56 protein-coding genes and 1 tRNA gene (1 of these 57 cut by a window edge) are annotated in these 54,995 nt (G+C 63.5%); 24 read left to right on the top strand and 33 right to left on the bottom strand.

What is annotated here, in order from left to right:
• Window positions 1-545 carry the 3' portion of a precorrin-3B C(17)-methyltransferase gene (locus HNQ71_RS15495; protein WP_184873451.1) on the top strand. It extends 220 nt beyond the left edge of the window, so the window shows 545 of its 765 coding nt (coding positions 221-765); the start codon falls outside the window, past its left edge; its stop codon occupies window positions 543-545.
• Here the strand turns inward: HNQ71_RS15495 and HNQ71_RS15490 are convergent.
• Window positions 509-1,285, bottom strand: coding sequence for a cobalt-precorrin-6A reductase (locus HNQ71_RS15490; RefSeq protein WP_184873450.1), 777 nt, complete (start codon window positions 1,283-1,285; stop codon window positions 509-511). The two genes, HNQ71_RS15495 and HNQ71_RS15490, sit on opposite strands and share 37 nt — an antisense overlap.
• A 1-nt stretch (window position 1,286) precedes the next feature.
• On the opposite strand from HNQ71_RS15490, the gene cbiE reads away from it, so the two are divergent.
• The 8 genes from cbiE (at window position 1,287) to HNQ71_RS15450 (ending at window position 8,032) form a co-directional block, all read left to right on the top strand.
• Window positions 1,287-2,528, top strand: coding sequence for a precorrin-6y C5,15-methyltransferase (decarboxylating) subunit CbiE (cbiE, locus tag HNQ71_RS15485; protein WP_184873449.1), 1,242 nt, complete (start codon window positions 1,287-1,289; stop codon window positions 2,526-2,528).
• Window positions 2,525-2,911, top strand: coding sequence for a cobalamin biosynthesis protein (locus tag HNQ71_RS15480; RefSeq protein ID WP_184873448.1), 387 nt, complete (start codon window positions 2,525-2,527; stop codon window positions 2,909-2,911). Before cbiE ends, HNQ71_RS15480 begins: the two co-directional genes overlap by 4 nt.
• Complete coding sequence (gene cobM / locus HNQ71_RS15475; RefSeq protein WP_184873447.1) at window positions 2,908-3,672, top strand: precorrin-4 C(11)-methyltransferase; 765 nt, start codon at window positions 2,908-2,910, stop codon at window positions 3,670-3,672. The genes HNQ71_RS15480 and cobM overlap by 4 nt, the downstream gene beginning before the upstream one ends.
• Window positions 3,669-4,487, top strand: coding sequence for a uroporphyrinogen-III C-methyltransferase (gene cobA, locus HNQ71_RS15470; protein WP_184873446.1), 819 nt, complete (start codon window positions 3,669-3,671; stop codon window positions 4,485-4,487). The genes cobM and cobA overlap by 4 nt, the downstream gene beginning before the upstream one ends.
• Window positions 4,484-5,797, top strand: coding sequence for a cobyrinic acid a,c-diamide synthase CobB (locus tag HNQ71_RS15465; RefSeq protein ID WP_184873445.1), 1,314 nt, complete (start codon window positions 4,484-4,486; stop codon window positions 5,795-5,797). The genes cobA and HNQ71_RS15465 overlap by 4 nt, the downstream gene beginning before the upstream one ends.
• A gap of 3 nt (window positions 5,798-5,800) precedes the next feature.
• Window positions 5,801-6,619, top strand: a complete 819-nt coding sequence (cobS, locus tag HNQ71_RS15460) for an adenosylcobinamide-GDP ribazoletransferase (RefSeq protein WP_184873444.1) — start codon at window positions 5,801-5,803, stop codon at window positions 6,617-6,619.
• Window positions 6,620-6,659: 40 nt separating this feature from the next.
• Window positions 6,660-7,670, top strand: coding sequence for a nicotinate-nucleotide--dimethylbenzimidazole phosphoribosyltransferase (gene cobT / locus HNQ71_RS15455; RefSeq protein WP_184873443.1), 1,011 nt, complete (start codon window positions 6,660-6,662; stop codon window positions 7,668-7,670).
• 92 nt (window positions 7,671-7,762) lie between these two features.
• The gene (locus HNQ71_RS15450; RefSeq protein WP_184873442.1) at window positions 7,763-8,032 is read left to right on the top strand and encodes a hypothetical protein; all 270 of its coding nucleotides are present in this window, start codon (window positions 7,763-7,765) and stop codon (window positions 8,030-8,032) included.
• 157 nt (window positions 8,033-8,189) lie between these two features.
• Here the strand turns inward: HNQ71_RS15450 and HNQ71_RS15445 are convergent.
• Window positions 8,190-8,265 (bottom strand) — tRNA-Lys (locus HNQ71_RS15445).
• A gap of 209 nt (window positions 8,266-8,474) precedes the next feature.
• Window positions 8,475-9,380: a PhzF family phenazine biosynthesis protein gene (locus tag HNQ71_RS15440; protein WP_184873441.1), complete on the bottom strand. Its 906-nt coding sequence runs from the start codon at window positions 9,378-9,380 to the stop codon at window positions 8,475-8,477.
• 101 nt (window positions 9,381-9,481) lie between these two features.
• On the opposite strand from HNQ71_RS15440, the gene HNQ71_RS15435 reads away from it, so the two are divergent.
• Genes HNQ71_RS15435 through HNQ71_RS15425 form a run of 3 tightly spaced genes read left to right on the top strand, consistent with a single transcriptional unit; the run spans window position 9,482 to window position 12,707 of the window.
• The gene (locus tag HNQ71_RS15435; RefSeq protein WP_184873440.1) at window positions 9,482-10,774 is read left to right on the top strand and encodes an efflux RND transporter periplasmic adaptor subunit; all 1,293 of its coding nucleotides are present in this window, start codon (window positions 9,482-9,484) and stop codon (window positions 10,772-10,774) included.
• A 4-nt stretch (window positions 10,775-10,778) separates the two neighbouring features.
• Entirely contained in the window at window positions 10,779-11,486 is a 708-nt protein-coding gene (locus HNQ71_RS15430; protein WP_184873439.1) for an ATP-binding cassette domain-containing protein, read from the top strand.
• Between the two features lie 3 nt (window positions 11,487-11,489).
• Complete coding sequence (locus tag HNQ71_RS15425) at window positions 11,490-12,707, top strand: ABC transporter permease (RefSeq protein WP_184873438.1); 1,218 nt, start codon at window positions 11,490-11,492, stop codon at window positions 12,705-12,707.
• Between the two features lie 90 nt (window positions 12,708-12,797).
• Here HNQ71_RS15425 and HNQ71_RS15420 read toward each other — a convergent pair whose 3' ends face one another.
• Complete coding sequence (locus HNQ71_RS15420) at window positions 12,798-13,319, bottom strand: SRPBCC family protein (RefSeq protein ID WP_210333934.1); 522 nt, start codon at window positions 13,317-13,319, stop codon at window positions 12,798-12,800.
• The gene (locus tag HNQ71_RS15415; RefSeq protein WP_184873437.1) at window positions 13,297-13,662 is read right to left on the bottom strand and encodes an ArsR/SmtB family transcription factor; all 366 of its coding nucleotides are present in this window, start codon (window positions 13,660-13,662) and stop codon (window positions 13,297-13,299) included. Before HNQ71_RS15415 ends, HNQ71_RS15420 begins: the two co-directional genes overlap by 23 nt.
• 170 nt (window positions 13,663-13,832) lie before the next feature.
• Here HNQ71_RS15415 and HNQ71_RS15410 point away from each other — a divergent pair, with 170 nt between their 5' ends.
• Entirely contained in the window at window positions 13,833-14,075 is a 243-nt protein-coding gene (locus HNQ71_RS15410) for a hypothetical protein (protein ID WP_184873436.1), read from the top strand.
• Here the strand turns inward: HNQ71_RS15410 and HNQ71_RS15405 are convergent.
• Both HNQ71_RS15405 and HNQ71_RS15400 read right to left on the bottom strand, forming a co-directional pair.
• On the bottom strand, window positions 14,072-14,788 hold the full coding sequence (locus tag HNQ71_RS15405) for a hypothetical protein (RefSeq protein ID WP_184873435.1): 717 nt from the start codon (window positions 14,786-14,788) through the stop codon (window positions 14,072-14,074). The two genes, HNQ71_RS15410 and HNQ71_RS15405, sit on opposite strands and share 4 nt — an antisense overlap.
• Before the next feature lie 150 nt (window positions 14,789-14,938).
• Window positions 14,939-16,051 (bottom strand): endonuclease/exonuclease/phosphatase family protein, encoded by a 1,113-nt coding sequence (locus HNQ71_RS15400; protein ID WP_184873434.1) that lies wholly within the window; start codon window positions 16,049-16,051, stop codon window positions 14,939-14,941.
• Between the two features lie 185 nt (window positions 16,052-16,236).
• On the opposite strand from HNQ71_RS15400, the gene HNQ71_RS15395 reads away from it, so the two are divergent.
• The gene (locus tag HNQ71_RS15395; RefSeq protein ID WP_184873433.1) at window positions 16,237-16,824 is read left to right on the top strand and encodes a BA14K family protein; all 588 of its coding nucleotides are present in this window, start codon (window positions 16,237-16,239) and stop codon (window positions 16,822-16,824) included.
• A gap of 199 nt (window positions 16,825-17,023) precedes the next feature.
• Here HNQ71_RS15395 and ilvC read toward each other — a convergent pair whose 3' ends face one another.
• Together ilvC and HNQ71_RS15385 are read right to left on the bottom strand one after the other, a co-directional pair.
• Entirely contained in the window at window positions 17,024-18,043 is a 1,020-nt protein-coding gene (gene ilvC / locus HNQ71_RS15390) for a ketol-acid reductoisomerase (protein ID WP_095087167.1), read from the bottom strand.
• A gap of 26 nt (window positions 18,044-18,069) precedes the next feature.
• Window positions 18,070-18,723, bottom strand: a complete 654-nt coding sequence (locus tag HNQ71_RS15385; protein WP_184873432.1) for a TetR/AcrR family transcriptional regulator C-terminal domain-containing protein — start codon at window positions 18,721-18,723, stop codon at window positions 18,070-18,072.
• A 174-nt stretch (window positions 18,724-18,897) separates the two neighbouring features.
• Here HNQ71_RS15385 and HNQ71_RS15380 point away from each other — a divergent pair, with 174 nt between their 5' ends.
• On the top strand, window positions 18,898-19,332 hold the full coding sequence (locus tag HNQ71_RS15380) for an anthrone oxygenase family protein (protein WP_425492234.1): 435 nt from the start codon (window positions 18,898-18,900) through the stop codon (window positions 19,330-19,332).
• Window positions 19,333-19,346: 14 nt separating this feature from the next.
• Here the strand turns inward: HNQ71_RS15380 and HNQ71_RS15375 are convergent, their stop codons facing one another.
• Window positions 19,347-19,805: a MarR family winged helix-turn-helix transcriptional regulator gene (locus HNQ71_RS15375; RefSeq protein ID WP_184873431.1), complete on the bottom strand. Its 459-nt coding sequence runs from the start codon at window positions 19,803-19,805 to the stop codon at window positions 19,347-19,349.
• Window positions 19,806-19,902: 97 nt separating this feature from the next.
• Here HNQ71_RS15375 and HNQ71_RS15370 point away from each other — a divergent pair, with 97 nt between their 5' ends.
• Both HNQ71_RS15370 and HNQ71_RS15365 read left to right on the top strand, forming a co-directional pair.
• Window positions 19,903-20,208: a Rieske (2Fe-2S) protein gene (locus HNQ71_RS15370; RefSeq protein WP_184873430.1), complete on the top strand. Its 306-nt coding sequence runs from the start codon at window positions 19,903-19,905 to the stop codon at window positions 20,206-20,208.
• Between the two features lies 1 nt (window position 20,209).
• The gene (locus HNQ71_RS15365; RefSeq protein WP_184873429.1) at window positions 20,210-20,923 is read left to right on the top strand and encodes a glutathione S-transferase family protein; all 714 of its coding nucleotides are present in this window, start codon (window positions 20,210-20,212) and stop codon (window positions 20,921-20,923) included.
• Here HNQ71_RS15365 and HNQ71_RS15360 read toward each other — a convergent pair.
• Window positions 20,886-22,070, bottom strand: a complete 1,185-nt coding sequence (locus tag HNQ71_RS15360; RefSeq protein WP_210333946.1) for an FAD-dependent oxidoreductase — start codon at window positions 22,068-22,070, stop codon at window positions 20,886-20,888. The genes HNQ71_RS15365 and HNQ71_RS15360 overlap by 38 nt on opposite strands.
• A gap of 143 nt (window positions 22,071-22,213) precedes the next feature.
• Window positions 22,214-22,624: a winged helix-turn-helix transcriptional regulator gene (locus HNQ71_RS15355; RefSeq protein WP_184873428.1), complete on the bottom strand. Its 411-nt coding sequence runs from the start codon at window positions 22,622-22,624 to the stop codon at window positions 22,214-22,216.
• A gap of 135 nt (window positions 22,625-22,759) precedes the next feature.
• Between HNQ71_RS15355 and HNQ71_RS15350 the strand changes: the two genes are divergently transcribed.
• Window positions 22,760-23,653: an SDR family oxidoreductase gene (locus HNQ71_RS15350; protein ID WP_184873427.1), complete on the top strand. Its 894-nt coding sequence runs from the start codon at window positions 22,760-22,762 to the stop codon at window positions 23,651-23,653.
• Window positions 23,654-23,696: 43 nt separating this feature from the next.
• On the opposite strand, the gene HNQ71_RS15345 is transcribed toward HNQ71_RS15350, so the two are convergent.
• The 4 genes from HNQ71_RS15345 to HNQ71_RS15330 all read right to left on the bottom strand — a co-directional run bounded on the left by HNQ71_RS15345 (window position 23,697) and on the right by HNQ71_RS15330 (window position 29,627).
• On the bottom strand, window positions 23,697-24,737 hold the full coding sequence (locus HNQ71_RS15345; protein ID WP_184873426.1) for an SDR family oxidoreductase: 1,041 nt from the start codon (window positions 24,735-24,737) through the stop codon (window positions 23,697-23,699).
• 35 nt (window positions 24,738-24,772) lie between these two features.
• Complete coding sequence (locus tag HNQ71_RS15340) at window positions 24,773-26,692, bottom strand: potassium transporter Kup (RefSeq protein WP_184873425.1); 1,920 nt, start codon at window positions 26,690-26,692, stop codon at window positions 24,773-24,775.
• Window positions 26,693-26,875: 183 nt separating this feature from the next.
• Entirely contained in the window at window positions 26,876-28,789 is a 1,914-nt protein-coding gene (locus HNQ71_RS15335; protein WP_184873424.1) for a potassium transporter Kup, read from the bottom strand.
• A gap of 97 nt (window positions 28,790-28,886) precedes the next feature.
• A complete protein-coding gene (locus HNQ71_RS15330) occupies window positions 28,887-29,627 on the bottom strand; it encodes a pyridoxine 5'-phosphate synthase (RefSeq protein WP_184874358.1) in 741 nt (246 codons plus the stop codon).
• A 113-nt stretch (window positions 29,628-29,740) separates the two neighbouring features.
• Between HNQ71_RS15330 and HNQ71_RS15325 the strand changes: the two genes are divergently transcribed.
• Window positions 29,741-30,157 (top strand): SpoIIAA family protein, encoded by a 417-nt coding sequence (locus HNQ71_RS15325; RefSeq protein ID WP_184873423.1) that lies wholly within the window; start codon window positions 29,741-29,743, stop codon window positions 30,155-30,157.
• 34 nt (window positions 30,158-30,191) lie between these two features.
• Here HNQ71_RS15325 and HNQ71_RS15320 read toward each other — a convergent pair whose 3' ends face one another.
• The 9 genes from HNQ71_RS15320 to HNQ71_RS15280 all read right to left on the bottom strand — a co-directional run bounded on the left by HNQ71_RS15320 (window position 30,192) and on the right by HNQ71_RS15280 (window position 40,984).
• Window positions 30,192-31,319: an ATP-dependent DNA helicase gene (locus HNQ71_RS15320; protein ID WP_184873422.1), complete on the bottom strand. Its 1,128-nt coding sequence runs from the start codon at window positions 31,317-31,319 to the stop codon at window positions 30,192-30,194.
• Between the two features lie 167 nt (window positions 31,320-31,486).
• Window positions 31,487-31,852: a nitrile hydratase accessory protein gene (locus tag HNQ71_RS15315; protein WP_184873421.1), complete on the bottom strand. Its 366-nt coding sequence runs from the start codon at window positions 31,850-31,852 to the stop codon at window positions 31,487-31,489.
• A complete protein-coding gene (nthB, locus tag HNQ71_RS15310) occupies window positions 31,839-32,498 on the bottom strand; it encodes a nitrile hydratase subunit beta (RefSeq protein ID WP_184873419.1) in 660 nt (219 codons plus the stop codon). The genes HNQ71_RS15315 and nthB overlap by 14 nt, the downstream gene beginning before the upstream one ends.
• Window positions 32,495-33,100, bottom strand: coding sequence for a nitrile hydratase subunit alpha (gene nthA, locus HNQ71_RS15305; RefSeq protein WP_184873418.1), 606 nt, complete (start codon window positions 33,098-33,100; stop codon window positions 32,495-32,497). The genes nthB and nthA overlap by 4 nt, the downstream gene beginning before the upstream one ends.
• 73 nt (window positions 33,101-33,173) lie before the next feature.
• A complete protein-coding gene (locus HNQ71_RS15300; RefSeq protein ID WP_184873416.1) occupies window positions 33,174-36,335 on the bottom strand; it encodes an efflux RND transporter permease subunit in 3,162 nt (1,053 codons plus the stop codon).
• A complete protein-coding gene (locus tag HNQ71_RS15295) occupies window positions 36,332-37,603 on the bottom strand; it encodes an efflux RND transporter periplasmic adaptor subunit (RefSeq protein WP_184873414.1) in 1,272 nt (423 codons plus the stop codon). Before HNQ71_RS15295 ends, HNQ71_RS15300 begins: the two co-directional genes overlap by 4 nt.
• A 223-nt stretch (window positions 37,604-37,826) precedes the next feature.
• Complete coding sequence (locus HNQ71_RS15290) at window positions 37,827-38,423, bottom strand: LysE family translocator (protein ID WP_184873413.1); 597 nt, start codon at window positions 38,421-38,423, stop codon at window positions 37,827-37,829.
• A 119-nt stretch (window positions 38,424-38,542) separates the two neighbouring features.
• Window positions 38,543-39,118 (bottom strand): acetolactate synthase small subunit, encoded by a 576-nt coding sequence (gene ilvN, locus HNQ71_RS15285; protein WP_013894763.1) that lies wholly within the window; start codon window positions 39,116-39,118, stop codon window positions 38,543-38,545.
• An 84-nt stretch (window positions 39,119-39,202) separates the two neighbouring features.
• Entirely contained in the window at window positions 39,203-40,984 is a 1,782-nt protein-coding gene (locus HNQ71_RS15280; protein ID WP_184873412.1) for an acetolactate synthase 3 large subunit, read from the bottom strand.
• Window positions 40,985-41,424: 440 nt separating this feature from the next.
• Between HNQ71_RS15280 and HNQ71_RS15275 the strand changes: the two genes are divergently transcribed.
• Window positions 41,425-43,227, top strand: coding sequence for an NAD(P)/FAD-dependent oxidoreductase (locus HNQ71_RS15275; protein ID WP_184873411.1), 1,803 nt, complete (start codon window positions 41,425-41,427; stop codon window positions 43,225-43,227).
• 263 nt (window positions 43,228-43,490) lie between these two features.
• Here HNQ71_RS15275 and tmpB read toward each other — a convergent pair whose 3' ends face one another.
• Both tmpB and tmpA read right to left on the bottom strand, forming a co-directional pair.
• On the bottom strand, window positions 43,491-44,075 hold the full coding sequence (gene tmpB / locus HNQ71_RS15270) for a (R)-1-hydroxy-2-trimethylaminoethylphosphonate oxygenase (RefSeq protein WP_184873410.1): 585 nt from the start codon (window positions 44,073-44,075) through the stop codon (window positions 43,491-43,493).
• Complete coding sequence (gene tmpA, locus HNQ71_RS15265) at window positions 44,072-45,223, bottom strand: 2-trimethylaminoethylphosphonate dioxygenase (RefSeq protein WP_184873409.1); 1,152 nt, start codon at window positions 45,221-45,223, stop codon at window positions 44,072-44,074. The genes tmpB and tmpA overlap by 4 nt, the downstream gene beginning before the upstream one ends.
• A 117-nt stretch (window positions 45,224-45,340) precedes the next feature.
• On the opposite strand from tmpA, the gene HNQ71_RS15260 reads away from it, so the two are divergent.
• Window positions 45,341-46,225, top strand: a complete 885-nt coding sequence (locus tag HNQ71_RS15260; protein WP_184873408.1) for a LysR family transcriptional regulator — start codon at window positions 45,341-45,343, stop codon at window positions 46,223-46,225.
• Between the two features lie 4 nt (window positions 46,226-46,229).
• Here the strand turns inward: HNQ71_RS15260 and HNQ71_RS15255 are convergent, their stop codons facing one another.
• Genes HNQ71_RS15255 through HNQ71_RS15245 form a run of 3 tightly spaced genes read right to left on the bottom strand, consistent with a single transcriptional unit; the run spans window position 46,230 to window position 47,676 of the window.
• A complete protein-coding gene (locus tag HNQ71_RS15255; RefSeq protein WP_184873407.1) occupies window positions 46,230-46,757 on the bottom strand; it encodes a GNAT family N-acetyltransferase in 528 nt (175 codons plus the stop codon).
• Between the two features lie 42 nt (window positions 46,758-46,799).
• Complete coding sequence (locus HNQ71_RS15250) at window positions 46,800-47,108, bottom strand: hypothetical protein (RefSeq protein ID WP_184873406.1); 309 nt, start codon at window positions 47,106-47,108, stop codon at window positions 46,800-46,802.
• A gap of 4 nt (window positions 47,109-47,112) precedes the next feature.
• Complete coding sequence (locus HNQ71_RS15245) at window positions 47,113-47,676, bottom strand: helix-turn-helix domain-containing protein (protein WP_184873405.1); 564 nt, start codon at window positions 47,674-47,676, stop codon at window positions 47,113-47,115.
• Window positions 47,677-47,831: 155 nt separating this feature from the next.
• Here HNQ71_RS15245 and HNQ71_RS15240 point away from each other — a divergent pair, with 155 nt between their 5' ends.
• Window positions 47,832-49,664: an ATP-binding protein gene (locus HNQ71_RS15240; RefSeq protein ID WP_184873404.1), complete on the top strand. Its 1,833-nt coding sequence runs from the start codon at window positions 47,832-47,834 to the stop codon at window positions 49,662-49,664.
• Between the two features lie 215 nt (window positions 49,665-49,879).
• On the opposite strand, the gene HNQ71_RS15235 is transcribed toward HNQ71_RS15240, so the two are convergent.
• Together HNQ71_RS15235 and miaA are read right to left on the bottom strand one after the other, a co-directional pair.
• The gene (locus HNQ71_RS15235; RefSeq protein ID WP_184873403.1) at window positions 49,880-50,671 is read right to left on the bottom strand and encodes a GGDEF domain-containing protein; all 792 of its coding nucleotides are present in this window, start codon (window positions 50,669-50,671) and stop codon (window positions 49,880-49,882) included.
• A gap of 129 nt (window positions 50,672-50,800) precedes the next feature.
• Complete coding sequence (miaA, locus tag HNQ71_RS15230; protein WP_184874357.1) at window positions 50,801-51,745, bottom strand: tRNA (adenosine(37)-N6)-dimethylallyltransferase MiaA; 945 nt, start codon at window positions 51,743-51,745, stop codon at window positions 50,801-50,803.
• Here miaA and serB point away from each other — a divergent pair.
• Both serB and HNQ71_RS15220 read left to right on the top strand, forming a co-directional pair.
• On the top strand, window positions 51,735-52,622 hold the full coding sequence (gene serB, locus HNQ71_RS15225; protein ID WP_184873402.1) for a phosphoserine phosphatase SerB: 888 nt from the start codon (window positions 51,735-51,737) through the stop codon (window positions 52,620-52,622). The two genes, miaA and serB, sit on opposite strands and share 11 nt — an antisense overlap.
• Entirely contained in the window at window positions 52,619-53,191 is a 573-nt protein-coding gene (locus HNQ71_RS15220) for a GNAT family N-acetyltransferase (protein ID WP_184873401.1), read from the top strand. The genes serB and HNQ71_RS15220 overlap by 4 nt, the downstream gene beginning before the upstream one ends.
• Window positions 53,192-53,239: 48 nt before the next feature.
• On the opposite strand, the gene HNQ71_RS15215 is transcribed toward HNQ71_RS15220, so the two are convergent.
• A complete protein-coding gene (locus tag HNQ71_RS15215; protein ID WP_184873400.1) occupies window positions 53,240-54,757 on the bottom strand; it encodes a DegQ family serine endoprotease in 1,518 nt (505 codons plus the stop codon).
• Window positions 54,758-54,995: the final 238 nt, after the last annotated feature.

The following is a 54,995-nucleotide window of genomic DNA, read 5'->3' as shown; positions in this document are numbered from 1 at the left end:
ACGTCGCCGTCGTTTCGGGTGGCGATCCCGGCGTCTTCGCCATGGCGGCTGCCGTCTGCGAGGCGATCGAGGCCGGCCCGGCTGAATGGCGTGCGGTCGATGTCGCCGTGGTGCCCGGCATCACCGCCATGCTCGCCGTTGCCGCCCGCATCGGCGCGCCGCTCGGCCATGATTTCTGCGCCATTTCGCTGTCCGACAATCTGAAGCCGTGGGAACTGATCGAGCTGCGCCTGCTGGCGGCGGCCGGTGCCGGCTTCGTCATCGCGCTCTACAATCCGATCAGCAAGGCGCGCCCGTGGCAGCTTGGCCGCGCCTTCGAATGCCTGACCGCGATCCTGCCCGGCACCACGCCGGTCATTTTCGGCCGCGCCGCCGGCCGTCCGGACGAGCGCATCGACGTGTTCCTACTGGCCGATGTCGACGCGCAAAAAGCCGACATGGCGACCTGCATCATCATCGGCTCGCCTGAAACCAGGATCATCAAGCGCGACGACAGACCCGCGCTGGTCTACACGCCGCGCTCGTCCACGGGGCAGATCAGATGATCGGCCCCGAACTGGTTGACAATGGCGGCCAGCGCTTCGACGGTTTCAGCCGACGGGACATCCGGCAGGGCCGGCCTGCGGACCATGACCACCTCGATGCCAAGTGCTCGCGCGGCGGCGATCTTGCCATAGGTCGCGTCGCCGCCGCTGTTCTTGGACACTACGATGTCGATGCGATGCTCTTCGAGCAGCGCGCGTTCTTCCGCCTCGCGGAACGGCCCCCGGGCCAAAAGATAGTGAGCATCGGGAACGGAGAGCTTCGGCTCGACCGGATCGACGCTGCGGATGAGATAATGATGCTGGGGCGCTGCTTCGAAAGCGGCAACCTCTTGTCGGCCAAGCGCCAGGAAAGCGCAACGAGAGGCGGAACCCAGCGCTTGCACGGCATCGGCTATTGTATCGACCTGCGTCCAGCGGTCGCCTTCGACAGGCTCCCAACCCGGCCGCCGCAGGGCCAAAATAGGCACACCGGCCAGGCGCGCGGCTTGCGCGGCATTGGCCGAGATTCGCGCTGCGTAGGGATGGGTGGCGTCGATCAGCAGGTCGGTGCGCGTCTCCCCGAGATAGGCAGCCAGTCCATCGGGGCCGCCAAACCCTCCGGTTCGCACCGGCACGCCTTGCGCAGCCGGGCTTTCGGTGCGCCCGGCCAGCGACAGAGTGACCGAGGCGTGCGCCGCCAGTTTTCCGGCCAGCTGCCGGGCCTCCGTGGTTCCGCCGAGGATCAGAATGCGGTGGGTCATCATGCCTGCTGAAGGTCCGCGCGACGCCAAGCTCAACTCAAGATGGCTCACAGTCGTCGGCATCGGCGAGGACGGTTTAGCGGGTCTCGGCGACGAGGCCAAGCAGCTGATCGCCAAGGCGGAGATCATCTTCGGCGGTAAGCGCCACCTTGCCCTTGTCGCCTCTTTCGCCAAGGGCGAGGCGCGCCCCTGGCCAGTGCCGTTCGACGCCGAGATGGTCGACGTGCTGGCGCTTGCCGGCAGAAACGTCTGCGTGCTCGCCTCCGGCGATCCGTTCTTCCATGGGGTTGGCGCCACGCTCGCCCGCAAGGTGAAGGCGCAGGAGATGCATGTCATCCCGGCACCATCAGCCGTTTCGCTGGCAGCGGCCCGCCTTGGCTGGCCGCTGCCGGATATCGACACCGTGTCGCTGCATGGCCGACCCCTCGACCTGATCCGGCCGCTGCTGCAGCCGAACGCCCGCATCCTGGCGCTGACGTCGGATGCCGCAGCACCGGCTGCAATCGCGCGCCTGCTCGTCGAACTCGACTTCGGCGCATCGCGGCTGACGGTGCTGGAGGCGCTGGGCGGTCCTAACGAAAACCTGCGCTCGGCCCGTGCCGATGCCTTCGACCTCGAAAACATCAATCCGCTCAATGTTTTGGCGATCGACGTTGAATCAGGACCTGATGCACGCATCCTGCCGCTCACGGTTGGCCTTGCCGATCATCTGTTCGACCATGACGGCCAGATCACCAAGCGCGAAATCCGTGCCATCACCCTGTCGGCGCTGGCGCCGCGGCGCGGCGAGTTGCTGTGGGACATCGGCGCCGGCGCCGGCTCCATCGGCATCGAATGGATGCTCGCCCATCCCTCGATGCGTGCTATCGCCATCGAGGCCGACCCGATCCGCGCCGCCCGCATTGGCCGCAACGCCGCCGCCTGTGGCGTTCCCGGCCTGATCGTGGTGGAGGGCAGTGCACCCAAGGCGCTCGCCAGGCTGGACACGCCGGACGCGATTTTCATCGGCGGCGGCGGCAGCGATACCGGCGTGTTGAACGCTGCCATCAAGGCCTTGCGCGCCGGCGGCCGTCTCGTCGCTAACGGGGTGACGCTGGAGATGGAAACCCTGCTTCTCGCCCGTCACGTCTCGCTTGGCGGCGACCTTACCCGCATAAACATATCCCGCGCGTCGCCGGTCGGCTCGATGCAGGCCTGGCGGCCGGCCATGCCGGTCACCCAATGGAATTGGGTGAAGCCATGATGATCGCAGGCATCGGCAGCCGAAAAGGCGTGAGCGTCGAGGACGTGCTCGCGGCGATAGAAGCCGCGCTGGAGACGCACGGACTGACGATGACGGCGTTGTCCGCCTTGGCGACCGCTCCCCTGAAGCAGGACGAAAAGGCTATTTTCGCTGCCGGGCACCAACTCAATCTTCCGATCGTCGTCGCCGACACGGCCGCGATCGAGGCAGTCTCATCAGCCACGCTTAGCCATTCCGTTCTCTCGCAGGAATTGGCCGGCACGCCATCGGTTTCCGAAGCATCCGCGCTTGCCGTCGCCGGCAGGGGCGCGAGGCTCCTCGGAGCCCGTACAGTGCTCGGCCCGGTCACCTGCGCCATCGCCATCAGCGGAGTTGGGCCATGACCGTGCATTTCATCGGTGCCGGTCCAGGCGCCGCCGATCTCATCACGCTGCGTGGCGCCAGGTTGCTGGCAAGCTGCCCGGTCTGCCTGCATGCTGGTTCGATCGTCGCGCCCGAATTGCTGCAGCACTGTGCGCCTGGGACAAAACTGATCGACACCGCGCCGATGTCGCTCGACGAGATCGAGGCCGCGTATCTGGAGGCCCACAAGGCCGGTCATGATGTCGCCCGTCTGCATTCCGGCGACCTGTCGGTGTGGAGCGCTGTCGCCGAGCAGATCCGGCGGCTGGAGAAGCACGGCATTCCCTACACGCTGACGCCGGGCGTCCCCTCATTCGCCGCCGCGGCCGCAGCACTTCGCCGCGAGCTGACCATTCCGGAAATCGCGCAAAGCCTGGTGCTGACCCGCATCTTCGGCCGTGCCTCGAAGATGCCGCCCGGAGAAACGCTGGCTGGTTTCGGCCGCACCGGCGCCACGCTCGCCATTCACCTTGCCATCCACGCCATTGACCGCGTCGTCGCCGAGCTGACGCCGTACTATGGTGGGGATTGCCCGGTGGCGATCGTCTTCCGCGCCTCCTGGCCGGACGAGCGCGTGCTGACTGGCACGCTGGAAACAATCGAGGCACAACTCGCTGCCGATCCGATGGAGCGCACGGCGATCATCTTCGTTGGCCGTTCGCTGGCGGCGGAAGGCTTTGGCGAGAGTTCATTATACGACGCCCATTACCAGCGGCGTTTTCGCGGACGGGACGGATTGTGAGCGGCAGCACCAGGAACAAGGGCGAGAACGCCACGCTGGAACAGGCGTTGTCACGGCTGAATTTCAAGCCGCGCCGGCTAGAGCCCGGCCATGTCTGGCTGGCCGGCGCCGGCCCAGGCGACCCAGGTTGCCTGACCCTGGAAGTGCTGGCGGCCTTGGCCGAGGCGGATGCGCTGGTCTACGACGCGCTGGTCTCCTCCGATGTCGTCGCCGTTGCCGCAAACGCCGAGCTTTTCTTCGCCGGCAAGCGCGGCGGAAAACCGTCGATGAAGCAGGACGACATCACCGCCCTGCTGGTCCGGCTGGCGCGCGAAGGTCGCCGCGTCGTCAGGCTGAAGGGCGGCGATCCCTATATTTTCGGCCGTGGCGGCGAAGAAGCCTTGGCGCTGGCGCGAGAGCATATCCCGTTCCGCGTCCTGCCCGGCCTGACGTCGGGGCTGAGCGCGCTGGCCGCGACCGGCATCCCCGCCACCATGCGCGGCATTAACAAGGCGGTAATTCTGGCGACCGGCCATGCCGCAGGTTCCGATGACGATATCGACTGGGGCGCAATCGCCCGCACCGGCCAGCCCGTAGTGGTCTATATGGGCATGGCTAATCTGCCCCTCATCGCCGCAGCACTGCTCGACGGCGGGCTGGCGCCGTCGACGCCGGCGGCAGTGATCGTTGCCGCGACAACGCCGCGGGAACAGACCGTCGTCGCCACGCTCGCCACCATTGCCGAGGAAGCCGCCGCCGCCGGGCTGACCTCGCCGGCGCTGATCGTGGTTGGCGGCATCGTCGCCATGCGCGCGGCACTGGCGGGCAACCAGTGACCGCCCGCGCCATCATCATCGGCGCACCGCGCTCCGGCTCGGGCAAGACTAGCGTCACCATCGGCATCCTGCGCGCGCTGACCCGGCGGGGCTTGAAAGTGCGCGGCGCCAAGTCCGGCCCCGACTATATCGATCCCGGCTTCCACACCGCAGCCACCGGTCTGTCCGGGGTCAATCTCGACAGCTGGGCGATGCCGCCATCGCTGCTCAACGCACTGGCCGCGCAAGCGGCCGATGACACAGATTTCGTCATCCTCGAAAGCGCCATGGGCCTGTTCGACGGCATTCCGGCGGCTCCCGGCCGCACCGGCTCGGCGGCCGATCTCGCCCGCCTCTACGGCTTACCGGTGCTGCTGGTGCTCGACGTTTCCGGCCAGTCGACCACGGCGGCCGCTGTCGCCAAGGGGTTTGCCACTTACGATCCGGATGTGCGCATGGCCGGCGTCGTGCTCAACCGGCTGGGCAGCGAGCGCCACCGCCGTCTCTCCGGCGACGCCATCGAGGCGATCGGCCTGCCTGTCGTCGGCGCCATCCTGCGTGATCCCACACTGAACCTGCCGGAGCGCCACCTCGGCCTCGTCCAGGCCGGCGAATATGACGACCTGATGGCGCATCTCGACCGGCTGGCCGACATGGCGGAAAAGTCACTCGATCTCGATGTCATCATGGCCTTGGCGACCCCCCTCACCCCGGCGCCCGGCGGCTTTGACGACGCGCTATCGCCGCCCGGTCAGCGCATTGCACTGGCTGAAGATGCCGCTTTCACCTTCCTCTATCCGCATGTGGCGGCCTATTGGCGCAAGGCCGGCGCCGAGATCGTCCCGTTCTCGCCGCTCGCCGACGAGGCACCCCACGAAGGCTGCGATGTCTGCTGGCTGCCCGGCGGCTATCCGGAACTCCATGCTGGCAATCTCGCCGCCGCCACGAATTTCCGCGCCGGAATGACAAGATTCGCCGCGACGAAGCCCATCCATGGCGAGTGCGGTGGCTTCATGGTGCTTGGCGAAGCGCTGGAGGACGCGTCGGGCGAAACACACGGAATGCTCGGCCTGCTCGGCCATTCCACCAGCTTCGCCAAACGCAGGATGAATCTCGGCTATCGCGAGGCGCGGCTGCGCGCCGATTGTCCGTTGGGCGCGCAAGGCGCGCTGATCCGCGGCCACGAATTCCACTATGCGCAGATGATCGCGACCGGCAATGACGAGCCGCTGGCCGACCTCGCTGACGGCCAGGGCAACCCCATCGGCGCCTCGGGTTACCGGCGCGGCCATGTCAGCGGCACCTTCTTCCACGCCATTGCGAGGGGCTAGAGCATGATCCCGAAAAATGGCAACCGGTTTTGGGAAGAAATCCGACTCAAATTCCAGAGCTTCAGCCGTTCGCCCCGGCAAATCCCCAGCGATATCGCGCTTTGCCTGGTCTTCTTCACCCGGCTGCCGCTGCCCGTCTTCGACTTTCGCGGCCGCAGCCTTGCCGCCGCGATCTGGGCCGCCCCGTTTGCCGGCCTTGTCGTCGGTCTGATCGGTGCCATCGTCTTCGCCACGGCGGAACGGTTTGGCCTCGCCATGGGCCCGGCGGCGGCCCTTGCCCTTGTGGCAACCCTGTTCACCACCGGCTGCCTGCATGAGGATGGGCTCTCCGATGTCGCCGACGGCTTTGGTGGCGGCAAATCGCGCGGCCGCAAGCTGGACATCATGCGCGACAGCCGCATCGGCACCTACGGTGCCGCAGCACTCGCTCTGTCGCTGCTGATCCGCTGGAGCGCACTGCAGGAATTCACAGAACCCACCCAGGCTCTCTTCGCGCTCGTGGCCGCACATGCCGCCTCGCGCGGCGTGCTGGGCGTCTTCATGCACCTTTTGCCCCCGGCCCGATCCGATGGTCTCTCGGCGGATGCCGGTACCGTCTCGTTCGAAACCGCCATCGCCGGTGCCGTCCTCGGCGCGATACCTCTGCTTTTGCTCGGGCTTGGCGGCGCCATTGTCGCGCTTGTCATGCTTGGCCTGCTGTTTGCCGCCTTCCGCGCCGTTTGCCTCAACCAGATCGATGGCCAGACCGGCGACACGATCGGCGCCTTGCAGCAGTTGAGCGAAATCGCCGTGCTGCTCGTCGCTTCCGTAGCCCTCTCCTGATTTCCCCTTGGCCTGATTCCCTTTCGGAGACTTTGCCCCCATGCCCTTCAAATCACTCGATGAACTTCGCGCCGCCTGCCTCGACCTGCCCGCCGGCAGCGATACAGCCGCAAATGCGGTCGCCCGCCGCCAGGACACTCTGACCAAACCGCAAGGCAGCCTCGGCCGGTTGGAAACAATCGCAGCATGGCTGGCGCGCTGGCAAGGTCGAGACATGCCAAGGCTTGATCGGGTGAAGGTCTTCGTCTTCGCCGGCAACCATGGCGTCACCGCGCAAGGCGTGTCGGCATATCCTTCCGAAGTCACCGTGCAGATGGTGGCGAATTTCGCCGGCGGCGGTGCCGCCATCAACCAGCTCGCCCGCATCGCCGGCGCCGAACTCGATGTCATCCCGCTCGATCTCGACAATCCCACGGGCGACTTCACGCAAGGGCCGGCGATGGATGAGAAGGCGTTTCTCGCCGCCGTGTCGGCCGGCTATGACGCGGTGACGAAAGACCTCGACCTTGTCTGCTTCGGCGAAATGGGCATCGGCAACACCACGCCGGCCGCCGCCATTTCAGCGGCCCTGTTCGGCGGCGGTGCCGAAAAATGGACCGGCCGCGGCACCGGCGTCGACGACGCTGGCCTCAAGCGCAAGGTGGTCGCCATCGAAGCCGGCCTGAAGCGCCATGCCGCCGCCCTTACCGATCCGCTGGGCGTTGCCGCGGCACTCGGCGGGCGCGAACTCGCCGCCATCTTCGGCGCCACGCTCGCCGCCCGCCATTTGGGCGTACCCGTACTGCTCGACGGCTTCGTCTGCACCGCCGCCGCGGCCCCGCTGGCAAGGCTGCATCCGGCCGGCCTCGCCCACACGATCGCTGCACACGTCTCGGCCGAATCGGGCCATCGCGGCTTGCTCGAAGCGCTCGGCCTGCCGCCGCTGCTCGATCTCGGTATGCGGCTCGGCGAAGGCTCCGGCGCCTGCCTCGCCGTCAACATCGTCCGCTCGGCGTTGGAGTGCCATGCTCGCATGGCAAGTTTTGCGGAAGCTGGAGTGTCGGAGAAGTAAACGCCGACTTCCCGCATCGAGCGGACAAGCCCCAGTCTTCACAGCAAGGGCGGTATCTTTCTATCGTAGCGATTCTCGAATAGGTCTGTTGGATGAAAAAGCTTCATCCTGCTGCCGCTGCTGTGACTATCGCCGTGCTGCTTGCAGTTGTGCTTCGTCGTAAAGGATATTCAAGTTACGGCCCGATCGACACCGCGATTCTCGCAGTTTTCCTGGTTTTCTTCTGGTGGCTCATCAGTGATTTTTCAGGCGGCAAGGCCAGCATTGATGCCGATGGCCATCAAAGTACGGACAACGGCATCGCATTTCGGCTCGGCAGGTTTCTGAACCGCATTTTTCGGCGCGGCAATCGCAGCCTTTGATGCCACGCCGGTTGGTGTTGAGGGCGCCGCCGGTCAACTTGCCATGAGGGCCAGGTTCAAAGCCAGTCTTGAGAAGACCGCACCATAACCGGCGCATGCCCGAGACGCGTCAACGCGTCTCGTTTTCAGGTCTTTTCCACCAAGTCTTTGAAGAATTTGGTGGGTGCGCACAGGATTGAACTGTGGACCCGCTGATTAAGAGTCAGCTGCTCTACCAACTGAGCTACGCACCCACTCGGCCGGCAAAAACCGGCGTTGGCGGGCATATAGCCGCCACCATCGGTCCTGTCCAGCCCTGCCGGAATCATTTCCCGACAAATCGCCTGGAGCATGATCCCGAAAAGTGGAATCCGGTTTTCGGAAGAGATCATGCTCATACAAAAAGACCGAACCCCATCCCGATTTTATCGGGATGGAACAGGCTCGAAGGGCCTGCTTGCGATCAAACGAACAGTCTGCCTTCGGCGACCTTGACCGCGTTGCCACCGATACGCGCCGAGGCCAATTTTCCGCCTTGTACGGTCAGTTCGAGGCGGATGCGCGACGGCCGGCCCATCTCCAGCCCCTGCTCTATCCACAGCTGCGAAACACCATCGGTCGGGCCATCGAAATGCATGATGGCGCCGGCAAAGGCGGCCGCCGCCGAGCCGGTTGCCGGATCCTCATAGGACGGCGTACCCGGCACGATCATGCGGACATGGAATGCGCTTTCGTGGTTCACCGTCTCGCGGCAATAGACGTAGGGGCTGGCAAAGGCCCACTCGCTCTTGCGCGGCGCCAGTTCCGACCACGCCTGGTTGTCCAGCCGGATTCGGCCCGCCGCTTCGAGATTGGCAACCGGGATGGTCACATAGGGCACGCCCGCCGACCAGAACGCGACGCGGTGATTCTCGAAGCCGATCTCATGCGGCGCCAACCCAAGGGCCGCACCGATCGCTTCCGGGTCGGCTTCGAGCTTCAGCGGCTCCGGCAGCTTCGCCAGATCGAACTCGGCGAAAGTGTTGCCATCATGCTTGCTGACGGCGCAACGCACCGGACCGATGTTTTCTTCCAGCACGAAGATGCCGGCGCCCTCTTCTGCCAATTCGGCCAGCGCGATCGCCGAACCCACCGTCGGGTGGCCGGCGAACGGCATTTCATAGTCGGGGGTGAAGATCCGGATGCGGTTTCGGTGCTTGGGGTTGTCCGGCGGCAGCACAAAGACCGTTTCGGACAGGTTGAACTCGCGCGCGATGGCCTGCATCGCGGCCGTGTCCAGACCTTTGCAATCCAACACCACGGCCAGCGGGTTGCCGGCCAGTCGCTTGGTCGTAAACACATCGTAAAGCAAGTAATTCCGGGTTTGCATTCCTGCCTCAATCCCAACATGGGCGAAATTTAATTTGATATTTGAACCCGCAACCCTGATCTGTGGAAAGATAGGGACATTGCGCATCATAGGGGTCCAACGTGGACCAGATTGTCAATCTGCCAAAGACGGAATCGGATTCCGCCATCGAGACGGCGCTCGGGCTCGACAGACAAGGTCTGCGCAAGACGCGCCGCCGTGGCTGGCTCTATGCGCTGCTGACGTTGATCGTGCTTGCCGCCGGGCTTGGCGCCTATCAGTGGTATGCCGGCTCGCCCGCCAAGATTGACTACACCACCGTGCCCGCCGCCAAGGCCGATCTCACCGTCGAGGTGTCAGCGACCGGCACGCTGCAGCCGCTTACCCAGGTCGATATTTCCAGCCAGCTCTCCGGCATCGTCCGCTCGGTGTCCGTGGAGGAGAACCAGCAGGTCAAGAAGGGCGACGTGCTGGCCGCCCTCGACACCGCCAAGCTGCAGGTCCAGATCGAGCGAGCCGAGGCATCCGCCAAGGGCGCGGCCGCCAATGTCGAGGACGCCACGGTGACACTCGCCGAGAACGAAAAGGCGCTTGTCCGCGCGGCGGCATTGACCAAGCGCGGCATGGCGACCGACCAGTCGCTGGAGGCGGCGGCCGCGACGCGCGACCGCTCCAAGGCGGCGCTCGACAGCGCTCAGGCCAATCTCGCCATCGCCAATGCCGATCTGAAATCACAGCAGACCGACCTCGCCAACAGCACCATCTATGCGCCGATCGACGGCATCGTGCTGACGCGCTCGGTCGACCCCGGCCAGACGGTTGCCTCCTCGCTGCAGGCGCCGGTGCTGTTCATCATCGCCGCCGATCTGAGGAACATGGAACTGGTCGCGGCGGTCGACGAGGCCGACATCGGCGCGGTCAAGACCGGCCAGCATGCCCGTTTCACCGTCGATGCCTTCCCGGACCGGCCGTTCGACGCCGAGATCCGCGACATTTCCTATGCCTCGGTCACCACTGACGGCGTCGTCACCTACAATGCGCGGCTTGAGGTCGACAACAATGAGCTGTTGCTGCGGCCCGGCATGACCGCAACCGTTTCGGTCGTCACCCGGCAGGCCAAGGACGTGCTCACCGTGCCTGCCACGGCCTTCCGTTATCGCCCGGCACAGCAGGCGGCCCGCGGCTGGAGCCTGAGCGACCTGTTCACCGGCCGCATGGGTCGCCCCGGCGGCAACCGCCAGCGCCAGGCCGTGACAGCGCCAACCGACGGCTCGCGCACGCTCTATGTGCTCGAGAACGGGCGGCCGCATCCGGTCAGTGTCAAGATCGGCTCAACCGATGGCGAACTGACCGAGATCACCTCGGGCCTCAAGGAAGGCGCTGAGGTCATCACCGCATCGCAGCAGCGGAGCTGAGGCCGTGGCTGCCGGCGCTCCCCTCATCACCTTCGACAAGGTCTGGAAGAGCTATGGCCAGGGCGAGGCCAAGGTCCATGCGCTGGCCGGCGTCGATCTTGCAATCCAGCGCGGCGAATTCGTTGCCATCATGGGTCCGTCCGGCTCCGGCAAGTCGACGGCGATGAACATCATCGGCTGCCTCGACACGCCGACGGCCGGCACCTATTCGTTCATGGGCATCGATGCCGGCCGGCTCGACCGCAACCGCCGCGCCATGCTGCGCAACCTTTATGTCGGTTTCGTCTTCCAGGGCTACAATCTGTTGGCCCGCACTACGGCAGCGGAAAATGTCGAACTGCCGCTGATCTATCGCGGCGTTGCTGCACGCGAGCGCCGCGACCTTGCCATGCAGGCGTTGTCCCAGGTCGGCCTGGTCGGCCGCGAGCACCATTCACCGGCCGAACTGTCCGGCGGCCAGCAGCAGCGCGTGGCGATCGCGCGCGCCATCGTCACAAGGCCGACGCTGCTCGTCGCCGACGAGCCGACCGGCAATCTCGACACCGCGCGCACGCACGAGATCATGGAGTTGCTGACGCAGCTCAACACCGAGCTTGGCCTGACCATCGCCATGGTCACGCACGAGGCCGACGTCGCCGGCTATGCCGAGCGCACCATTCGCTTCCTCGACGGCCACGTCGCTTCCGATTCCAAGAATCTCGAGGTGGCCTAAACCATGATCTGGGAAACCGTCCGCCTCTCGCTCCGCTCGATCCGCCGCAACGTGCTGCGCTCGTTCCTGACATTGCTCGGCATCGTCATTGGCGTTGCGGCCGTCATTGCCATGCTCACCATCGGCTCCGGCACCACCGAAAAAGTCAAGGCCGACATTTCAAAGCTCGGCAGCAACCTGCTGGTCGTCCGCTCCGGCCGCCCGGCCGGACCCGGCGGTCCGGGCGGGCTCGACCAGGTGGTCCGTCCGCTGGCCGAAAAGGACCTCGCGGCGCTGGTCGCGCATCTGACCGGCGCGCGCGCCATTTCGCCGGCCTCGCAAAAGCAGGTCCGCGTCATCTTCGGCACCGAGAGCCTGACATCGGGCGTCACCGGCACCGACAGCGCCTACCTCGACGCGCGCGACTGGAAGCTGGTGTCCGGCCGTCCGTTCAGCGATTCCGAAACCCGCTCCGGCACCGGCGTCTGCCTGATCGGCGAGACGGTGCGCCAGCAATTCTTCGGCACCGGCGACCCCGAGGGCGAGATCATCCGCGTCAACCGCACTTCCTGCAAGATCATCGGCCTGCTCGAGCCCAAGGGCTATACCGGCTTCGGCCAGGACCAGGACAATGTGGTGCTGATGCCGTTGCACGCCTATCAGCGCCGCATCGCCGGCAACCGCGACATCGACAACATCTACATCGCCGCCGACGACAGGACACCGACCAGCGAACTGCAGCCGCGCGTCGAGGACATCTTGCGCGACGCGCGACGCGTCACCCCCGACCGCGAGAGCGATTTCGCCATCCGCGACATGACCCAGATCGCCGACGCCATGGCCAGCGCCACCACCACCATGACCGGCATGCTGGGCGCGGTTGCCGGCGTCAGCCTGCTGGTCGGCGGCATCGGCATCATGAACATCATGCTGGTCTCGGTCACCGAGCGCACGCGCGAGATCGGCATCCGGCTTGCCATCGGCGCGCATGAAAAGCACATCCTCATCCAGTTCCTGGTCGAGGCGACGGTGCTGTCGCTGCTCGGCGGCATCATCGGCATCCTGATCGGCCTGGCGCTGGCCGGCCTCGCCTCGGTGGCGCTGACCATCCCCTTCGCGCCAAGCCCGGCGGTCATCCTGCTAGCCGTCGGTTTTTCGGCGCTGATCGGCATGGTGTTCGGCTTCTTCCCGGCGCTGCGCGGTGCCAGGCTCGACCCGATCGAAGCGCTGCGGCACGAGTGAGCCCAGGCCAGCTCCCCCCACGGCGATCTCGCCGGGGGTTCTCTTCCGCGTCGTTAAGATCCCAGGCCGCCGACCGCGAGGCCGACGACTTCATGACCCTCCCAAGTTCGCGCCCAGGGTGACGAGTAGCTCGTCCAGTTGCTCGAACTGCTCGCCCATCGCATCCGCCGCCCCGGTCCCGGCAGCGTCGAGAGCTTCCTTCGAGGGATAGAGTTCGTGCAGGACCAGCAGCGTCTTGCCACCCTTTTCCTCGAAGGTCACCGTGGTGACGGGTCCAACGTCACCACCTTCGTCATTGGTCCAGACGATGCGCGAGTGCGGTATCACTTCGATATACCTGCCGAAGAACTCGTCAGAGTTTGAGGCATCGTGGCCGAACACCAGACGGTACGTGCCACCGGTGCGAACATCCATCTCGCAGGAACGCAGGAACATGCCCATCGACTTCGGCGCCCACCACCGCATGAACAGCTCGGGCTTGGTCCACGCCTCGTAAACGATGCGCGCCGGGCCATTGAACGTTCGCGTAACGACGAGCTCTCGCTCGGACTTCCGTTCGATCGTCGTGCGGCTATTCATCGGGGTGGGCTCACTTTCTCTTCTTGCGTCCATCGGCTTTCTCCTTCCGTTTCAATTCCTCGACAACCTTGTCCAACTCGTCGAAGCGTGCGTCCCAGAGCTGGCGGTACCTCTCGATCCATGCCGCCTCTTCCTCCAGTCGGCGCAGGCCGAGCTTGCAGGTCCGCACGCGCCCGACCTTCTCCGTGGTGACGAGCCCCGCCTGCTCCAAGACGCCGACATGCTTCTTCATACCCGTGAGGGTCATGTGGAACTTCTCGGCAAGCTCCGTGATCGAAGCATCGGAACGTCCGAGCTGCTCCAGAACGCCGCGTCGGGTGGTGTCCGAGAGCGCGGCGAACGAGGCATCGAGAGGGGGTCGGAAATACTGAACCATGTGGTTCAGTATTTAGCAGACGGATTGGCGGCATGCAACAGGAGATCCGGCGCAATGCCGCGTGCCCGCCGCCATCGCTTCCAAATCGACCTCGTTTCGAAGCAGATTCGATCGACTCGGCGATCTCCGGGCCCTAAAGCAAGATATCTCTGGTCGGGGGCGAACAACGCATGAGCAAGAAGGCACGACTAATCTTGGCGATGGTCATCATCGAAGCAGTCCTTGCAGGCATCTGGTGGTATCTCGCCCGCTTCGGCATGGCCAATCCCGATCGCGTCACCGCCGATTTCCAGGCAGTCGTCGGACAGACCATGGGAATGGCGATGGGCGGCTTGCTGGGTCTCGGATTTATCTTGTTCTTCGTCGCCGCCCGCAACGATCGCAAGGCGGCGCAGGACAAGACGCGCCGTTAATCCACGCTCGCAAAATGCCACTCGACCAGCGGCTTCATATGCGCCGCCAATCCGTCCGGCAGGTCGGCGGCGTGGCGGATGATGACCGGTCCCTCGATCTCCGGCTCGGTCTCGGTGGCGACGAAGGCTGAGATTCGCCGGGCAATCTCGTCGGCCGGAGCAGTCTCGCGATAGCGGCGGAAGATCACCGTGCCGCTGGCCGTCGACAGGACGTGGTAGCGCTTGCCGCGTGGCGCGTCCGACAGATCCAGACCGGTCTCCTCGCGCACCTCGCGGATCATGTTGAAATCGACGTCGACCTGGCCGTCGCGAAAGTCGATGGGCTCGAACGAGCCGGCGGCGAAATAGACGCGCCCGGCATTGACCGTGTGCGAGCCCATGCGGATCGCCACCAGCGCATTGTCGCCGGCCACCAGCACGGCATGGGCATAGGCATGTTCGGCGCCCGAATTCTCGCGCCGCTTACGCCAAAGCATGAAGGTGGAGTAGTTGACCGCATAGCAGCGGCCGACGAGACGGTTGTCGCGATAGGTGAGTTGCGACAGCAGCACCACAGTGCCGTCGAACAGCGCCGGCTTGGCTGCCACCTCGCGCTGCCAGTTCTCGACGATTGCCTCCGCATTATCCAGTGCGAACGGGTGCGGACTGGGATCGAGCCGGACGTCGACGGCATCGACCGGCAGGATGACATTGCGCGGCAGGTCGAAACTCATTTTGCTCCAGGTGTGTTGAGATTCAGGTCAGGCCGTGCCGAAAACGGCGGGTTTCGAGAACCGGAGCGGAGCGGACATTCAGGTCCGTGAGCACCGGAAGCGCAGAAAACCGCTGTTTGCAGGCCGGCATCACCTGAATATCGACACAGCCTAGGTCATGTCCAAGGTGATCGCCACTGGGCAATGATCGGATGCCTTCGGCCGGTCCCAGCCGGCGCGCGGAAACCGGTCGACCTCCTGGCCGGGCGGGAAAATCGTACGCCAGGGCTGGCCGTTGCGGATGATGTCGGGAACGGCCGTCGCGTTGCTGGCGGCGAGCCCTTTCGACAACAGGATGTAGTCGAGCTGGCACAGATGCCGTTCTTCCGGTCCGCGCGTGTGGTAAAAACTCCAGCGGTTCATCTCCGGCCGCCGCTCGACGACGTTTTCGCAGAAACCGCCTTCCGTCAGCACGTTGATGCTTGACTGGCTCTCGTTGACCACCTCGAAGCGGTGGCCGTCGATCGCGTCGCCGGCGATCTTCACGCGCTGCCGGTAATCATTCATGTCGCCGCAGATTGCCCAGCGCTTATCAGCGGCGTGGTCCTTGCCGAAACGCTCCTCGATGATCCGGCGCACGGCGTGAGCCTCGGCGATGCGCACCGGCATCGTCGCTTCGCGTCCGTCGAGCCCGTTGCGCGGCGAGCCCATCGACTTGAAGTGCACCAGATAAAGCGTCAGCGGCACCCCGCCCACGGTCACGTCGACTTCCAGGCAGTCGCGCCGGAAGATGCGCTCATTGGCCTGGTTGCCGAGTGCCTCGAGCTCCGGCGTGTGCAGCCCGAACTGTTCGAAGGTGACGTAGGCATGGCTGGTCATGCGCACGAATTCGATCGGCTGGCCCTGAGCGGTTTCGTTGCGCATCATCACGGCGACGTCGATGCCGCGCGAATCATTGCCCGATGTGGTGTATTTCTGCCGGTAGCCCTGCCCGACCATCTTGAACAGATAGCCGTATTCGAAGGCCTTCAGCGCCTCGATATTGTCGACCTCCTGCATGCAGATGATGTCGGCGCGGGTGGCCGCGATCGCCAGCGCCGTCAGCTGGCGCGTATCGTCTGACTGGGCGATGGCGCGCGCCTGCTCCAGCATCTTGTATTCCGCTTCGCTCTGGATATCGAACAGCGCCAGCGTGCGATCCTCGTTGAGCTGGTTGCGATAGCCGGAAAAATCGAACCTGTTCATCAGGTTCTCGACATTGAAGGTGGCGAGGCGCAGCGACATGCCATGACCTTTGCCCGCAAGCGCGGCGGAAAACAAGGTCGCAGGACCACCAGCGGAGATCGATCGGTCCCGACACCACTCGCGCCATGGTTGACGGAACCTTTCCGTTCATCCGCCGTTCAGATGTAAACATCCACAATGGGCCCCTAGGGTAGGCGTGGGGCCTGTATCTTTTGGAGAGTGCAATGAACTCGCTCTTTTCTTCCACGGTCAAATCAGGGCTGATAGCCCTCGGTATCCTGTCCGGCGTCACGGCGCCGTCGGCCGCCGGGCCGATGATGCAGCCGGACGTGTCGATCCCCGTCAGCACGACGGCGCCGATGGCGGTCCGCGAAGGCTGGGCGGGCGGCAACAATGGCGGCAATTGGAGATGGCGCCGGTCGGGCAATTGGAATGGCGGCAACTGGAATGGCGGCAACGGACACTGGAACGGTGGCCACGGACACTGGAACGGCGGCGGCGGCGGAAACTGGAACAATGGAGACAATTGGCGTTGGCGCCATGGTCGCCATCATTATCACGGCGGCGGCTACTACGATGACGGCGCGGCTGCCCTTCTGGGCCTTGGCCTTGGGCTCGGCATTGGCAGCATGTACAACAACTACAATTACTACGACGCGCCGCCGCGCCGCTACTACCGCACCTACCGGGCCCAGCGGGTTTCGAGCGCCCATGTCCAATGGTGCTACAACCGCTACCGGTCGTATCGCGCCTGGGACAACACGTTCCAGCCCTACAACGGCCCGCGCCAGCAGTGCTACTCGCCCTATTGATGAGCTGGTCTGTAGCGGAGCCCAGAAATGAAAAACGGCGCCATGTGGCGCCGTTTTTCATTTTCAGCTTCTCTAAGCCAAGGGCTTCGAGCGCATGGTTCAGTTCTTGGCCTTGCCGACGAGCTTGTTCTTGGAGGTCCCCCGCGCGCCCGCAGGGCGAAGCCCGAGGACGCGCATAGGCAAGAACGTGGATTTCGTTTCAGTTCTTGGCCTTGTCGACCAGCTTGTTCTTGGAAATCCACGGCATCATCGCGCGCAGCTTGGCGCCGACTTCCTCGATCTGGTGGCTGTCATTGTTGCGGCGGATGCCCTTGAAGCGCGACATGCCGGCGCGATATTCCTGCATCCATTCCGAAGTGAATTTGCCGGTCTGGATGTCCTTCAGCACACGCTTCATCTCGGCCTTGGTCTCGGCGGTGATGATGCGCGGGCCCGAGACATATTCGCCCCATTCGGCGGTGTTCGAGATCGAATAGTTCATGTTGGCAATGCCGCCCTCATAGATCAGGTCGACGATCAGCTTGACCTCGTGCAGGCACTCGAAATAGGCCATTTCCGGCGCGTAGCCGGCTTCCACCAGCGTCTCGAAGCCGGCGCGGATCAGCTCGACCAGGCCGCCGCACAGCACGACCTGCTCGCCGAACAGGTCGGTCTCGCACTCCTCGCGGAAATTGGTCTCGATGATGCCCGAACGGCCGCCGCCGACGCCGCAAGCATAAGACAGCGCCAGGTCAAGTGCATTGCCCGAGGCGTCCTGGTTGACCGCGACCAGGCACGGCACGCCGCCGCCCTTCTGGTATTCGCCGCGCACCGTGTGGCCGGGGCCCTTCGGCGCGATCATGACAACGTCGACCGAGGCCTTGGGCTCGATCAGGCCGAAATGCACGTTGAGGCCGTGCGCGAAGGCAATCGCGGCACCGTCACGAATGTTCGGCGCGATCTCGTTGCGATAGATGTCGGCCTGCAACTCGTCAGGTGTCGCCATCATCATCAGGTCGGCCCATTTGGCGGCGTCCGCCACGCTCATCACCTTAAGACCGTCGGCCTCGACCTTCTTGGCGGTCGCCGAGCCGGCCTTGAGGCCGATGGCGATGTCCTTGGCGCCGGAATCCTTGAGGTTGAGCGCATGCGCCCTGCCCTGGCTGCCGTAGCCGATGATGGCGACCTTCTTGCCCTTGATCAGGTTGAGATCGGCATCGCGATCGTAATAGACACGCATTTTTGTCTTCCTTCCCGGTTTATGAATCAGAGGCCTTGCGGCCGGTTGTTGCTCTTGAAAAGAGCGAGAAACTGCTGCGTCGCCCGTGCGGCATCGCCGCCGATCGCCGCCTCAGTCAATTCCAGCCGGTCGCCGAGCAGCAGACGGATCTGCACGTCGCGGGCGACCAGCCCGAAAAAGGTGCGGAACGCCGTCTCGGCATCCGCAAAGTCGAGCAGTCCGGCCTGTCGTCCGGCCTCAAGCAGAGGCTTCAGTCGCTTGGCCAGGGCAAAGCGGCCATTCTCCAGCACCACGGCGCCAAGGTTATCCTTGCCGGAACCAGCATGGCTCACCGCCACCCGGTTGAGCGCGATCGACGTGTCGCTCGAAATCACCTTCAGCCAGTCGGAAGCGAAGCGTTCGAGGCTTGCGGTCAGCGACACAAGATCGAGCCCCTTGCCATCGACTTGCGCCACCCGCACCTTGGACGCCTGCCACTGCACCGTCGCCGTCAGCAGCCCGTCACGGTCGCGGAACCATTTGTAGAGCGTTTCCTTGGAGCAGCTTGCCCGGCGCGCCACGGCGGTCATGGTCAGCTGATCGCCCTCCTCGACCAGCAGCCGCAACGCTGCGTCGAGCACGGCTTTCTGCCGCTCGGTCAGCGCTTCGCTGGTGTCGATCTCGGGCACGATGTCCAACACGCTCTTCTCTCGGCAGGCAAAGGCCGGTCTCGGTAGGCAAGGCCGGCCGGCTATTTCCGGTGAGCCGTACCGTACGTTACGGTTCGCTGCTTCTATGGCGTATTGTTCCGATCCATGCAAGTCCTATTTCTATCTGCATGGGGTCGTGTCGGACGGCCTGAGCGGGGAACGAAAATGCTGATCGGATTGTTGGCCTTGACGGTTGCCGCCGTATTCTCTGGTGCCGCGATTTACGTCAGTGTCGCAGAGCAACCGGCGCGGCTTCGTCTCGACGACAGGGCGCTGCTGCAGGAATGGCAGCCGTCCTACAAGCGCGGCGCCGCCATGCAGGCGTCGATTGCCATTGTCGCTTGCGTTCTCGGTCTCATTGCCTGGTGGCAGACTGGCGGTTTCGCCTTTCTGGTCGGCGCGGTGCTGATCATCCTGCCCTGGCCGTGGACGTTGATCGCCATGATGCCGACCAACAGGGTGCGGGGGGCGATGGACGCTGGCGCCGGCGATCCGCAAGCCAGATCCCTGATCGTCAAATGGGGCGATCTGCACCTGGTTCGCGTGGCCCTTGGCGTGCTGGCGACGCTGGCCTTTCTCTGGGGCAGTCATTCGGCCTGACCGGCGCTAAAACGTCAGTCCACAACGGGCGGATGGCGCAATCGACCCAGGAGTGCCGACACCATGTTCAGCTCATCCGCGGAGAGTTTGGCGCCAACCAGTTCAGTGATCGAGCGTCCATAGACAGCCCACATCTGGCGGCGCATCTCGCGGCCCCTAGCCGTGATGCGGATGGTCTGGCCGCGGCCGTCATCGGCCACCGGAAGTTTCTCGACCAGCCCGTCAGCCTCGAGCCGCGCCAGCAGCCGCGAGATGTTGTATTGCGCAAACAACGTGCGCTCGATCAGCTGGAACGGCCGCAGCCCGCCCTCACCCGCCTCGGCCAGTTCGTGCAGCACGTCGTACCAGGCAAGCGGCGGCAGGCCGCCCGCCTTCAGCGCGTCTTCAGCACTTTCCACGAGTTGGCGCGAAACCCGCATCAGGCGGGCCCAGGCCGTGATGGCTTCGGGCGAAGGCATGGCTTTCTCAGTCATGGCCCACCATAGGCGATAGATGCAATTGCATCAAGCTTGACGGTTAATGCATATGCATCTATATTGATGCAACTGCATTAACTTTGAAGGACGCGCTATGAAACACGAAATCTGCAAGGTCGCCGACATTCCGCAGACGGGCAGCCTGATCGCCCCGTTCTTCGGCCGTGAGGTCCATGTCTACCGCTGCGGCGAGCGTATCCGCGCCGCCGCCAATGTCTGTCTGCACTTCGGCGGGCTGCTCGACTGCAAGGAAGGCAGGTTGGTCTGCCAATGGCACGGCGCCTCGTTCGACATGGCAAGCGGCGACCGCATCGATGGTCCGGCGCCAAAGGAGTCCCGCCTAATGTTCCTGTCGACGCGCGTCGAGGACGGCGCGTTGAACTATGTCTGGGGAGAGTGAGATGACCGACAAGCTCATTCTCGTCAGCCATCCTCTCTGCCCCTATGTGCAGCGCGCGGCGATTTCGCTGGCCGAAAAGGGCGTGCCGTTCGAGCGCGTCGATATCGACCTCGCCAACAAGCCGGCCTGGTTCAGAGCGATCTCGCCGCTCGGCAAGGTGCCGCTGCTGCGCGTGCAGCGAAATGGCGAGGAAACGGTGATCTTCGAATCCGCCGTCATTCTCGAATTCCTCGAAGAGACCCAAGCCAATCCCCTCCACCCCGCCGATCCCTATGCCCGCGCCCGGCATCGTGCTTGGATCGAGTTCGGCTCGGCAGTCCTCAACGCCATCGGCCGGTTCTATTCGGCCTCGACGGAGGCCGGCTTCCTCGCCGAAAACAGCGCGCTGTCGTCGATGTTCGATCGTCTCGAGGCCGAGCTGGCGGACACCGAACGGAACGGACCATGGTTCGCCGGCGAGCGCTTCTCGCTCGTCGACGCCGTCCATGGCCCTGTTTTCAGATATCTCGACGTATTCGACCGGATCAGCGATTTCGGCATTCTGGACGGCAAGCCGTTCGTCCGGGCCTGGCGTCAGGCGCTGAGGGACCGCCCGTCGATCGGGAACGCCGTCGCGCCGGACTACCCGCAGCGCCTGCATGCCTTTCTCCAGGCGAAGGGGTCAGAGCTCTCGACGATCATTCAGCGGAACGATCTGGCCATCGCGCTTCCTTGAGCCCGATACGCCTGAACGGATCGACCACCGTGCCGGCCACCATCGAGGCAAGGAACTGTGGCGCCGGCGGGATTCTTGCCACCGTCGCCACCAGCCTGTCGCGGATGTAGGGCAGCGCCACGGAATCCGACTGGTAGAAGGGCGTCAACGCCAGCGACAGCGCCTGGAAGACACGCACATGCCAGCGCCGTGCCTTCGCATAGGCTTCAAGTGCCGCCTCGACGTTTGGCGTCCGCGCCAGCGCATGGCTGAGCGCCGCCGCATCGAGCAGCGCCATGTTCGCCCCTTGCCCCAGCTGCGGGCTGGTCGAATGCGCGGCGTCGCCGATGACGGCCAGCCGCCGGCCGGCCGGCCACTTCATCGTGTGGTGGCCGTAGCGCGCCAGCGAGAGCTGGTCGAAATCCTCGATCTGGCTGGTGTATGCCTCGCTCTCGGGCCACAGCCGAACCACCCTCTCCTTCCAGGCGACGAGGCCCCGGGTGCGCACCTCATCGACGTCCGCCGGCTTCAGGCTCCAGAAGAAGGCCGCCATCTTTTCAGCGCCCGGCTCCGGCCGGCCGATCGGCAGCACCCCGATCATCACGCTGGCCTTGTCGTAGCGCTGCAGCAGTGCGTGCTCGTCGAACCCTTCATCGCGCCAGCGCAGCGACGCCCAGAACGCACCATAGGTGAGTGGGCGTGGCGCGCCTGCATTGCCCGCGCACCGCCGCAGCATCGAGCGTGAGCCGCTGGCGTCGACGACGAAGTCGAACGGCCCTTCCCTGCGGCCGTTGCCACAGACCAGCGTTGCCCGTTCGCCAGTCTCCAGAGTCTCGATCTCGACACCTGTCTCGATGGCGATCGCTTCGCGCTGTACAGCGCGAAAAAGCACGCCGAACAGGGCCGCTCGATGCACCGCCAGCCCGAAACGGTGGCCGCGCTGGGCATCATAGCGGACGTCGAGCACGGTGCGGCCGGTGGTGGCATCGGCGCCATGCAGCCGGTCGATGCGGCTGCCCAGCGCCAGTATGTCGTCGAGCAGGCCAAGATCAGCCAACACCGTCAGCCCTGTCGGCTGCAGGATCAGCCCGGACCCGACCGGCTTCGGCTCCTCGAAGCGCTCGAAGATGGTGACCTTGTGCCCGGCGCGCTTGAGATAGAGCGCCATGGCGAGGCCCGCCGGGCCGGCCCCGGCAATCGCGATATCGTAGGAAATGCCAATGCCCCCAAAGCCGAACTGGCCGGACAATCCTTCAGCGGGCGGACTAAATCAAGCCGCGGCTCTGGTCTTTGCCCGGTTCACGGGCTGCCTCACCCTTGGGCCGCATCAAAACCGGCGCGTGCGTCGCGCACCGCGTCATGGTTGAGCTCCGCCCACAGGATCAGCTGGTGCAAGGCGCCGAACATCGATCGTCCAAGGTCGGTAAGGCTGTATTCAACGCTCGGCGGCTTGGTCGGGAACACTTCGCGATGCACATAACCGTCACGCTGCAGGTCATGGAGCGTCTGGGTGAGCATGCGTTGTGAAATGTCGGGCACCAGGCGCCGCAGCTCGCCGAAGCGATATGGCTGCTCGGCCAGTGCCGCCATCAACAGCGAGCTCCATTTGCCGTTCAGCCCCTGGATCACGTCGCGAACCGGGCAATCGGCGATATTGCCGCCATCGCTCAACGATTTGTAGATCTCGAGCTTGGATCTCAGATTGACGATCGTGCTGTCCACGGCTGGTTCCCTAGCTGTGCCTACCTCCCGAAAAACTGCCTTCTTTACGGCCACGGGTCAATTCCTATTTTAGTGCTGGTCTCTTTTTGAGACCACCTCTGTGTCCCTCCTCTCCGACCCATGCCAGGATCTCCAATGAGCAAAACCCTTCTTGTCACCGGTGCCTCCGGCCAACTCGGCCGAAGCGTCATCAACCACCTGCTGGACACGTTCAACGTCCCGGCGGCACAGATCATCGCCAGCACGCGCACACCGACCAACCTTGCCGACCTGGCGGCGCGCGGCGTTGTCGTCAGGGCCGCCGACTTCAACGACGGCACGTCGCTGGAGAACGCGTTCCAGGGCGTCGACAAAGTGCTGATCATCTCGACCAGCGAAATGGACCTGAAGGACGATCGGCGCCTGAAACAGCATGAGACGGCGGTAGCCGCTGCGAAGAAGGCTGGCGTCGGCCATCTTCTCTACACCTCGATGCCCAACCCCGAGCCGGTTTCGCCGGTGCTGTTTGCCAATGATCACTACGGCACCGAGCAGGCGATCAAGGCAAGCGGCATTGCCTACACCATTTTCCGCAACGGCTGGTACCAGGAGAACCTGTTCATGGCACTGCCGCAGGCCATCGCCTCCGGCCATTGGTACACGTCCGCTGGCGAAGGCCGCATCGCCCATGGCGGGCGCGATGACATGGCAGCGGCGATCGCTGCCGGTCTCGCAGACGATTCGAACGAAAGCAAGACCTACACGTTGACCGGCCCGCATGCGTACACCACGGCCGAGATTGCGGCCCTGGTAGGCGAGGTCACCGGCAAGCAGCTCGAAGTCGTGCAGGTTTCGGATGAGGCCCTGACCGAAGGGGTGAAGGCGGCCGGCATTCCCGAGGACTTCGCCCGCATCATCGTGTCGTTTGACGCCAACACGCGCGCCGGTCGCATCGCCATGGTGACGGATGCGGTCGAGACGCTTTCCGGTCGGAAGTCAAAAACGCTGAAGCAGTTCCTGGAGGCCAACAAGGCCGCCTTGGCAGGCTGACGGCCCGTGAGTGGTCCCGGAAGCCGACCTCCGGCTTCCGGCGCTACTTCGACTTTTTGAGCAGCCCGAGCCGGATCAGGCTTTCGCCGGTGGCAACCAGCGCATCCTCGCGTGATCGCGGCGCCCAGCTTAGCAGGCGCACTGCCCTCGCTTTGGTTGCATTCTTGACCTTGCCCAGTTCCGGCACCAGCTGTGCGACTTCCGGGTTGAACAGGCCCACGATCCGCACCAGCCAATCGGGAAGCTCCCGCGTCGAGACGCGCGCCCCGGCATCCCCCAGCCGCGTTTTCAGAGTCTGCGCGATCTCCCGCACGGTCATGAAATCGCCGGCAACCGCCAGGAATCGCTTGCCCCTGGCGGCAGGGTTGGTCATGGCACGCACATGCAGGTCCGCCACGTCGCGCACGTCGACAACGCCGAAAGACAGGCGCGGCAGCCCCGGCATGGCACCGTTCAACATACGCTGGACAAATTCGGTGGAGGTCGAATGGTCTGGGCCGAGCACCGGGCCGAAGATACCGACCGGGTTGACCACCGCGAGTTCCGGTTTGCCACCCTCCGCGGCAATGAAATCCCAGGCGGCGCGTTCGGCGAGCGTCTTCGATTTCACATAGGCACTGACCTTGGCCGTCGGATCGGTCCAGCTCTCCTCGGTGAACGGCTGCCCGCCGGGCGGCAGCTTGCCATAGCCGATCGCAGCGAAGGACGAAGTCAGCACGACGCGCTTCACCCTCGCATCCCGTGCCGCACGCAACACCCTGAGCGCACCTTCACGAGCCGGGATGATGAGGTCGTCTTGGTGTTTCGGCACGCCGGGCGGAAATGGCGAGGCGACATGAAGCACATAGTCGCAACCGGCCACCGCATCCGGCCAGCCCGTGTCGGCCATCAGATCGGCGACGGCAAACGAGAGCGCCGCTCCGGGCTCGGAGCCGCCGGCCTTGAGCATGGCCAGAACATCGGCTTCGCGCTTGGCTGAGCGCACGGTCGTGCGCACGCGGTAGCCGGCGTTCAGCAGTTCGAGAATACAATGCGCGCCGAGGAAGCCGGAGCCGCCGGTAACAAGCACCAGTTCGCCGCTCATTCCCGCCTCCTCAGACGTTCATCGGCAAGAGCCCGTCAGATCGCCACCTGCGTACCGATCTCTACCACACGGCCGGTCGGGATCTGGAAATATTCGGTCGCATCGGCCGCCGTACGCGCCAGGCCGATGAACAACCGGTCCTGCCACACCGGCATGCCGGAATTGGGCGAGGCCTTGAGCGAACGTCGCGACAGGAAGAACGAGGTCGTCATGATGTCGAACTTCCAGCCCTGCTTGCGGCAGATCGCCAGCGCGCGCGGGATGTTGGGCTGCTCCATGTAGCCGAAGGTCAGCGTCACCCGCATGAACAGTTCGTTGACCGTCTCCATCTTGACCCGCTCGCTGTCGGGCACCACCGGCTGCGGCGCGGTCACCACCGAAAGGATGACGTTCTGCTCATGCAGCACCTTGTAGTGTTTCAGGCTGTGCATCAGCGCCGTTGGCGCGCTGAGCGGATCGCTGGTCAGGAACACGGCGGTGCCGGACACCAGTTGCGGCTTCTTGTTCAACAGATTGCCGGCGAGGAAATCGAGCGGGATCTCGTTGCGCCGGGTCTTGTCGAACAAATAGCGGCTGCCGCGCACCCAGGTCCACATGCCCAGCACGATGGTGAAGGCTACGGCCAGCGATGCCCAGCCGCCCTCGAACACCTTGACGATGTTGGAGGCAAAGAAGCCGATGTCGATAAAGGCAAACAGCGCCGTCAGCGAGATTGCCAGCCACAGCTGCCATTTCCAGATGCGCGTCATGACGACATAGAGCAGCACCGTCGTCACCAGCATGTTGCCGGTCACCGAGATACCATAGGCCGACGCCAGCTTGCTGGACTCGCCGAAGCCGACGACCAGCATCATCACCACCAGCGCCAGCAGGAGGTTGACGCGCGGCATGTAGATCTGGCCGGACTGTTTTTCCGATGTGTGCAGGATTTCAAGGCGCGGCAGCATGTTGAGCTGCACCGCCTGCCTTGTCAGCGAAAAGGCGCCCGAAATCACCGCCTGGCTGGCGATCACGGTCGCAGCAGTCGCCAGCACGACCATCGGGATCAGCGTCCAGCCCTCGTTCATCTCGAAGAACGGATGGCCGACCACGCCGTTCTTTGCCAGCACGAAGGCGCCTTGCCCGGCATAATTGAGCAGCAGGCAGGGAAAAACGATCGCCAGCCAGGCGAGCACGATCGGCTTGCGGCCGAAATGGCCTAGATCGGCATAGAGCGCTTCGGCGCCAGTGACGGCGAGGAAGATGGCGCCGATGGTAACGAAGGCGACGTCGGGCGAATTGATCAGAAAGGCGACGATGTAGTGTGGGCTTACCGCCCAGAGGATTTCGGGATCGGCGATGATGTGGTTGAGACCGGAAAGGCCAATGGCCAGGAACCATACTGCGGTCACCGGGCCGAACACCAATCCCACCCCGCCCGTGCCAAAGCGCTGCACTGCGAACACCATGGCAAGAATGACCAGGGTTAGCGGTACCACGTAAGGTTGGAAGGCAGGCGTGACGACATTCATGCCCTCGACGGCCGACAGCACCGAGATTGCCGGCGTGATGACGGCGTCACCGAAGAAAAGCGATGCGCCGACGATGCCGATGCCAAGCATCAGCGCCGAGCGCTTGGGGAAACTGCCGCGCGCCAGCGCCATCAGCGACAGCACGCCGCCCTCGCCGCGGTTGTCGGCGCGCAGCACAAACATGATGTATTTGATGGTGACGATGATCGTCAGCGACCAGATGATCAGCGACAGGACGCCAAGAATATCGCCGCGATCCGCCACGCTACCCCGCGACGACGCCACCAGCGCCTCGCGGAACGCATAGATCGGGCTGGTGCCGATATCCCCATAGACGACACCGAGCGCCCCCAGCATCAACACCTTGGTGCTGTGCTGTTCGATTTCGGGATGGCTCGATTGTTCGACGGGTTCTGCCTCACTACCAGCATTGGCAAGGGCCATGGACGACACTCCGATAAGTGCGCGGTCATCTACGCTTGCTGCGATGCAATATCAAGTGCCGTCGCGTGATGGCTCCCATGCCGGCAACGCTCGGCTGCTCGGGAGATCATCGGCCCACGCGAGATTCGCGGGCTCGATTTGCAGGCATGGTCGCACCAGCAGGACCGGCAGCATGTGCGTCCGTCAGATCGCCACCTGCGTACCGATCTCTACCACACGGCCGGTGGGGATCTGGAAATATTCGGTCGCATCGGCCGCCGTACGCGCCAGGCCGATGAACAACCGGTCCTGCCACACCGGCATGCCGGAATTGGGCGAGGCCTTGAGCGAACGTCGCGACAGGAAGAACGAGGTCGTCATGATGTCGAACTTCCAGCCCTGCTTGCGGCAGATCGCCAGCGCGCGCGGGATGTTGGGCTGCTCCATGTAGCCGAAGGTCAGCGTCACCCGCATGAACAGTTCGTTGACCGTCTCCATCTTGACCCGCTCGCTGTCGGGCACCACCGGCTGCGGCGCGGTCACCACCGAAAGGATGACGTTCTGCTCGTGCAGCACCTTGTAGTGTTTCAGGCTGTGCATCAGCGCCGTTGGCGCGCTGAGCGGATCGCTGGTCAGGAACACGGCGGTGCCGGACACCAGCTGCGGCTTCTTGTTCAACAGGTTGCCGGCGAGGAAATCGAGCGGGATCTCGTTGCGCCGCGTCTTGTCGAACAGATAGCGGGTGCCGCGAATCCAAGTCGACATGATCAGCCCCATCATGCAGGCGACAGTAATTGATACCCATCCGCCTTCGAAGATCTTCACGACATTTGCCAAGAAGAAGCCGCTGTCGATAATACCGAACAGCAGGGCCAGAGCCAAGGCAAGCGCCAGCTTCCATTTCCACATCTTGCGCATCACCACGAACAGCAAAATGGTCGTCATCAGCATTTCGCCGGTCACCGAAATTCCGTAAGCGGAGGCCAGCGCACTCGAGCTGCCGAAACCTACCACCAGCAGCATCACCCCGATCGCGATGAGCAGGTTGACGCGGGGCATGTAAATCTGCCCGAGCTGCATTTCAGAGGTATGCTGCACCTCGATGCGGGGCAAAAGGTTGAGCTGGACGGCCTGACGGGTCAGTGAAAAAGCGCCTGAGATGACCGCCTGGCTGGCGATAACGGTCGCGGCCGTTGCCATGCCCACCATCGGCATCAGGGCCCAGTCAGGCAGCATCTGAAAGAATGGATTGGTCGGCCTGCCACCATTGGCCAGGACAAAGGCGCCTTGCCCGAAATAGTTGAGCAGCAGGCACGGGAAAACCACGGAAAACCAGGCCATCACGATCGGCTTGCGCCCGAAATGGCCGAGATCGACATAGAGCGCCTCGGCCCCGGTCACTGCCAGGAACACGGCACCGACGGTCACAAAGGCGGCGGTCGGAGTACCGGCGAGATAATACACGGCGTAGTAAGGATTGATCGCCATCAGGACCGATGGATCGTCCGTCAGGTGATAGAGTCCTGCGATGCCGATGGCCAGGAACCAAAGCGCTGTCACCGGCCCGAACACCGCCGCGACCTTTCCGGTGCCGAAGCGTTGCACCGAAAACAGAAAGGCCAGGATGACCAGCGTGATGGGCACGACATAGGCATCCAATGTCGGGGTCACCACCTCCAGGCCTTCGACCGCGGACAGCACGGAGATGGCCGGTGTGATGATAGCGTCGCCAAAGAACAGCGCCGCACCGCAAAGCCCGATCCCGAGAATTAGTCGGGCGCCTTTCGGATAGGCGCTACGTGCAAGCGACATCAGGGATAGCGTACCGCCCTCGCCCTTGTTGTCTGCGCGAAGCACGAAGGCGACATACTTTATGGTGACGATAATCGTCAGCGCCCAGACGATCAGCGACAGAACGCCCAGCACATCGCTACGCGTATCGGCGCCGGGAGAAGCATGGAGCGCTTCTCGGAAGGCGTAGATGGGGCTGGTGCCGATATCGCCATAGACGACACCGAGCGCGCCCAGCATCAGAACCTTGGTACTGTGCTTTTCGACTTCGGAATGGCTCGATTGTTCGACGGTTCCAGCCTCGCTACCGCTACTGGCAAGGTCCATCGACCACTCTCCGACAAGCGCGCGGTGCTCTATGCATGCTGCGATACGATATCAATTGCACGCGATGGCTGCCATACTTTCAATGCGCGGCTCAACCCTACCACCCGCAGGCTTTCAGGAACCGCCCCACCGTGCCGGCCATGCCATACTCCAACGCGTCGGCTGTCAACCCATGTCCGATCGACACTTCGGCCAATGCGGGAATGCGCTTTGCCAGTGCCGGAAGGTTGCTGACCACCAGATCGTGCCCGGCATTGACCTGAAGACCGGCGGCAAGCGCGGCATCAGCGGTTTTTCCCAGTTTTTCCAACTCCTTGGCCGCTCGGGCGGGATCGGAATAATAACTGCCATACGGACCCGTATAAAGCTCTATGCGGTCGGCACCGGTGTCACGCGCGGCCGTCACGCCCGCGGGGTCCGGGTCCGAAAACAGCGACACACGAAAGCCCCCCTTCTTCAGACGCTTGACGATCGGAGTAAGGAACGCGGCCTCGGCGGCAAAGTTCCAGCCATGGTCCGACGTCGCCTGCGCCGGATCGTCCGGCACCAGCGTCACCTGTTCAGGCTGATGCTTTTCCACAAGCACCAGGAAATCCTCGGTCGGATAGCCCTCGATGTTGAATTCCGCGCGCGGAAATTCGTCGTCGATCAAGGACCGTATCTCAGGCAGATCGGAGTGTCTCGTGTGCCGCTCGTCGGGGCGTGGATGCACCGTCAACCCATGCGCCCCGGCTGCGAGCGCGATACGGCCGAGGCCGGTCACACTCGGCCACGGCAGGTCGCGCCGGTTACGCAGCATGGCGACGGCATTGAGATTGACGGAGAGTTTTGCGGGCATGGAGGCGGCCTCGGAAATCATTCGACGCGCCACCTATAATGCCTTTGGCGGGAACAGACAGGGGGTTTCGGGTGTTCCAAGCCTGATGAAGTGAGTCCGCGAAAGGAAGCGCCATGAATTTTCTCGATGCCGTACCGGCCATTCGTCGTCTCGAGACCAGCCGTGACGACCTTCTCGCCATCGACGTCGTCGGCCACGTCTCCGCAGCCGATGGCGAAAACCTTTTCGGGTTGATGGAGGCAGCCTATGCCCTTCACCCACACATCGACGTGCTGGTGCGCCTTGTCGACCACGATGGCGTCGACTGGGCCAATATTGCGGAAGACACCCTGAAGCAGGGCACCGCCCATGCAATGGAACATGTCGGACGTTGCGCGACGATCGGCGAGCCGGACTGGACCGCGGACGCGCAACACGTCCTGCGGGATGCGCCGTCAATCGAATTCAAGCACTTCGAGACCGAGGATGAAGCCTCGGCCTGGCAATGGCTTGGAGCCCGGCCGACCGAAAAGCAACAGGGTCGCGGCTGAAACACGACAGCCCCGCGGGCCCGGTGAGTGCCTGCTACCTGACGATCGTCAGCCGCTCGGCCGCGCGCGTGATGGCGGTGTAGAGCCAGCGCTGGCGTGTTTCCTTGAAGGCCCAGCTTTCATCGAACAGCACGATCTCGTTCCATTGCGAGCCCTGCGCCTTGTGCACGGTCAGCGCGTAACCATAGTCGAAATCGTCGAAGCGCTTCTTCTGCTGCCAGGGGATGTCGGCATCCGGATCCTCGAAGGCCGCCTTGAGCAGTTTGATCTTGGCGACGCCGCGATCCGGATCGTCCTCTTCCGGCGACACCAGAAGGTTGATGCCGGGCTTCACCGTCTCGCGCGACGAGGTCATCACCTTCCACAGCGAGCCGTTGAGCAGGCCCTTGGCCGGATCGTTGCGCAGGCAGACGAGCTTGTCGCCGGCCTGCGGATAGTCGGCATTGAAGCCTTTGAGCTCGCGCAGCCGCTGATTGTAGCGCCGCCGCGTGCGGTTGGTGCCGACCAGCACCTGGTCGGCCTTCAGCACCAGCTCCTGGGTGACGTCTTCCTTGCCGATCACCTGTGCCGTGCCATAGTCGCCGCGCATGAACTCGCGGCCCTCGCGAACGTCGAGCGCCAGCCGCAGGATCGGGTTGTCGCGCGCCTGCCGGTGGATTTCGGTGAGCAGGAAATCCGGCTCGTGGTCGGTGAAGAAGCCGCCGCCCGAAATCGGCGGCAGCTGGCCGGGGTCGCCAAGCACCAGAATCGGCGTACCGAAGCTCATCAGGTCGCGGCCAAGCTGTTCGTCGACCATCGAACATTCGTCGATGACGACCAGTTTCGCCCGCGAGATCGGGCTCTGCCGGTTGAGCGAAAAGGTCGGTGACATCGAGGTCTTGCCGGTGACCTCGTCCGACACCGATTCCTCTCCTTTCGGCCGATAGATCAGCGAATGGATGGTGCGGGCGTTGACCGCACCCTTGGAGCGCAGCACCTGTGCGGCCTTGCCGGTGAAGGCGGCGAACTGCACCTGGCCGTCGACATGCTCGGCGAAATAGCGCGCCAGCGTCGTCTTGCCGGTCCCGGCATAGCCGAACAGCCGGAACAGCTGCGGCTTTCCGGTCTTCAGCCAGCGGGCAACCGCTTGCAGCGCCTCGTCCTGTTGGGGAGAGAATTCCATCAGCGCGAGAGACCGGATTCGCAAGGGAAAGACAAGATAGCCGCCACCACCATCGACGTGTCGGGGCGCTTCAGTGCCACCGACGGTCAGGCTATCAGGCGCAAACAAGAACGTAAAGAGAACGGACGCAGCAGCGCCACGATCTATGGTCGGGCTGCCGCCACGATCTATCGGGTTGGCCTGGGGTCGTTCTCCAGCAGGATCGGCTTGCCATGCGGAGTGGCGTGCGCGGCGCGCTCCCAGGCTTCAGCCATGGCATCGACATCCGCCTTGGCGGCCAGCCCTTTCGAGACAAGCAGGCTTTCCAGCGCCGCCAGCCAATGTTCGTAATAGTCATGACCGTCAATCGCAGCACCTGGCTTCTTAACCTGGGCCGACAGTGCCTGGGCCCATTCGCTCCACGAAAACAGGCCCTTGTCATGCAACGCCACCGTCATGGCAAACGCTTCGGCCTGCCATGGCTCGGCAAAGACCGCGGCATCGACACCAAGCGGTAAATCGACTGCAGGTCCGTTTGCCTCACGCCGGCTCAAGATAGCTCTCCCAGGCATCGATCGACACGCTCAGCGTCGGGTCGGCGCCCTCGCCCCAGATTTCCGACCCTTCGAAAACCACCGTGTAGACCCATTGCGGGTTTTCGCCCTGGCCATGCGCGTTGCTGTCGGGGAACACGAAGCCGTCGCGCACCGCCTCGACCGTTCCATGTTTGCCGCGTGCATAGCGCGGCAGCCGCGTGTGGCCAGTCGGGTTGAAGTTCTTGGTCCGCACGGGATCGCCGGCCTTGAACCGGGCCGGCTGCGCCACCGGCCGGTCGCAAGGACCGCCCGTGGCCAGCACCGCAGGCACGTTTTCCGCTTTCAGCACCCGTTTCGGCACCGCCGCCGGATCGACCGCCGTGCCTGCCTCAAGATCGCGCTCGCTGACAAAACCATGCCGCTTGAGCAGCACTTCCAGCGCCTTGATCCAGATCTCGTAGTAGCTGGAGGCATAGTAATCGGCGGGATGCAGCGATTCCCGCGCATGCCGGCTCTCATCGATGTTCCATGCGCCCATCGCGCCGGCGCATAAGGTCACACCCAGCGCCCGCCTTTCCCAGGCGGCATGGAAATACGGCTCGTCAATTTCCGGCGCGACCGGACCGAAGCCCATCTGCCCGCCAAGGTCCTGCGGTCCGTTCATGCCGGCTGCCTCGCCAGTGCGGTGCCGATCATTGCGTCGCGGCTCACCAGATCGGCCAACCGCTCCTCGCTCCAGCCCTCGGTGCCGTCGGGCCGCATCGGCACGACGAGATAGCGCAGCTCGGCGGTGGAATCCCAGACGCGGATCTTTTTGGTCGTTGGCAGCGTCAGCCCGAACTCCTCCAGCACGCCGCGCGGATCGATGACCGCGCGCGAGCGGTAGGGCGGCGCCTTGTACCAGACCGGCGGAAGGCCGAGTACCGACCACGGATAACAGGAGCACAGCGTGCAGACGACGAGATTGTGCGTGTCCTCGGTGTTGAAGACCGCCTGCATATGCTCGCCCTGGCGGCCGGTGTAGCTGAGCGATTCGATCGCCGCCGTCGCATCGCGCCTCAGCCAGTCGGCATAGGCAGGATCGCTCCAGGCCTTCGCCACCACCTTGGCGCCATTGCGCGGGCCGATCCTGGTTTCGTAGGTATCGACGATGACATCGATCGCGGCCGGATCAATCAGCCCCTTGCGAGTGAGGATCGTCTCCAGCGCACGCACCCGCGCGGCAAAAGGATCGAGCTCGTTGTCGTGGTCGTGATCGTGTGACATGACGGCAAATTACGTTTCCGGTGATGCCACCGCAAGCGCGACGCCTTAGGCCAGATCCACGCGACCTCGACTTCTATTCGGCGGCCGTCTTCTGCGGTTCGAGCTGCTGCTCTTCGTTGACATCGAATAGAGAGGGCTGCCTCACAGGTTCCTTCGGGACCTCCTCGGCCTTGCGCTTCGGCATCAGCCCGACCAGCCAGCCCGAGAAATTCTCCATGTAAACATAGATCACCGGCGTCACGAACAAGGTCAGCGCCTGCGAGGCAAGCAGACCGCCGACCACGGCAACGCCCAGCGGCTGTCGCAGCTCGGCACTTGCACCGGTGCCGAGCGCAATCGGAAACGTGCCCATCAGTGCGGCCAGCGTCGTCATCATGATCGGCCTGAAACGCATGAGGCAGGCCTTGTGGATCGACTCGGTGGCCGACAACCCGTCTCGTCGCAGTTCCAGCGCCACGTCGACCATCATGATGCCGTTCTTCTTGACGATGCCGATCAGCATCAGAATGCCGATCACCGCGATCACCGACAGATCCATGCCTGCGAAGCGCAGTGCAACGACGGCGCCAAGCACTGCCGATGGCAGGCCGGTGAGAATGGTCAGCGGGTGTATGAAGCTTTCGTAGAGGATGCCGAGCACAATGTAGATGGTCAGGATGGCGCCGCCGATCAGCAGGCCCTGGTTGGCCAGGGAATCCTGGAAGGTCTTGGCCGTGCCCGCAAAGGTCGTCGAGATCGCCGTCGGCATGCCGATCTGCTCCTTGAGCGCGTCGATGCGGGTCACGCTGTCGCCGAGCGCCACACCTTGCGGCAGATTGTAGGAGATGGTCACCGCGGGCAGCTGGCCAAGCTGGTTGACCGTCAAGGCGCCGGCTGTGCGATCGACCCGGGCAAAGGCGCCAAGCGGCACCAGACTGCCGCTCGCCGTCCTCATCTGGATGGCGAGCATCCGCTCGGGCGACCATTCGATCTTGGGATCGAGCTCGGTGATGACTTCGTAGCTGTCGGCCGAACCGAAGATTGTCGAAACCTGGTCGGTGCCGAACCCGCCATAGAGAGCGGAGCGCAGCGTGTCGGTATCGATGCCGAGCTGGGCGGCTTTATCGCGATCCACCACCAGCGTCGCCTGCAGCGCATTGTTCTGCAGGTCGCTGGTGACGTCGGCGAAGGTCGTATGGTCGGCCGCCATTGCGTCGTTCATCTTCTGCGCCCAGATATCGGTCTGGCCGGTATCGAGGCCCTGAACCACGAGCTGATAGGCGCTGGCCGACGACCGCGAACCCAGCCTCAGGTTCTGCACGGGTTGCATGTAGGTCTCGATACCCGCCACGCCCGCCAGTTGTCGCCTTAGATTCGAAAGCACCTTCTCGATATCGGGACGCTGGTCCTTCCCCTTGAGCTGGACGAAGAGCTGGCCCTGGTTGAGCGCATTGTTGCCGCTGCCCGCCGACCACGCCACATGGTCGACATAAGGCGAATGCGAGAAGACGTTGGCCACCTGCCCTTGCAGCTTGGACATGGCGTCAAACGAGATGTCCTGGCGCGCGATGGTCGTCACCGATATCTGGCCGATATCCTCCTGCGGGAAGAAGCCCTTCGGCGAGACCTGGATCAGCCATACCGACGCTGCCGCGGTTCCGATGAAGACGAGGAACACCAGGAAGGTGTGCCGCAGGCAGAAGCTCAAGATCCGGTCGTAGCCGCGTGTGATGAAGTCCTGCTTGTGACCAGGGCCATGCTTGTCGCGATCGGCCATCGTCACCGACAGCAGCCGCGAGCACAGCATCGGCGTCAGCGTCAGCGACACGAACATCGAGGCCAGGATGGCGACCGTCACCACGACGGCAAACTCGTTGAAGATGCGGCCGATCACGCCGCCCATCAGAAGCACGGGGATGAACACGGCCACCAGCGAAATCGAGATCGAGATGATGGTGAAGCCGATTTCGCGCGCGCCCTTCAGCGACGCATCGAAGGCCGACAACCCATCCTCCTCCATATGGCGGAAGATGTTTTCCAGCATCACGATGGCATCGTCGACGACAAGGCCAACCGCAAGCGTCAGGCCCATCAGCGATATGTTGTCGATGGAAAAGCCGAACAGGAACATCGCGCCAAGCGTGGCGATCAGCGAGATCGGCACCGCCACGGCCGGTATGATCGTCGCCGTCACCCGGCGCAGGAACACGAAGATCACCATGACCACCAGCGCGATGGTCAACAGCAGCGTGAACTGCACGTCGTCAACGGCCTGGCGGATCGAGGTCGAACGGTCGTTGAGCAGCTTGATCGAGGCGGCGGCCGGCATCTGGTCCTGGAAGGACGGCAACATGGCCTTGACCTTGTCGACGACGTCGACCGTGTTGGCGTCGGGCTGGCGCTGCACGGCCATGATGATGGCGCGCGTGCCGTCATACCAGCTCGCAGTTGTCGTGGTCTGCACCGAATCGACGACGCGGGTCACCTCACCCAGCCGCACCGGGTGACCGTTCTTGGTGGCGATGATGAGGTTGGAGAAGCCGGCAGCGTCGGTCAGTTGCGTGTTGGCCGTAATGGTGAGCTGCTGCTTGTTGTTCTGCAGCACGCCGAGCGGCGTGTTGCTGTTTGCAGACGCGATCGCTGCCTGCAGCTGATCGATCGAGATGCCGCGCGCGGCAAGCGCGGTCGGATCGATCTGGATGCGCACTGCGTATTTCTGCTGGCCGAAGATCGAGACCTGCGCGACGCCATCGATGGTCGACAGCGACGGCGAAATGACGTTTTCGGCGAAAGCATCGAGGTCCGTCAACGGAACCGTGTCGCTGACCAGCGACATCAGCAGGATCGGCGCATCGGCCGGATTGACCTTGCGATAGCTCGGCGGCGCCGTCATCTGCGGCGGCAATGATTTCTGCGTGCGCGCGATCGCCGCCTGCACGTCGGCCGCTGCGGCGTCAATGTCGCGGTTGAGCACGAACTGGATGGCGATCGAGGTCTGGCCAAGCGAGTTGGTGGTCGAGATCGAATCGATGCCGGCGATGGTGGCGAACTGCTTGATCAGCGGCGTCGCCACCGATGTGGCCATGGTTTCCGGCGAAGCGCCGGGCAACTGGGCCGAGACGTTGACCACCGGGAATTCGGCGCTGGGCAGTGCCGCCACCGGCAGGAACTTGTACGCGAACAGTCCGCCCAGAACGAGGGCGAACGACATCAGGAGGGTGGCGACTGGCCTGCGAATGCAGAATTCGGAGATCATTGGGCCGCCTCGCCGGCCTTGTCGGCTTCCGCGACCTTGGGAGCGGCTTGACCTCCGCCACCGGTCGCGGCCTTGCCTTCATGCACGGCGGCGCCGTCCTTCAGCCTTGTCTGGCCTTCGGTGACTACCTTCTCACCGCTTTTCAACCCCTGGCTGATGGCGCTGTTCTCACCTTCGGTCAGGGCCACCTCCACCGGCCGCATCTCGACCGTGTTGTCCGGCTTGACCACATAGACGAAAGGCCCCTTCTGGCTGGGCTGCACCGCAACCGTGGGAACCGATGTCATCTTCGGCATGATGCCAGCGTCGAGCACGACATTCACATATTGGCCCGGCCACAACGACAGGTCGGCATTCGGCACACTCGCCCGCGTCGCGATCGTGCCGGAAGCGGTGTCGACGCTGGAGTCGACGAAGTCGAGCGTTCCCTTGCCGATCGGCGTCGGGTCGCCGTCCTTGGTCAACGTCACGGCACCCTGCTGCGGCGCGGCAAGCGCCTTGTGCAGAAGCGCCAGGTCACTTTCCGGCAGATTGAAGTTGACCTGCAGGGGGTCCATCTGGGTGATGGTCACCAGCGGGGTCGCCGTGCTGCTGTTGTTGCCATTGCTGGTGGTGACTAGGTCGCCGACCGCGACATTGACGGCGCCAAGCCGGCCGGAAATCGGCGCGGTGATCGTGGCAAAACCAAGCTGGACGTTGTCGGCGTCGATTGTCGCCTTGTCGGCATCGACGGTTGCCGCGGCAGCCTTTTGCGCGGCAACCGCCTGGTCGTAGGTCTGCTGCGTCCCGGCCTGCTTGGCGACCAAATCCTTGGCGCGCTGGAGATCCGAATTCGAGCTGGCGAGCATCGCCTGGTCCTTGGCGAGCGCCGCCTGGTCCTTGGCCAGTTGCGCCCTCAGCGCCCGGTCGTCCAGTGAAAACAGAACGTCGCCGGTCTTCACCATCTGCCCGTCCTTGACGTCGATCGATACGATCTGGCTGGACACCCGTGCATTGATGCTGACGACGGCCGGAGACGAAACGAAACCGATCGCATAGCGCCGGATCGGGAAATCGGCCGTCGAAGCGACGGCCGAGAGAATGGAGGCGGAGCGCGCGGCGGTGGCGCCCTTCTTGTCCGAAGCCGCAGCCGGTTGGTCCGCTGCGGCCACCTGCTTTGCGCCGATGATCTGTTCAACCTTGCCCAGCGCGTTCGGCGAAAGATAGAGCCAGCCCGCCGCGCCGAGGCAAGCGACGGCAAGCAACGAAAGAACGACTTTTCCACGCATGGTCAAAAGGCCCTCTCCATCCGACGCGCGATGGGCCGATGGTTCACATTCTAGCGCAAATCACGGCCCGTTGCCGCGATTTCGCCGAATAGATAGGACACGCCTTTGTCGGAAAAGGGCCAAAACACGGCATTACGAAGATTTAATGTGCACTGCACAATGGATGTGCAGCAGACCAAGGTGGGTGGAGATTCAGGTCAGGCCGGCCTGAATGTCGACAGGCCTAGCGAAGCATAGGCCACAACGTCGCCGCCAGAAGCACGCCCATGGCGATGTTGAACCATTTGAGCCGCACCGGGTCCGACAGGAAACCGCGTAGCGCGGTGCCGAAACCCGCCCATACCGAGACGCTCGGCAAATTGACGACGGTAAAGGCCACCGAGATCAACACCACCGACAGGAACGGATGCTCCGGATTGGTGTAGACGGCCATGGCGGTGATCGCCATCACCCATGCCTTGGGGTTGACCCACTGGAACGCCGCCGCATCGATGAAGCGCATCGGCTGCCCCTCCGCCTCACCCTTGCCGGCAAGCGAACGCGACATGGCGATCTTCCAGGCGAGATAGAGCAGATAGGCGCCGCCGGCGATCTTGAGTGCCGTATGCAGGATCGGAAACGCGGTCAGCACCGCACCCAGGCCAAGCCCAACCGCCACCAGCAGCACCAGAAAACCGATGCTGATGCCCAGCATGTGTGGAACCGTCCTGACGATGCCGAAATTCACCCCCGATGCCAGAAGCATGAAATTGTTCGGCCCCGGCGTGATCGACGTCACCAAGGCATAGACGAGCAGGGCAAGGAATGCGTCAAGCGACATGATATCCTCCCAGACACGTCAGCATTATTGTCTCTTTTCGGCGGCCGCACAAAGACCAGTGGCCGGTTTATGGCAGAGCCAGACCTACGCTTGTCAAAGATTTGGAAGGCCCGCCGTGCCTACATCCCCTGCGGGCCGCGGTTCATCGCCGCCACGCCGGTGCGGCAGATCTCGACCAGGCCGAGCGGCTTCATGATGGCGATGAACTGGTCGAGCTTGGAACCCTTGCCGGTGATCTCGAAGATGAAATGCTCCGTGTTGGCGTCGATGACGCTGGCGCGGAAGGCGTCGGCCAGCCGCAGCGCCTCGACGCGGGCCTCGCCGGTACCGGCAACCTTGACCAGCGCCAGTTCCCGCTCCAGCGGCCGCTCCTGGCCGAACTCGTGCGAACGCACGGTCAGGTCGACCACGCGGTGGACCGGCACGATGCGCTCGAGCTGATGCTTGATCTGCTCCAGCACATGCGGCGTGCCGCGCGTCACGATGGTGATGCGCGACAGGTGCTTCTCATGCTCGGTCTCGGAAACGGTCAGGCTCTCGATGTTGTAGCCGCGCCCGGAGAACAGGCCAATGACCCGGGCGAGCACGCCCGGCTCGTTGTCGACCAGCACGGAAAGCGTGTGGTTCTCTGGCCTTTCCGTCTCCTTGGCGATGAAGTAGGCGGAGCCCGTGGGCTGTAGGTGCTGTGCGTTCATGACGTGAATCTCGATTTCAAACTTCTGAGCTAATTCTCTGTTTGCGCACGGCTTCTTGCGACAGCCCTGCCTCGGCTGGGCGCACTACACCAGTTCCCTGCCCTTGGCGTCGATGGCGTTGGCCACCGCCTCGTCGGTCGCCTCGTCGGGCAGCAGCATCTCGTTGTGTGCCTTGCCCGACGGGATCATCGGGAAGCAGTTGGCAAGTGTCGCCACGCGGCAATCGAACAGCACCGGCTTCTTGACCGCGATCATCTCCTTGATCGCATCGTCCAACTCGTCCGGCTTCTCGCAACGGATGCCGTGGCCGCCATAGGCCTCGGCCAGCTTGACGAAGTCCGGCATCGCCTCTGTGTAGGAATGCGACAGCCGGTTGCCGTGCAGCAGCTGCTGCCACTGTCGCACCATGCCCATATACTGGTTGTTGAGGATGAAGATCTTGATCGGCGCGTCATGCTGCACGGCCGCGCTCATCTCCTGCATCGTCATCTGCACCGACGCATCGCCGGCAATGTCGATGACCAGTGCATCGGGATGCGCGATCTGCACGCCGAGTGCCGCCGGCAGGCCATACCCCATCGTGCCCAGCCCGCCTGACGTCATCCAGCGGTTCGGCTTCTCGAAATGATAGTGCTGCGCCGCCCACATCTGGTGCTGGCCGACCTCGGTGGTGATGTAGGTGTCCATGCCCTTGGTCAGTTCGTAGAGCCGCTGGATGGCGTATTGCGGCATGATCACGTCGTTGTTCATCTTGTAGGCGAGTGAATCGCGCGCACGCCATTTGGCGATCTGCTCCCACCAGGGGTAGAGCGCCTTCTTGTCGGCCTTGGCGGTCGCCCGCCACAGCCGCACCATGTCCTCCAGCACCCGGCCGACATCGCCGATGATCGGCACTTCGGTGTGGACGTTCTTGTTGATCGACGACGGATCGATGTCGATGTGGATCTTCTTCGAGTTCGGCGAGAACGCGGTCAGCCGCCCGGTGATGCGGTCGTCGAAGCGCGCACCGATGCAGATCATCACGTCGCAATCATGCATGGCCATGTTGGCTTCATAGGTGCCGTGCATGCCCAGCATGCCCATCCAGTTCTTGCCCGATGCCGGATAGGCGCCGAGCCCCATCAGCGTCGAGGTGATCGGGAAGCCGGTGAGATCGACCAGTTCGCGCAGCAGATGGCTCGCTTCCGGGCCTGAATTGATGACGCCGCCGCCGCTATAGATGATCGGCTTCTTGGCGCCGGCCATCAATTCGACCGCCGCCTTGATCTTTTCCAGGTCGCCCTGGAGCTTCGGCTGATAGCTGGTGCGCGGCGCGATCTGCGGCGAGACGTAAAAGCCCCTGGCGAACTGCACGTCCTTCGGGATGTCGACCACGACCGGACCGGGACGGCCGGTGGTCGCGACATGGAAGGCCTCGTGAATCGTCGCGGCGAGCTCGTTGACGTCCTTCACCAGCCAATTGTGCTTGGTGCAGGGGCGCGTGATCCCGACCGTGTCGCATTCCTGAAAAGCGTCGGAGCCGATCAGCGAAGTCGGCACCTGTCCGGTCAGGCAGACCAGCGGGATCGAATCCATCAGCGCGTCCTGCAGCGGCGTCACCGCATTGGTGGCGCCGGGTCCCGATGTCACCAGCATGACGCCGGCCTTGCCGGTCGAGCGCGCATAGCCTTCGGCCGCATGGCCGGCGCCCTGCTCGTGGCGGACCAGGATGTGCTCGACCTCGTCCTGTTGGAAAATCTCGTCGTAGATCGGGAGTACCGCGCCGCCCGGATAGCCGAAGACGTGCTTGACGCCATTGTCCTTCAGCGCCTGCACCACCATTTCGGCGCCCGTCATTTCGCGCCGCTCACTCTGTCCGTTGCTCATCGGTCTGGTCCCGTACTGCCGCCATCTGGCGATTGCTGGTCGTTTAGTCGTGTTTCAGGCAATAAAAAAGGCCCCCGAGGGAGCCTGTGTGTGCGCATGGGAGGTTTTCGCCCGGCGGTTACACCGCCTTGCCCACGCGCTTTCCTACGAGAATGAGTGCCGTTTTCATGGTGGCGGACATTAGAATTGGTTTTACGCCGCTGTCAACGGCGAATCTGAGTGACATGAACCCGCAGCAAAGGGGCCGGCTCTCCTCTTCGGCACCGGCAAGCCATCACCGGAAATCCCATGGGGTTCCCGATAAGGCATTGAAAACACGCCAAACTATTGGAGGGCGTGACGCTGCGGAGCTTTTGAAGAAATACTCCGCTCATCACGGACAACTCAGTCCGGCCAAATCGCTCGATCGAGAAGCGATCACAATCCAAGGAGGAAAGCTGATGCTCGACAAGGCCCCTAACAAGAAACTGTCCGACCTGCTCGACCAATTCGGCGCCGCCCTGGCCGCCAACGACATCGAAAAGGCGGTCAATTGCTTTCAGGAGGACTGTTACTGGCGCGACCTCGTCACCTTCACCTGGAACATCAAGACCATGGAGGGTCGCGACCAGGTCCGCGACATGCTGAAAAGCCAGTTGTCGAAGACCAAGCCATCCCACTTCGCCATCGCCAAGGGTGAGGACGCGACCGAGAGCGGCGGGGTGATCGACGGCTGGATCAGCTTCGAGACAGAGGTGGCGCGCGGCTTCGGCCATATCAGACTGAAGGACGGCAAAATCTGGACGCTGCTGACCACCATGGTCGAACTGAAAGGCCACGAAGAGCCGGCGGGTTTCGCGCGACCAATGGGTGCCAAACACGGCTCGGGCAAGAACCGTGCGACATGGAAGGAAGAACGCGAGAAGGAAGCCGCTGAGCTCGGCTTCAAGACGCAGCCCTACACGGTGATCATCGGCGGCGGCCAGGGCGGCATCGCGCTCGGCGCGCGGCTGCGGCAACTCGGCGTTCCCACGATCATCATCGAGAAGAACGAGCGGGCCGGCGACAGCTGGCGCAAGCGCTACAAGTCGCTCTGCCTGCATGACCCGGTCTGGTACGACCATCTGCCCTATATCGATTTCCCAAAGAACTGGCCGGTCTTTTCGCCCAAGGACAAGATCGGCGACTGGCTGGAAATGTACACCAAGGTAATGGAGCTGAATTACTGGTCCTCGACCGAGGCCAAGAGCGCGTCTTACGACGACAAGAAGAAGGAATGGACGGTCGTAGTCCACCGCGACGGCAAGGACATTACGCTGAGGCCGAAGCAGTTGGTGCTGGCTACGGGACAATCCGGCAAGGCCAATATGCCGAAATTCAAAGGCATGGAAAACTTCAAGGGCGATCAGCATCACTCCTCGAAGCACCCCGGTCCCGACGCCTATGCCGGCAAGAAAGCTGTTGTCGTAGGCTCGAACAATTCCGCCCACGACATCGCCGCGGCACTTTGGGAAGCAGGCGCCGACGTCACCATGGTGCAACGCTCGACCACGCATATCGTCAAGTCCGACACGTTGATGGAAATCGGGCTGGGGTCGCTCTATTCGGAACAGGCGGTGCAAAGCGGTATGACCACAGCCAAGGCCGACCTCGTCTTTGCCTCCCTGCCCTACAAGATCCTGCACGAATTCCAGATTCCGGCATACGCCGAGATGAAGAAGCGCGATGCAAAATTCTACACGGGTCTGGAGAAGGCCGGCTTCATGCTCGATTGGGGCGATGACGATTCGGGCCTGTTCATGAAGTATCTGCGGCGTGGTTCGGGCTACTACATCGATGTCGGCGCTTCCGACCTGATCATCGATGGCTCGATCAAGCTGAAAAGCGGTGTCAACGTGGCTGAGATCAAGGAGCACTCAGTGCTGCTCAGTGACGGCACCGAGTTGCCCGCCGATGTCATCGTCTATGCCACCGGCTATGGTTCGATGAATGGCTGGGCGGCCGACCTGATCTCCAGGGACGTCGCCGACAAGGTCGGCAAATGCTGGGGACTCGGCTCGAACACCACCAAGGATCCCGGTCCATGGGAGGGCGAATTGCGCAACATGTGGAAACCGACGCAGCAGGAAGCACTGTGGTTCCATGGCGGCAATCTGCACCAGTCGCGACACTATTCGCAGTTCCTGTCGCTACAGTTGAAGGCTAGGCAGATAGGCCTGCCGACGCCGGTCTACGGGCTGCAAAAAGTCCACCACAAGGGATAGTCAATTAAGGTAACCAAGCGAGGTGCGGCGAATGCCGCACCTCCATCCATATCGTTGTCAATTGCGAATGGGCAAAGCTTCGACCCCGTTGGGGCTTACTGGCCGCATCGAGACGACGTGGCTCGCCGGGAGGGGCGCTCAGCGACGCTGCAGGAGCGCCTGCTGTATGCTCGCGCTCCCTACAATTGTCGGACCTATGTGGGGTCACCCCACCTTGCCCGTCGAAACAGAAACACATCTGTGCCTCCGGGTAGGCGCCGCCGTCAGGCGCGACCGCGAAAGTCGCGAACGACCCGCTGCAGCAGCGGCACGTAATCGCGGAACGTCCGTGTCTTCATGTTGGCGATCTTGCCGCTCTCATCCCAGATGCGAACCCGGACCGCTTCCTGATGGAAAGGATTCTTGCGGAACTCGGCCACCTCCTCGGCGCTCATCGGCCCGCCCTGCAGCGACAGCGTATGCACCGAGGCCTGCGACAGCTTGCCGAAATAGCTCGGATCGGTGGCGCAGAGATAGCGCTTGGCCGAAACATGCAGCCTGACGCATTCGACGATGACCGGCGGAAAGAACGGCGCCAGCACCGCGCCGCCGGCTTCGTCATGATGCTTGTCCTCGACATCCTCTGGCGAATAGGTGCCGAACTCGCTGGTGTAGTGGCCGATGTCGTGCAGCAAGGCCGCCGCCACCAGCTCGTCCGGCGCACCGTCCTGCTCGGCGAACCATGCGCCCTGCAGCATATGCTCCGACATGGTGACGGGCTCGCCGAGATAGGATTCCGCGCCCCGGCGTTCAAAGATGTCGGCGATGAACTCGACGATGTTGTCCGCGTTCAGGTCCTGGCCGTTCATTCCGCCGCCTCCTTGAACCCGTGTTCGATCGCTGCGAGCGTCGACAGCAAGCCGTCCTTGTCTGCGTAGCAACCCTGCAGCCAGCGCTTGCCGGTGCCGGAAAACGCCTTGCGGGCATGCATGACGCGCGTGTTGTCGACGATGAACGCCTGGCCCGCTTCGAGCTTGAAAGTCACTTCGAAGGATGGATCTTCGATCAGCTCGGCAAACCGGCGATACGCGGCATAGTACGCCTCCATGTCCGAGAACGGCACGTCGACCGTCGGCGCCAGCGAACGGTTGTTGAAGCGGATGCAGATCAGCTCGCCGTCGGGCCCGAGCTCGATCATTGGCCGCTTCGCCCGCAGCCGCTCGCAGGAAGAGCCGGCATATTCGAAACGAGCCGGGCATGAACTCAACAGCCGGAAGCCTTCGGGGTTTTCAGCCTGCAAGGCGGCCGCGACCGCAAACCCGTCGACGACGCTGGACTCGCCACCTTCCACCGTATTCTCGATGCAGGACAGGATCTGCAGCGTCGGCACCGGATCGCGATAGGGATTGTCGGTGTGCGCCTGGAGGCCAAGATTGGTGTAGGCGAGATTGCTGGGATTGACCTCGGCGCGCACTTCGAACCAGCGGCCGTAATTGGTCTCCCTGATATAGCCGAACAGATCGGACACATTGCAGAGCGCCCCGGATTCGGCCGGCAGGTCGTCCATCACCGCGAAGCCATAGGCTTTCACCGCCGACAGCCATTGCCGCAAGACATCGCGGTCGCGGCTGGCAGCTGGGTAGCCGGCGCGCGGCACGGAATTCTGCATCGTCGCCTTGGTCCAGCGCACTGTGTCCTCGCCTGTCCAGCCGGCTAGGCGGGCCGCGCCGCGATCATAGGCATTGGCGCTTAGCCACTTTGAAGGAAAGCTCACCGTCTTTCCTTCCGGCACGAAGCTGACCTCGAGGGCGTCGCCCTTGATCGACGCCGCGCCGATCTTCGTCTCAGCCGGAATGTCGAGGATGGTGATGAGCCGTTGGCCATTGCCGGCACTGCGCGTCTTGTCGTCCAGCGCATTGTCGCGCAGCCACATGGCGTGAAAGCGGGTGCGCGTCCCGTCCTTCCAGCCAAGTTCGATGGTTTTGCCTTCGTCGCCGATCAGCGCGTGGGTGAGCATGGAGATCTATTCCTGCAGCTAGGCCTGCGGTCCGATCCGCAGGTTTCGATTGCATGTTGACCGCGCGAAAGGCATAATTCAAATTATCGTTTTTTGGCCAATGACCTTAAATATGTAATGGGTCGAACAAACCCGCCCCTGCCTCCGCTTGACTGGCTGCGCAGTTTCGAGGCTGCGGCGCGGCTGTCGAATTTCACCGCCGCGGCAACCGAGCTTGGCCTGACCCAGGCGGCGGTCAGCCAGCACATCCGGCTTCTCGAAGAACGGCTGAAGACGCGTCTGTTCTCCAGGCTGGCGCGTGGCGTCGCGCTGGCGCCGGAAGGCGCGGCTTACCTGCCCCACATCCAGTCGGCTTTCGCCACCATCGGCAACAGCACCGCGGAATTGTTCGAGCCGCGCGCCGTCCAGACCGTGACCGTTCGAGCACCGATCTCCTTTGCCCTGCTGATGATTGTTCCGGCCCTGCCCGATCTGGCGAAGGCATTGCCGCGAATCCAGCTCGACCTGGTGACGATCCACCGACCGGCCGACTACGACCTGCCGGGCTCGACGCTCGACATCCGTTTCGGCAACGGGTCCTTCCCTGGACGTGAAGCCGACAGGCTGACCGCCGAGCGGCTCGTGCCGGTGGCTGCCCCGGCCCTGGCCGGCGACGCCGACTGGACACCGCTGCCGCTGCTTCTGGTCGCCGGCGCGCGCGAGATGTGGGCGGAATGGTTCGCGGCCTCAGGGTTGGCGGGCCACCCCCGGCGATCGCATCGCTTCGACAGTTTCGTTGCCGCGATGGAGGCGGCCAGGGCCGGTGCCGGCGTGCTGCTGGGCTCGCGGCCGCTGGTCGATACCGCGCTCGACAGGAGGACCCTGGTCAGGCTTTCCGACTTCGAACTCTCCAGCACCTCGGGGCATTTCCTGACCAAGGCGTCGACCGCGCGCCTGACCAGCGCCGAGCAGGATTTCCGCCAGTGGCTGCTGTCGCGCCTCTCTGGTTCCGGGCCGGCGTGACGGGTTACGAGACTGGCCCGATACGCTTCCAGTAGAGGAGCGTTCCGGTCAGCCCACCATGCGGCTTCAAGGCATAGTCCGGTATCTCGCCTGCGAGCGTGAAACCGAGCTTCTCGTAGAGGCCTGAAGCACCCTCCTCCGTCGCCGTATCGAGAACCAGCAGCGTGCGCCCCTTTTGAGCGGCCAAGCTCTCGGCGGCTCGCATCAGGCGCGTTCCCACGCCCCTGCCCCGGTAATCCAAACGGGTCATCAGCTTGGCGATCTCGGCCCGGTGCGGCTGGTTGGGCGGACAGTCGAGCAATAGGGTGACAGTGCCGACCAGGACCTCGCCGTCCCAGGCGCCCAGGACCGCCCTTTCCCCTCTTGCCGCCGCTGCCAGCGATTTCTGCCAGAATAAGCTAGCCGCTTCCGGTGCCAGCGGATGCATGAAACTGACCGATCCACCGGCCGCTACCGTCGCGACCAGCAAGTCGGCCAGCATCTCCTGCGTCGCCGCAGCCGGGGTGAGTGTTTTGATCTCGATCGAGTTCATGCGTGTGACGTCCTCATTGCGATGGCACGACTGAAGCGGCCGTCAGTCCAGGTGGCGCACACGGCGCCGCTTTCGGGCCGCCTTGATGGCGCCGATGCGTTCGGTGTCTTCTTCCCGGAGATGCCGCCCGCGTTCCAGAATCTCGAGCGTGTATTCCTCATAAGTCAGGCCCAGCCGCTCGGCCTTGTCCATGCGCAGCAGCATGACTTCGCGGCTAGGCGCTTTCCACGCCTTGGCATGGGCGGCCTGCCAGGCAAGGAAGATGTAGGGATCGCCCTTGCCCCATGGCGGGCCCTTGTACTCGTCAAGAGGCGGCCCCCCATTGTGGGAGCGCTTCGGTCGTCTGGCCATGAGTTCAACCCCTGACCAGCGCGACGAGGTAGTCGGCGCCGGGTTCCAGGGCGTGGAAGGTGCAGTCCGACGGCGCACCGAGCGCCAGGCAATCGCCAGGGTCGAGTTGGTGCACCACATCGCCCTCGACGAACTCGAGCCGTCCCGAAACCAGCCATATCTGCTGCTTGATGAAAGCATAGGACGCGGCGGGAAAACTGACCCTGGCGCCCGCCGGCAACTGGACCCTGATCAGTTCCAGCGGCATGTCCGAGGCGGGCGACAGATGCCGCCTGACATAGCCCGTATCGGGGTCGCGCCACACCGGTTGGTCGGCCGCGCGCAGCAGCCCGCCGCCTTGCAATTCGGCGCGCGCGATGAGGGTCGACAGTGTCATGCCGAAGGCCGACGCGATGCGCACCAGAAGGGCCGCCGTCGGGCTGGTCTTGCCGCGCTCTATCGTGCTCAGCATCGCCTTCGACACAGCGGAGCGCTCCGCCAGCTCGGCCAGCGACCAGTCCCGTATGGTCCTTTCGGCGTGTATCCTTCTGCCGATGGTCGAGGAAATATCGTTCGCTATATCATCCATATGTCCATTATAGCGAAATATCGATTCCGGAGAAGAGGCGTGTCGCGACAATTTTCACAGGCTGCTTAAGCCTCTCTACACCATCCAACCTCATCCCGCCTTAACCCCGTTCCTGTAAGGTCGATGCTCCAGGGGAAATGGGGATTGGCCTGTCCATGTATGTCGAACGCGAAGCCTCCGTTGGAGAACCGACATTGCAGGAGCGCCGCAACGCGGAACAGAACGACAGGCGCATTCTGGGCAACGTCGTACAATGCGACGGTGCGCGCGCCACCATCAGCGCCTTTGCGGACGATATTGACGGCGCGGTGACCGGCCTGTGGACGGTCGGCAAGATGATTTCCATCAATCTGGGATCCACGCGAACCGTCGGCCTGGTCTACGGGATCGGCAAATCGGACCGCGCCTGGAGCAATGAAGGTCAAAACCCGATCGAGGTCAGCATCGAGCTTATCGGCGAAGTCCGCGACGGAGCAGAGCCGGGCGCTAAGCCGATCTTCGATCGCGGTATCACCACCTATCCGCATATCGGCGCCATCGCCCATCGCATCCGCACCCGTGACCTGCAGGCGGTGTATGATCTGGCCGGGCGTCATTCGATCACCATCGGCACACTCTCGCAGGACGAGACGATCGCCGCCAACATCGCCATCGACGATACGTTGGCGCGTCACTTCGCCGTTGTCGGCACCACCGGTGTCGGCAAATCCACCGCCGTCTCCTTGCTGCTGCGCAAGTCGATCGCGGCGCGGCCGGACTTGCGCATTCTGATCCTCGATCCGCACAACGAGTTCGCCGCGTCGCTGCCCGAGTATTGCGTCAGGGTCGATTCCAAGACGCTCGACCTACCGTTCTGGATGTTCAGGCTGGAGGAATTCGCCGAGGTGCTGTTCCGTGGCCGCGAGACGGTGCCGGAAGAGATCGACGCGTTGCGCGACCTCATCCCCGCCGCCAAGAACCTTTACCGCAACCCGAATTCTGGCAGCTACATCAGGCGCGGCAGCGATGCGCTGACCGCCGATACGCCGGTGCCTTACCGCATCGCCGACCTCATCAAGCAGATCGACGAGCGTATGGGCATGCTCGAAAGCAAGACCGATCGCCCGACGCTGAAATCCCTGAAGACGCGCGTCGAATCGGCGGCGGCCGACCCACGCTACCGGTTCATGTTCAACTCGCGCCTGATCGAGGACACCATCCACGAGACGATCGGCAACCTCTTCCGCGTGCCGCATCATGGCCGCCCGGTGACCTGCTTCGAGATGGCCGGCATGCCGTCCGAAGTGGTCAATTCCGTCTGTTCGGTGCTGGCGCGCCTGGCCTTCGACCTCGCTTTGTGGAGCGAGGGCAAGCTGCAGCTTCTGCTTTTGTGCGAAGAAGCGCACCGCTACATGCCGGCCGACCCGCGTCTCGGCTTTGCGCCGACAAGGCACGCGCTGTCGCGCATCGCCAAGGAAGGCCGCAAATATGGCTGCTATCTCGGCGTCGTCACCCAGCGACCGGGCGAGCTCGACCCGACCATCCTGTCGCAATGTTCGACCTTCTTCGCCATGCGACTTGCCAATGAGCAGGACCAGGCGATCATCCGCTCGGCGATTGCCGACTCCTCGGCCTCGACGCTGGCTTTCCTGTCGTCGATGGGCCAGCGCGAGGCCATTGCCTTTGGCGAAGGCGTGGCGACGACGATGCGGCTGAAGTTCGAAAAACTATCCTCGGAATTGATCCCCGGCACCAACAAACGCGAAGAAGCCGCATCAAAAGCCGGCGAGGATGTCGACCTGGTGGCAATCGTCGAGCGGCTGCGCAACGTGCCGAAACCAACGCAGCAAGCGATGGCCTTCGCCGAAGTCGTCGATTCAAGTCGCCAGGCCGGCGATCCCGACTACCGCAAGCCACCAGCCACCAGCCGCGTGCAATCGGATGACGATTTCGACATGCGCTACGGCCTCAAGCCTGCGACCTTCGGCCTGCGCCCGCAAAACGACTGAGCCGGCATTCGGCCGACCCGACTTGGAGCCACGTCAACTTTCAAGGGCGGGGGCTTCGTTCGCATGCCTGGGTAAATCCCGTCACGGAATTCGTCAGGCTGAGTCGATTGGTGTCGACTTCGAGAACCGGAGCGGAGCGGACATTTAGTCCGTGAGCATCGGAAGCACAGAAGCCGGCATCAAACGGCCGGCTTCACGAATTCAATGATGGGATTTTAGGCGCAGACGCGGTTGCGGCCTTGCCTCTTTGCCTCGTAGAGCTGGCGGTCGGCGCGGCGATAGAACTCCTCCGCCGTTTCCTTACGGTCCCAGACAGCCAGACCGACGCTGGTGGTGATCTTGAGCCGGACATTGCCGGAGAGCACCGACATGTTGGCGACCGCCTTGCGGATGCGCTCGGCAAACTTGCCCAGCAGTTCGGCGTCCATGTTGGGCGTGACCACGGCGAATTCCTCGCCGCCCAGCCGCGCCACCACGTCGTGATAGCGTGTCATGTCCTTGAGGCAGCTCGCGACGGCCTTGAGCACCTCGTCGCCGACGTCATGGCCATGGGTGTCGTTGACCTGCTTGAAATGGTCGAGGTCGAGGATCATCAGCCCGACGGGCTTTTCGATGCGGCGGAACTCCTCGAGATATTCCTTCAGCGCGTCGTCGAAATAGCGCCGGTTCTGCATGCCGGTCAGGCCGTCGGTCAGGGCGGCATGCTCGAGTGTCTCCGAGCGGGCGCTGAGCGAAACCGTCATGGCGCGCAGCTTGCCTTCCTCCGTCGCCTGTTTGCGGATCAGCGGATAGATGAAGAAAATGCCGAAGAACAGCGCAGTGGCCAAAAGCACGCCGGTCGCGAACAGAAGCTTGTTGAGATAGATGACCTTGTCCATGCCCGAAGCCGAATGCAGCTCGGTGGCGAAGGATTGCAGCAGTCCATAGGCATGCAGCGTCACCAGGCCGGCGGCCAGGATCACGAAAATAAAGACGAAAAATGCTGATTCCGCCTTGTGGAAACGCATCTGCTCCCCAATGGAAAAGTGCCCACTGACCTTATGGCATGGGCGGGCTTACGGAGGGTTAATTTGGACAACCACAACGGGAACTTTACCTTGCATATAAACTTTTCAGGTTGCAATGGAAACAGGCGATCAAATCGTGGTTTCCAGATCGTCACCGGGCCGCAATCTTTGCCATTCCGAGCCCAGTTGATGCCTGAACCAGGTCGTTTGCCGCTTGGCATATTGCCTGGTTGCGATCTTGGAGCGCTCGATCGCCTCGGGAAAGCCAATGTCTCCAGCCATCGCGGCCTGCAGTTCGCGAACGCCGATCGCTTTCATCGCCGGCAATTCGGGGTCGAGGCCTAGCGCCGATAGCTGCTTGACCTCGTCCAGCGCTCCCTTGTCCAGCATCTGGTCGAAGCGCTTTTCGATGCGGTCGACCAGCGCCGCCCGGTCCGGCTCGATCACGAAGAAACGGGCGCTCTGTCGGTCGATGAGCGGCCGGCCGCGCTCGGCCTGCCATTCCCGGATCGAACGGCCCGACGCGTCGAGCACCTCCAGTGCGCGCACGATGCGCTGGCTGTCGGTCGGCTTCAGCATCATGGCAGCCGCCGAATCCTCGCGCAGCAGCAGGCCGTGCAGCTTGACGGCGCCCTGCTCCTTCAACTCATAGCGCCAGCGGTCACGAATCCGCTGCGGAATGTCGGGCATTTCCGAAATACCCTCGGCAAGCGCACGGAAGTAGAGCCCGGTGCCACCTGCAAAAATAACAGGCTGTCCGGAGAGCGTACCGTCCTCGATCAGCTTCATCACATCGCGCAGCCACGCGCCGGTGGAATAGGCCGTGGCCGGGTGGACATGGCCATAGAGAAAATGCGGCGCGCGGGCGAGGTCGGCCGCCCCCGGCCGGGCGGTCAGCACGTCGAGCACCGAATAGCCCTGCATGGAATCGGTGTTGACGATGACGGCGCCCTTGCGCTCGGCCAGCTCGAGCGCAAGGGCCGACTTGCCGCTGGCGGTCGGCCCGGCTATCAGGATCGCGTCCTTCACGCGGCCCTCGCCCGCCTGTCCGCCGGAATTGTCCATGCCGCTCATCGCCACGCTTGTTTCCCGTCCCGCCGATCGCGCTTTGTCGCTATCGCTTGCGAATATGGCGTCACGCTCGGTCGGCGCAAGCGCTGTTGTCTGGCTTGCCGACGGGATTGCCTGCGATCTTGCCTTGCCGCCGGAGGCTGACGCCGCCGGGACAAGTGCCGCCCTGCGCGCAGCACTCGCCACTGAACCGGTCGACGTGATCGTCCAGCAGGCGGAAACCCGCCGCAAGAAGATCCTCATCGCCGACATGGATTCGACCATGATCGACCAGGAATGCATCGACGAGCTGGCCGACGAGATCGGCGTCAAGGATCATGTCGCCGCCATCACCGCGCGATCGATGAACGGCGAGATCGCGTTTGAACCTGCCTTGCGCGAGCGGGTGGCGTTGTTGAAGGGCCTCGACGCCGCCGTGGTCGACCGCATCGTCGCCAATCGCCTGACGCTGGCCCCTGGCGGCGGCGCGCTGGTGCGGACCATGCGGGCCCATGGCGCCTGGACGGCGCTGGTGTCTGGCGGGTTCGAGGTGTTCACGACGCGCATCGCGGCCATGCTTGGCTTCCAGGAGAATCGCGCCAATCGCCTACTCGAACAGAACGGCCGCTTCACCGGGCTGGTAGGCGAACCAATACTCGGCCGCGCCGCCAAGGCCGATGCGCTGATCGAGATTTCGACACGCCTCGGCCTGACGCCGACTGACGCGATTGCCGTCGGCGACGGCGCCAATGATCTCGACATGATCCGGCTGGCTGGCACCGGTGTCGCCCTCCATGCCAAGCCGACGGTGGCGGCACAGGCAAAGGTTCGCATCGACCACGGCGACCTGACGGCATTGCTCTATGTGCAGGGCTACAGACAGGAAGAGTTTGTGCAATGAAACCAATGCGTACCGAGCGCTTGATCCTGCGCAACTGGGAAGATCGCGATCGCGAACTGTTCCACCGGATCAACTCCGACGAACAGGTGATGGAATTCTTTCCGTTCCGCCGCACCCGCGCGCAGGCGGACGCCAAGATGGACGAGGTCCGCGCCTGGGTCGATGAGGACGGCTATGGCTTCGCCGCGGCCGAGATTGCGGCCACGGGCGAGTGCATCGGCTTTGTCGGGATAACCGGGACAGAAGACATCGACGTGCTACCCGACGGTACGATCGAGATAGGCTGGCGTCTCGCCCCGGAATTCTGGGGCAAGGGCTACGTCACCGAGGCGGCCGAGGCCTGGCTCGCCTACGGTTTCGAAACGCTCGACCTGGACGAAATCGTGTCTTTCGCGGTCTACGACAACCATCGCTCCACCGCCGTCATGAAACGCCTCGGCATGAGGTTCGACCCGGCTAGCGATTTCGACCATCCCGACGTCCCTGACAGCCACCCGGCGCTCAAGCGGCATGTCCTCTACAGATTGTCGCGCAAGGACTGGCAGGCAAGAAAAAAGGCGGCTCAATAGCCGCCATTTTTCTTCTCAAAATCAGGGCACTACAAGCCTTTCCGGACTTCAGTCCATCCGGATCGTCACGAACCTGAGCTCACCGGTCTTCGACGCCAGCATCAGCAGCGCGTTCTTGCGCCCTTGCTCCTTCAAGGCGCCAATCCGGTCCATGACGTCCTTGGGCGTGGCGACCGATTCCTGTGCGATCTCGGTGATCACTTCGCCCGGCTGGATGCCGCGTTCGGCGGCAGCCGAATCCTTGGTGACATCGGTGATGACGACGCCGGAGACATCAGCGGCAATGCTGAACTTCTTGCGTGTCTCGTCGTTCAGTTCGCCGACGGTCATGCCAAGCACCGAAGCCGTCGAGACGGCCGGAGCCTTGTCACCCTTGTCCTTGTCGGTGTTGCTGCCGTCCTCGCCGCTGGCGAGCTTTTCGCCATCCTCGAGCCGGCCGAGCGTCACCTTCACGGTCTGCTCGACGCCCTTGCGCACGATCAGCACGTCGACAGCCTTGCCGACCGGGCTTTCGGCGACCACGCGCGGCAGGTCGCGCATTTCATGGATGTCCTTGCCGTCGAATTTGAGGATGACGTCGCCGGCCTGGATGGTGCCGTTGTCGACCGGGCCGCCCTTGATGACGCCGGCGACCAGCGCGCCCTTGGCAGTCGCCATGCCGAGGCTCTCGGCGATGTCGTCGGTCACCGGCTGGATGCGCACGCCGAGCCAGCCGCGCCGGGTCTCGCCGAACTGGCGCAACTGGTCGACGACGCCGGAGGCGAGTTGCGAGGGGATGGAGAAGCCGATGCCTATGGAACCGCCGGACGGCGAAATGATCGCGGTGTTGATGCCGATGACCTCGCCGGCGCTGTTGAACAGCGGACCGCCGGAATTGCCGCGGTTGATCGCGGCGTCGGTCTGGATGAAATCGTCATAGGGACCGGAATTGATGTCGCGGTTGCGTGCCGAAACGATGCCGACCGTCACCGTGCCGCCGAGGCCGAACGGATTGCCGATCGCCATGACCCAGTCGCCGACACGCATCTTGGTGGAATCGCCGAACTTCACCGCCGTCAGCTTGTGGCCCTTCGGATCGACCTTCAGCACCGCGACATCGGTTTTGGTGTCGGTGCCGACCAGCGTCGCCTTCAAGGTGATGCCGTCGGAGAAATTGACTTCGATGTCGTCGGCATCGGCGATCACGTGGTTGTTGGTGACGACGATGCCTTGCTCCGCGTCGATGACGAAGCCGGAACCCAGCGACTGCACTTTCTGCCCGCCATTGTCCTTGTCGCCGCCACGGTTCTTGAAGAAATCGTCGAAGAAATCCTGGAAAGGCGAACCTTCGGGCAACTGCGGCATCGGCACCGCGCCCGGACCTTCCGTGCCCTTCACAGTCTGCGAGGTCGAGATGTTGACCACCGCGCCGAGCAGGCCTTGAGCGAGGTCGGCAACCGAAGCAGGTGCGTCGGCGGCAAATGTCGGCGTCATGAAGGATGGGGCAGCGACGGCGCTGACAAGAAGTGCTGCCGCGCCGGCGATCAGCGTCCGCCGTGCCGCGCGCAAAAGGGTGTTGGATGTCATCGAGAAGCCTCCCGGTATTCTTGAAAAGAAAAGCGCTTCGACGAAAACGCCGCGTCGCGCCATGTTGGCAAAAAATACGGCACGTTTGCGGCTATGACTATCGGCAGAGCATAAATCATCCGTTATCCCAGGATCGAAGTTCGTATCCCAGGATCGAAGTTCGTATCCCAGGATCGAAGTTCGTATCCCAGGATCGAAGTTCGTATCCCAGGATCGAAGTTCGTATCCCAGGATCGAA

The sequence above is a fragment of the Mesorhizobium sangaii genome, assembly GCF_014207355.1.
Taxonomy (GTDB): Bacteria; Pseudomonadota; Alphaproteobacteria; order Rhizobiales; family Rhizobiaceae; genus Mesorhizobium; species Mesorhizobium sangaii.
This window is presented reverse-complemented; position numbering and strand designations above follow the sequence as displayed.

Excerpts from the sequence above, each read along its gene's own strand:
- cbiE (WP_184873449.1), top strand. The coding sequence starts at position 1,287 with ATGCCTGCTGAAGGTCCGCGCGACGCCAAGCTCAACTCAAGATGGCTC.
- cobT (WP_184873443.1), top strand. The coding sequence starts at position 6,660 with ATGCCCTTCAAATCACTCGATGAACTTCGCGCCGCCTGCCTCGACCTG.
- ilvN (WP_013894763.1), bottom strand. The coding sequence starts at position 39,118 with ATGAACGCACAGCACCTACAGCCCACGGGCTCCGCCTACTTCATCGCC.
- HNQ71_RS15370 (WP_184873430.1), top strand. The coding sequence starts at position 19,903 with ATGAAACACGAAATCTGCAAGGTCGCCGACATTCCGCAGACGGGCAGC.
- HNQ71_RS15350 (WP_184873427.1), top strand. The coding sequence starts at position 22,760 with ATGAGCAAAACCCTTCTTGTCACCGGTGCCTCCGGCCAACTCGGCCGA.
- ilvC (WP_095087167.1), bottom strand. The coding sequence starts at position 18,043 with ATGCGTGTCTATTACGATCGCGATGCCGATCTCAACCTGATCAAGGGC.
- HNQ71_RS15240 (WP_184873404.1), top strand. The coding sequence starts at position 47,832 with ATGTATGTCGAACGCGAAGCCTCCGTTGGAGAACCGACATTGCAGGAG.
- HNQ71_RS15375 (WP_184873431.1), bottom strand. The coding sequence starts at position 19,805 with ATGACTGAGAAAGCCATGCCTTCGCCCGAAGCCATCACGGCCTGGGCC.
- HNQ71_RS15280 (WP_184873412.1), bottom strand. The coding sequence starts at position 40,984 with ATGAGCAACGGACAGAGTGAGCGGCGCGAAATGACGGGCGCCGAAATG.
- HNQ71_RS15245 (WP_184873405.1), bottom strand. The coding sequence starts at position 47,676 with ATGGATGATATAGCGAACGATATTTCCTCGACCATCGGCAGAAGGATA.
- tmpA (WP_184873409.1), bottom strand. The coding sequence starts at position 45,223 with ATGCTCACCCACGCGCTGATCGGCGACGAAGGCAAAACCATCGAACTT.
- HNQ71_RS15215 (WP_184873400.1), bottom strand. The coding sequence starts at position 54,757 with ATGACATCCAACACCCTTTTGCGCGCGGCACGGCGGACGCTGATCGCC.
- HNQ71_RS15490 (WP_184873450.1), bottom strand. The coding sequence starts at position 1,285 with ATGACCCACCGCATTCTGATCCTCGGCGGAACCACGGAGGCCCGGCAG.
- HNQ71_RS15250 (WP_184873406.1), bottom strand. The coding sequence starts at position 47,108 with ATGGCCAGACGACCGAAGCGCTCCCACAATGGGGGGCCGCCTCTTGAC.
- HNQ71_RS15325 (WP_184873423.1), top strand. The coding sequence starts at position 29,741 with ATGAATTTTCTCGATGCCGTACCGGCCATTCGTCGTCTCGAGACCAGC.
- nthA (WP_184873418.1), bottom strand. The coding sequence starts at position 33,100 with ATGTCACACGATCACGACCACGACAACGAGCTCGATCCTTTTGCCGCG.
- nthB (WP_184873419.1), bottom strand. The coding sequence starts at position 32,498 with ATGAACGGACCGCAGGACCTTGGCGGGCAGATGGGCTTCGGTCCGGTC.
- HNQ71_RS15255 (WP_184873407.1), bottom strand. The coding sequence starts at position 46,757 with ATGAACTCGATCGAGATCAAAACACTCACCCCGGCTGCGGCGACGCAG.
- HNQ71_RS15260 (WP_184873408.1), top strand. The coding sequence starts at position 45,341 with ATGGGTCGAACAAACCCGCCCCTGCCTCCGCTTGACTGGCTGCGCAGT.
- serB (WP_184873402.1), top strand. The coding sequence starts at position 51,735 with ATGCCGCTCATCGCCACGCTTGTTTCCCGTCCCGCCGATCGCGCTTTG.
- HNQ71_RS15220 (WP_184873401.1), top strand. The coding sequence starts at position 52,619 with ATGAAACCAATGCGTACCGAGCGCTTGATCCTGCGCAACTGGGAAGAT.
- HNQ71_RS15425 (WP_184873438.1), top strand. The coding sequence starts at position 11,490 with ATGATCTGGGAAACCGTCCGCCTCTCGCTCCGCTCGATCCGCCGCAAC.
- HNQ71_RS15420 (WP_210333934.1), bottom strand. The coding sequence starts at position 13,319 with ATGGACGCAAGAAGAGAAAGTGAGCCCACCCCGATGAATAGCCGCACG.
- cobS (WP_184873444.1), top strand. The coding sequence starts at position 5,801 with ATGATCCCGAAAAATGGCAACCGGTTTTGGGAAGAAATCCGACTCAAA.
- HNQ71_RS15410 (WP_184873436.1), top strand. The coding sequence starts at position 13,833 with ATGAGCAAGAAGGCACGACTAATCTTGGCGATGGTCATCATCGAAGCA.
- HNQ71_RS15400 (WP_184873434.1), bottom strand. The coding sequence starts at position 16,051 with ATGTCGCTGCGCCTCGCCACCTTCAATGTCGAGAACCTGATGAACAGG.
- cobM (WP_184873447.1), top strand. The coding sequence starts at position 2,908 with ATGACCGTGCATTTCATCGGTGCCGGTCCAGGCGCCGCCGATCTCATC.
- miaA (WP_184874357.1), bottom strand. The coding sequence starts at position 51,745 with ATGAGCGGCATGGACAATTCCGGCGGACAGGCGGGCGAGGGCCGCGTG.
- HNQ71_RS15405 (WP_184873435.1), bottom strand. The coding sequence starts at position 14,788 with ATGAGTTTCGACCTGCCGCGCAATGTCATCCTGCCGGTCGATGCCGTC.
- HNQ71_RS15295 (WP_184873414.1), bottom strand. The coding sequence starts at position 37,603 with ATGCGTGGAAAAGTCGTTCTTTCGTTGCTTGCCGTCGCTTGCCTCGGC.
- HNQ71_RS15320 (WP_184873422.1), bottom strand. The coding sequence starts at position 31,319 with ATGGAATTCTCTCCCCAACAGGACGAGGCGCTGCAAGCGGTTGCCCGC.
- HNQ71_RS15450 (WP_184873442.1), top strand. The coding sequence starts at position 7,763 with ATGAAAAAGCTTCATCCTGCTGCCGCTGCTGTGACTATCGCCGTGCTG.
- HNQ71_RS15235 (WP_184873403.1), bottom strand. The coding sequence starts at position 50,671 with ATGCGTTTCCACAAGGCGGAATCAGCATTTTTCGTCTTTATTTTCGTG.
- HNQ71_RS15300 (WP_184873416.1), bottom strand. The coding sequence starts at position 36,335 with ATGATCTCCGAATTCTGCATTCGCAGGCCAGTCGCCACCCTCCTGATG.
- HNQ71_RS15360 (WP_210333946.1), bottom strand. The coding sequence starts at position 22,070 with ATGGCGCTCTATCTCAAGCGCGCCGGGCACAAGGTCACCATCTTCGAG.
- HNQ71_RS15275 (WP_184873411.1), top strand. The coding sequence starts at position 41,425 with ATGCTCGACAAGGCCCCTAACAAGAAACTGTCCGACCTGCTCGACCAA.
- HNQ71_RS15345 (WP_184873426.1), bottom strand. The coding sequence starts at position 24,737 with ATGAGCGGCGAACTGGTGCTTGTTACCGGCGGCTCCGGCTTCCTCGGC.
- HNQ71_RS15290 (WP_184873413.1), bottom strand. The coding sequence starts at position 38,423 with ATGTCGCTTGACGCATTCCTTGCCCTGCTCGTCTATGCCTTGGTGACG.
- HNQ71_RS15395 (WP_184873433.1), top strand. The coding sequence starts at position 16,237 with ATGAACTCGCTCTTTTCTTCCACGGTCAAATCAGGGCTGATAGCCCTC.
- HNQ71_RS15365 (WP_184873429.1), top strand. The coding sequence starts at position 20,210 with ATGACCGACAAGCTCATTCTCGTCAGCCATCCTCTCTGCCCCTATGTG.
- HNQ71_RS15340 (WP_184873425.1), bottom strand. The coding sequence starts at position 26,692 with ATGGCCCTTGCCAATGCTGGTAGTGAGGCAGAACCCGTCGAACAATCG.
- HNQ71_RS15415 (WP_184873437.1), bottom strand. The coding sequence starts at position 13,662 with ATGGTTCAGTATTTCCGACCCCCTCTCGATGCCTCGTTCGCCGCGCTC.
- HNQ71_RS15335 (WP_184873424.1), bottom strand. The coding sequence starts at position 28,789 with ATGGACCTTGCCAGTAGCGGTAGCGAGGCTGGAACCGTCGAACAATCG.
- HNQ71_RS15480 (WP_184873448.1), top strand. The coding sequence starts at position 2,525 with ATGATGATCGCAGGCATCGGCAGCCGAAAAGGCGTGAGCGTCGAGGAC.
- tmpB (WP_184873410.1), bottom strand. The coding sequence starts at position 44,075 with ATGAACGGCCAGGACCTGAACGCGGACAACATCGTCGAGTTCATCGCC.
- HNQ71_RS15380 (WP_425492234.1), top strand. The coding sequence starts at position 18,898 with ATGCTGATCGGATTGTTGGCCTTGACGGTTGCCGCCGTATTCTCTGGT.
- HNQ71_RS15330 (WP_184874358.1), bottom strand. The coding sequence starts at position 29,627 with ATGCCCGCAAAACTCTCCGTCAATCTCAATGCCGTCGCCATGCTGCGT.
- HNQ71_RS15440 (WP_184873441.1), bottom strand. The coding sequence starts at position 9,380 with ATGCAAACCCGGAATTACTTGCTTTACGATGTGTTTACGACCAAGCGA.